The organism is Thermus sp., assembly GCF_037444525.1.
GTDB lineage: Bacteria > Deinococcota > Deinococci > Deinococcales > Thermaceae > Thermus.
In genome coordinates, this window is the sequence record NZ_JBBIMD010000002.1 from 1 (window position 1) to 55,015 (window position 55,015).

Annotated in this window: 57 protein-coding genes (2 of these 57 running past the window's edge); 23 read left to right on the forward strand and 34 right to left on the reverse strand. The window is 67.6% G+C overall.

The annotated features are described in order from the left end of the window. Positions 1-99: 99 nt before the first annotated feature. The 3 genes from WKI94_RS00340 (at position 100) to WKI94_RS00350 (ending at position 2,418) form a co-directional block, all read left to right on the forward strand. Positions 100-678: a chromate transporter gene (locus WKI94_RS00340; protein ID WP_337843785.1), complete on the forward strand. Its 579-nt coding sequence runs from the start codon at positions 100-102 to the stop codon at positions 676-678. Continuing rightward, positions 675-1,190, forward strand: coding sequence for a chromate transporter (locus WKI94_RS00345; RefSeq protein ID WP_337843786.1), 516 nt, complete (start codon positions 675-677; stop codon positions 1,188-1,190). Before WKI94_RS00340 ends, WKI94_RS00345 begins: the two co-directional genes overlap by 4 nt. A 370-nt stretch (positions 1,191-1,560) precedes the next feature. Next, positions 1,561-2,418: a sulfurtransferase gene (locus WKI94_RS00350; protein WP_337843787.1), complete on the forward strand. Its 858-nt coding sequence runs from the start codon at positions 1,561-1,563 to the stop codon at positions 2,416-2,418. Positions 2,419-2,436: 18 nt separating this feature from the next. Here the strand turns inward: WKI94_RS00350 and sdaAA are convergent, their stop codons facing one another. Further along, positions 2,437-3,309 (reverse strand): L-serine ammonia-lyase, iron-sulfur-dependent, subunit alpha, encoded by an 873-nt coding sequence (gene sdaAA, locus WKI94_RS00355; protein WP_337843788.1) that lies wholly within the window; start codon positions 3,307-3,309, stop codon positions 2,437-2,439. An 18-nt stretch (positions 3,310-3,327) separates the two neighbouring features. Here sdaAA and WKI94_RS00360 point away from each other — a divergent pair, with 18 nt between their 5' ends. Further along, positions 3,328-3,906, forward strand: a complete 579-nt coding sequence (locus WKI94_RS00360; protein ID WP_337843789.1) for a response regulator transcription factor — start codon at positions 3,328-3,330, stop codon at positions 3,904-3,906. A gap of 46 nt (positions 3,907-3,952) precedes the next feature. On the opposite strand, the gene rplS is transcribed toward WKI94_RS00360, so the two are convergent. The 6 genes from rplS to ffh form a co-directional block, all read right to left on the reverse strand. After that, positions 3,953-4,393 carry a 50S ribosomal protein L19 gene (gene rplS, locus WKI94_RS00365; RefSeq protein ID WP_337843790.1) on the reverse strand — a complete coding sequence of 147 codons (441 nt, stop codon included), beginning with the start codon at positions 4,391-4,393 and terminating at the stop codon, positions 3,953-3,955. A gap of 56 nt (positions 4,394-4,449) precedes the next feature. Further along, on the reverse strand, positions 4,450-5,169 hold the full coding sequence (trmD, locus tag WKI94_RS00370) for a tRNA (guanosine(37)-N1)-methyltransferase TrmD (RefSeq protein ID WP_337843791.1): 720 nt from the start codon (positions 5,167-5,169) through the stop codon (positions 4,450-4,452). Between the two features lie 104 nt (positions 5,170-5,273). After that, on the reverse strand, positions 5,274-5,762 hold the full coding sequence (rimM, locus tag WKI94_RS00375; RefSeq protein ID WP_337843792.1) for a ribosome maturation factor RimM: 489 nt from the start codon (positions 5,760-5,762) through the stop codon (positions 5,274-5,276). A gap of 10 nt (positions 5,763-5,772) precedes the next feature. Further along, a complete protein-coding gene (locus WKI94_RS00380) occupies positions 5,773-5,991 on the reverse strand; it encodes a KH domain-containing protein (protein ID WP_337843793.1) in 219 nt (72 codons plus the stop codon). A gap of 58 nt (positions 5,992-6,049) precedes the next feature. Continuing rightward, positions 6,050-6,304: a 30S ribosomal protein S16 gene (gene rpsP, locus WKI94_RS00385; protein ID WP_337843794.1), complete on the reverse strand. Its 255-nt coding sequence runs from the start codon at positions 6,302-6,304 to the stop codon at positions 6,050-6,052. A 3-nt stretch (positions 6,305-6,307) separates the two neighbouring features. Continuing rightward, positions 6,308-7,606, reverse strand: a complete 1,299-nt coding sequence (ffh, locus tag WKI94_RS00390; RefSeq protein WP_337843795.1) for a signal recognition particle protein — start codon at positions 7,604-7,606, stop codon at positions 6,308-6,310. A gap of 217 nt (positions 7,607-7,823) precedes the next feature. Between ffh and mgtE the strand changes: the two genes are divergently transcribed. Next, positions 7,824-9,170, forward strand: a complete 1,347-nt coding sequence (mgtE, locus tag WKI94_RS00395; RefSeq protein WP_337843796.1) for a magnesium transporter — start codon at positions 7,824-7,826, stop codon at positions 9,168-9,170. Between the two features lie 11 nt (positions 9,171-9,181). Further along, positions 9,182-10,447 carry an ADP-ribosylglycohydrolase family protein gene (locus WKI94_RS00400; protein ID WP_337843797.1) on the forward strand — a complete coding sequence of 422 codons (1,266 nt, stop codon included), beginning with the start codon at positions 9,182-9,184 and terminating at the stop codon, positions 10,445-10,447. Here the strand turns inward: WKI94_RS00400 and queA are convergent. The 11 genes from queA to WKI94_RS00455 all read right to left on the reverse strand — a co-directional run bounded on the left by queA (position 10,414) and on the right by WKI94_RS00455 (position 22,063). After that, the gene (queA, locus tag WKI94_RS00405) at positions 10,414-11,448 is read right to left on the reverse strand and encodes a tRNA preQ1(34) S-adenosylmethionine ribosyltransferase-isomerase QueA (protein WP_337843798.1); all 1,035 of its coding nucleotides are present in this window, start codon (positions 11,446-11,448) and stop codon (positions 10,414-10,416) included. The genes WKI94_RS00400 and queA overlap by 34 nt on opposite strands. Further along, entirely contained in the window at positions 11,445-11,981 is a 537-nt protein-coding gene (locus tag WKI94_RS00410) for an NYN domain-containing protein (protein WP_337843799.1), read from the reverse strand. The genes queA and WKI94_RS00410 overlap by 4 nt, the downstream gene beginning before the upstream one ends. Next, positions 11,971-13,290, reverse strand: a complete 1,320-nt coding sequence (glmM, locus tag WKI94_RS00415; RefSeq protein WP_337843800.1) for a phosphoglucosamine mutase — start codon at positions 13,288-13,290, stop codon at positions 11,971-11,973. Before glmM ends, WKI94_RS00410 begins: the two co-directional genes overlap by 11 nt. Before the next feature lie 22 nt (positions 13,291-13,312). After that, on the reverse strand, positions 13,313-15,805 hold the full coding sequence (polA, locus tag WKI94_RS00420; protein WP_337843801.1) for a DNA polymerase I: 2,493 nt from the start codon (positions 15,803-15,805) through the stop codon (positions 13,313-13,315). 3 nt (positions 15,806-15,808) lie between these two features. Further along, positions 15,809-16,372, reverse strand: coding sequence for a YigZ family protein (locus WKI94_RS00425; protein WP_337843802.1), 564 nt, complete (start codon positions 16,370-16,372; stop codon positions 15,809-15,811). Then, positions 16,369-16,794 (reverse strand): type II toxin-antitoxin system VapC family toxin, encoded by a 426-nt coding sequence (locus WKI94_RS00430; RefSeq protein WP_337843803.1) that lies wholly within the window; start codon positions 16,792-16,794, stop codon positions 16,369-16,371. Before WKI94_RS00430 ends, WKI94_RS00425 begins: the two co-directional genes overlap by 4 nt. A gap of 259 nt (positions 16,795-17,053) precedes the next feature. Continuing rightward, positions 17,054-17,848 carry a shikimate dehydrogenase gene (gene aroE / locus WKI94_RS00435; RefSeq protein ID WP_337843804.1) on the reverse strand — a complete coding sequence of 265 codons (795 nt, stop codon included), beginning with the start codon at positions 17,846-17,848 and terminating at the stop codon, positions 17,054-17,056. A gap of 9 nt (positions 17,849-17,857) precedes the next feature. After that, entirely contained in the window at positions 17,858-20,434 is a 2,577-nt protein-coding gene (locus WKI94_RS00440; RefSeq protein ID WP_337843805.1) for a phosphoenolpyruvate carboxylase, read from the reverse strand. Beyond that, positions 20,431-21,189, reverse strand: coding sequence for a TIGR00282 family metallophosphoesterase (locus tag WKI94_RS00445; RefSeq protein WP_337843806.1), 759 nt, complete (start codon positions 21,187-21,189; stop codon positions 20,431-20,433). The genes WKI94_RS00440 and WKI94_RS00445 overlap by 4 nt, the downstream gene beginning before the upstream one ends. A gap of 37 nt (positions 21,190-21,226) precedes the next feature. Then, the gene (locus tag WKI94_RS00450; protein ID WP_337843807.1) at positions 21,227-21,739 is read right to left on the reverse strand and encodes a DsrE family protein; all 513 of its coding nucleotides are present in this window, start codon (positions 21,737-21,739) and stop codon (positions 21,227-21,229) included. Between the two features lie 84 nt (positions 21,740-21,823). Further along, positions 21,824-22,063 (reverse strand): hypothetical protein, encoded by a 240-nt coding sequence (locus WKI94_RS00455; protein ID WP_337843808.1) that lies wholly within the window; start codon positions 22,061-22,063, stop codon positions 21,824-21,826. Between the two features lie 23 nt (positions 22,064-22,086). On the opposite strand from WKI94_RS00455, the gene WKI94_RS00460 reads away from it, so the two are divergent. Continuing rightward, positions 22,087-22,761: a recombination protein O N-terminal domain-containing protein gene (locus tag WKI94_RS00460; RefSeq protein ID WP_337843809.1), complete on the forward strand. Its 675-nt coding sequence runs from the start codon at positions 22,087-22,089 to the stop codon at positions 22,759-22,761. Positions 22,762-22,794: 33 nt separating this feature from the next. On the opposite strand, the gene WKI94_RS00465 is transcribed toward WKI94_RS00460, so the two are convergent. Both WKI94_RS00465 and WKI94_RS00470 read right to left on the reverse strand, forming a co-directional pair. Then, entirely contained in the window at positions 22,795-23,232 is a 438-nt protein-coding gene (locus WKI94_RS00465) for an SRPBCC family protein (protein ID WP_337843810.1), read from the reverse strand. Between the two features lie 9 nt (positions 23,233-23,241). Beyond that, on the reverse strand, positions 23,242-23,667 hold the full coding sequence (locus tag WKI94_RS00470) for a regulatory protein RecX (RefSeq protein ID WP_337843811.1): 426 nt from the start codon (positions 23,665-23,667) through the stop codon (positions 23,242-23,244). A 24-nt stretch (positions 23,668-23,691) separates the two neighbouring features. Here WKI94_RS00470 and WKI94_RS00475 point away from each other — a divergent pair, with 24 nt between their 5' ends. From WKI94_RS00475 to WKI94_RS00500, 6 genes are all read left to right on the forward strand, one after another. After that, entirely contained in the window at positions 23,692-24,378 is a 687-nt protein-coding gene (locus tag WKI94_RS00475; RefSeq protein WP_337843812.1) for a metallophosphoesterase, read from the forward strand. Between the two features lie 7 nt (positions 24,379-24,385). Then, positions 24,386-24,664, forward strand: a complete 279-nt coding sequence (locus WKI94_RS00480) for an Lrp/AsnC ligand binding domain-containing protein (RefSeq protein ID WP_337843813.1) — start codon at positions 24,386-24,388, stop codon at positions 24,662-24,664. After that, on the forward strand, positions 24,661-25,212 hold the full coding sequence (locus tag WKI94_RS00485; RefSeq protein WP_337843814.1) for a CPBP family intramembrane glutamic endopeptidase: 552 nt from the start codon (positions 24,661-24,663) through the stop codon (positions 25,210-25,212). The genes WKI94_RS00480 and WKI94_RS00485 overlap by 4 nt, the downstream gene beginning before the upstream one ends. 84 nt (positions 25,213-25,296) lie before the next feature. Then, complete coding sequence (locus tag WKI94_RS00490; protein WP_337843815.1) at positions 25,297-28,488, forward strand: serine/threonine protein kinase; 3,192 nt, start codon at positions 25,297-25,299, stop codon at positions 28,486-28,488. Further along, the gene (locus WKI94_RS00495) at positions 28,485-29,546 is read left to right on the forward strand and encodes a DUF444 family protein (RefSeq protein WP_337843816.1); all 1,062 of its coding nucleotides are present in this window, start codon (positions 28,485-28,487) and stop codon (positions 29,544-29,546) included. Before WKI94_RS00490 ends, WKI94_RS00495 begins: the two co-directional genes overlap by 4 nt. Further along, a complete protein-coding gene (locus WKI94_RS00500) occupies positions 29,530-30,900 on the forward strand; it encodes a SpoVR family protein (RefSeq protein ID WP_337843817.1) in 1,371 nt (456 codons plus the stop codon). Before WKI94_RS00495 ends, WKI94_RS00500 begins: the two co-directional genes overlap by 17 nt. On the opposite strand, the gene WKI94_RS00505 is transcribed toward WKI94_RS00500, so the two are convergent. From WKI94_RS00505 to WKI94_RS00515, 3 genes are all read right to left on the reverse strand, one after another. Beyond that, positions 30,887-31,690, reverse strand: coding sequence for a TlpA disulfide reductase family protein (locus tag WKI94_RS00505; RefSeq protein WP_337843818.1), 804 nt, complete (start codon positions 31,688-31,690; stop codon positions 30,887-30,889). The two genes, WKI94_RS00500 and WKI94_RS00505, sit on opposite strands and share 14 nt — an antisense overlap. Continuing rightward, the gene (locus tag WKI94_RS00510) at positions 31,690-32,064 is read right to left on the reverse strand and encodes a rhodanese-like domain-containing protein (protein ID WP_337843819.1); all 375 of its coding nucleotides are present in this window, start codon (positions 32,062-32,064) and stop codon (positions 31,690-31,692) included. The genes WKI94_RS00505 and WKI94_RS00510 overlap by 1 nt, the downstream gene beginning before the upstream one ends. A gap of 71 nt (positions 32,065-32,135) precedes the next feature. Beyond that, on the reverse strand, positions 32,136-32,825 hold the full coding sequence (locus WKI94_RS00515) for a thioredoxin family protein (RefSeq protein ID WP_337843820.1): 690 nt from the start codon (positions 32,823-32,825) through the stop codon (positions 32,136-32,138). Positions 32,826-32,993: 168 nt separating this feature from the next. On the opposite strand from WKI94_RS00515, the gene WKI94_RS00520 reads away from it, so the two are divergent. From WKI94_RS00520 to WKI94_RS00530, 3 genes are read left to right on the forward strand one after another with little or no spacing between them, the layout of a single operon-like run. Beyond that, positions 32,994-34,430, forward strand: coding sequence for a rhodanese-like domain-containing protein (locus WKI94_RS00520; protein WP_337843821.1), 1,437 nt, complete (start codon positions 32,994-32,996; stop codon positions 34,428-34,430). Between the two features lie 33 nt (positions 34,431-34,463). Beyond that, positions 34,464-35,123, forward strand: a complete 660-nt coding sequence (locus WKI94_RS00525) for a rhodanese-like domain-containing protein (protein ID WP_337843822.1) — start codon at positions 34,464-34,466, stop codon at positions 35,121-35,123. Beyond that, the gene (locus WKI94_RS00530; RefSeq protein ID WP_337843823.1) at positions 35,120-35,863 is read left to right on the forward strand and encodes a sulfite exporter TauE/SafE family protein; all 744 of its coding nucleotides are present in this window, start codon (positions 35,120-35,122) and stop codon (positions 35,861-35,863) included. Before WKI94_RS00525 ends, WKI94_RS00530 begins: the two co-directional genes overlap by 4 nt. Here the strand turns inward: WKI94_RS00530 and WKI94_RS00535 are convergent. Beyond that, positions 35,841-36,152 (reverse strand): type II toxin-antitoxin system VapC family toxin, encoded by a 312-nt coding sequence (locus WKI94_RS00535; protein ID WP_337843824.1) that lies wholly within the window; start codon positions 36,150-36,152, stop codon positions 35,841-35,843. The genes WKI94_RS00530 and WKI94_RS00535 overlap by 23 nt on opposite strands. Positions 36,153-36,243: 91 nt before the next feature. Further along, entirely contained in the window at positions 36,244-36,381 is a 138-nt protein-coding gene (locus WKI94_RS00540) for a hypothetical protein (protein WP_337843825.1), read from the reverse strand. 162 nt (positions 36,382-36,543) lie between these two features. Here WKI94_RS00540 and WKI94_RS00545 point away from each other — a divergent pair, with 162 nt between their 5' ends. Then, a complete protein-coding gene (locus tag WKI94_RS00545) occupies positions 36,544-37,398 on the forward strand; it encodes an ABC transporter permease (protein WP_337843826.1) in 855 nt (284 codons plus the stop codon). After that, a complete protein-coding gene (locus tag WKI94_RS00550) occupies positions 37,399-38,613 on the forward strand; it encodes a peptidoglycan DD-metalloendopeptidase family protein (RefSeq protein ID WP_337843827.1) in 1,215 nt (404 codons plus the stop codon). Between the two features lie 46 nt (positions 38,614-38,659). On the opposite strand, the gene raiA is transcribed toward WKI94_RS00550, so the two are convergent. Together raiA and ftsE are read right to left on the reverse strand one after the other, a co-directional pair. After that, positions 38,660-39,220: a ribosome-associated translation inhibitor RaiA gene (gene raiA, locus WKI94_RS00555; RefSeq protein WP_337843828.1), complete on the reverse strand. Its 561-nt coding sequence runs from the start codon at positions 39,218-39,220 to the stop codon at positions 38,660-38,662. After that, positions 39,217-39,945, reverse strand: coding sequence for a cell division ATP-binding protein FtsE (gene ftsE / locus WKI94_RS00560; RefSeq protein ID WP_337843829.1), 729 nt, complete (start codon positions 39,943-39,945; stop codon positions 39,217-39,219). Before ftsE ends, raiA begins: the two co-directional genes overlap by 4 nt. Before the next feature lie 62 nt (positions 39,946-40,007). On the opposite strand from ftsE, the gene WKI94_RS00565 reads away from it, so the two are divergent. After that, the gene (locus tag WKI94_RS00565; RefSeq protein WP_337843830.1) at positions 40,008-41,330 is read left to right on the forward strand and encodes a S41 family peptidase; all 1,323 of its coding nucleotides are present in this window, start codon (positions 40,008-40,010) and stop codon (positions 41,328-41,330) included. 59 nt (positions 41,331-41,389) lie between these two features. Here WKI94_RS00565 and metG read toward each other — a convergent pair whose 3' ends face one another. The 7 genes from metG to WKI94_RS00600 all read right to left on the reverse strand — a co-directional run bounded on the left by metG (position 41,390) and on the right by WKI94_RS00600 (position 49,065). Next, positions 41,390-43,255, reverse strand: a complete 1,866-nt coding sequence (metG, locus tag WKI94_RS00570) for a methionine--tRNA ligase (protein ID WP_337843831.1) — start codon at positions 43,253-43,255, stop codon at positions 41,390-41,392. Positions 43,256-43,352: 97 nt separating this feature from the next. Beyond that, positions 43,353-44,036 carry a ribose-5-phosphate isomerase RpiA gene (gene rpiA, locus WKI94_RS00575; RefSeq protein ID WP_337843832.1) on the reverse strand — a complete coding sequence of 228 codons (684 nt, stop codon included), beginning with the start codon at positions 44,034-44,036 and terminating at the stop codon, positions 43,353-43,355. Further along, positions 44,036-44,503, reverse strand: coding sequence for a thioredoxin-dependent thiol peroxidase (gene bcp / locus WKI94_RS00580; RefSeq protein ID WP_337843833.1), 468 nt, complete (start codon positions 44,501-44,503; stop codon positions 44,036-44,038). The genes rpiA and bcp overlap by 1 nt, the downstream gene beginning before the upstream one ends. A gap of 64 nt (positions 44,504-44,567) precedes the next feature. Next, positions 44,568-45,707, reverse strand: coding sequence for a BMP family ABC transporter substrate-binding protein (locus WKI94_RS00585; RefSeq protein ID WP_337843834.1), 1,140 nt, complete (start codon positions 45,705-45,707; stop codon positions 44,568-44,570). Between the two features lie 3 nt (positions 45,708-45,710). Then, the gene (locus WKI94_RS00590) at positions 45,711-46,544 is read right to left on the reverse strand and encodes an ABC transporter permease (RefSeq protein ID WP_337843835.1); all 834 of its coding nucleotides are present in this window, start codon (positions 46,542-46,544) and stop codon (positions 45,711-45,713) included. Continuing rightward, positions 46,544-47,593 (reverse strand): ABC transporter permease, encoded by a 1,050-nt coding sequence (locus WKI94_RS00595; protein ID WP_337843836.1) that lies wholly within the window; start codon positions 47,591-47,593, stop codon positions 46,544-46,546. Before WKI94_RS00595 ends, WKI94_RS00590 begins: the two co-directional genes overlap by 1 nt. Continuing rightward, on the reverse strand, positions 47,590-49,065 hold the full coding sequence (locus tag WKI94_RS00600; RefSeq protein ID WP_337843837.1) for an ABC transporter ATP-binding protein: 1,476 nt from the start codon (positions 49,063-49,065) through the stop codon (positions 47,590-47,592). Before WKI94_RS00600 ends, WKI94_RS00595 begins: the two co-directional genes overlap by 4 nt. 124 nt (positions 49,066-49,189) lie before the next feature. Between WKI94_RS00600 and WKI94_RS00605 the strand changes: the two genes are divergently transcribed. Further along, on the forward strand, positions 49,190-49,672 hold the full coding sequence (locus WKI94_RS00605) for a hypothetical protein (protein WP_337843838.1): 483 nt from the start codon (positions 49,190-49,192) through the stop codon (positions 49,670-49,672). A 15-nt stretch (positions 49,673-49,687) separates the two neighbouring features. Next, complete coding sequence (locus tag WKI94_RS00610) at positions 49,688-52,390, forward strand: hypothetical protein (RefSeq protein WP_337843839.1); 2,703 nt, start codon at positions 49,688-49,690, stop codon at positions 52,388-52,390. A gap of 3 nt (positions 52,391-52,393) precedes the next feature. Beyond that, positions 52,394-55,015 carry the 5' portion of a hypothetical protein gene (locus WKI94_RS00615; RefSeq protein ID WP_337843840.1) on the forward strand. It continues 3 nt past the right edge of the window, so only the first 2,622 of its 2,625 coding nucleotides appear in the window; the start codon lies at positions 52,394-52,396; the stop codon falls past the right edge of the window. Beyond that, on the forward strand, position 55,015 holds a 1-nt sliver of the coding sequence (locus tag WKI94_RS00620) for a DUF11 domain-containing protein (RefSeq protein WP_337843841.1). 5,291 nt of this gene lie beyond the right edge of the window; just 1 of its 5,292 coding nucleotides falls inside the window; the start codon is cut by the window's right edge — 1 of its three bases falls inside, at position 55,015; its stop codon lies off the right edge, out of view. The genes WKI94_RS00615 and WKI94_RS00620 overlap by 4 nt, the downstream gene beginning before the upstream one ends.

Below are 55,015 nucleotides of genomic sequence, written 5' to 3' on the forward strand. Positions count from 1 at the left end.
TCCCGCTGGTTCCTGGGGGCACAAGGACTGGGAAAGAGGCCCTTCCCACTGCCAAAATACCCCCAAAGGGTAGCAAGCCGCGCGGGGTAAGCTCGTGCCATGAGGAGAACGTCCAGGGAACAGGCGCGCCTTCCCTCCCAAGGGGTGTCCCTGTTTAGGCTCCTTGGCGCCTTCTTCTATGTGGGCCTCACCGCCTTCGGCGGGGGGGGATCCGCGCACCTTTACCAGCTCCTGGTGGTGCGGCGGGGATGGCTGAGCGAGGGGGAGTTTTTGGAGGCCGCTGCCCTGTGCCGGCTGCTTCCCGGGCCGGTCTTTGCCAACCTGGCCGCTCACCTGGGCGCCCGGCTTGGGGGGGTGCTGGGAGGCATGGCGGCACTGGTGGGAGTTTTGGCGCCCGGATCGAGCCTGATGCTGCTCTTAAGCCTGGCTTACCTGGGCTCCGGAACCCAGCCCGGTCCCTCCGCCAAGGGAGCCCTGGCAGGGGTCATGGCCTCAGCCCTGGGGCTAATGCTGGCCACCACCTGGCACCAGGCCCGGATCGGGCTGGACTCACCCAAGGCGCTTCTCCTGGCCCTCGGGGTATTCCTGGCCTACGGCCTCCTCCACTGGCCCCTGCCCGTGGTCCTCCTGCTCGCCGCCCCGGTGGGGGTTGCCCTGTACTGGAGGGAAAGCCGGTGAGGGTCCTCGAGGTCTTCGCCACGTTTTTCTACCTGGGCCTTGTGAGCTTCGGGGGGGGGATGGCCAACCTGCCCGAGATGGCCCGAATCCTCGTCGCCAAGGGATGGGTCACCCCCCAGCAGTTCGCGGATGGCTTCGCCCTAGGGCAGTTCGTACCCGGACCCAACATGCTGGCGGTGGTGTTCTACGGCCTGAGCGCAGGAGGCCTGGGTGGAGCCCTGGCTGCTCTGGCGGGCATGTTCCTGCCCGGGGCCACAGGAGCCCTCTTGCTGGTGCAGGTGTGGGAGAAGATGGCACGCGCCCGGTGGAGCCGGGCCTTGCGCCGGACCCTGATCCCCATCAGCGTAGGTCTCGCCCTCAGCACCCTGCTGGTGCTTGCCCAAGTGGGCCTGGGGGGTCCAGGAAGCCTCCTCCTGATGGGGATGGCCGCCCTGCTGATCCACCGGGGCGCCAGCCCCTTGGGGGTGCTTCTGGTGGGGGGAGGGCTAGGCCTAGTGGCCTCCTGGTTGTAGACCCAGGGGCGCGGCTCACGTCAGCCCGCAGGGCTACCTTGCTGACCAGGGGGGAGCGTTCTTGAGCTACGAGTGGGTGGGGACGCTGCTTTTGCGGGACCATCAGCGGCTTTCATACAGCCTCATGGGGGCGAAAGGAAATCCAGTAGTGGAAAATTTCTTTGGTCAGGGCAAGGTAACCTGACGGCTGACCAAGGGGGAGGCGAAGGACCTATTCCTGGGTCAGCCCGAGGACCATCTTGAAGCCAAGACTCCGGAGGATTTGCACCTATACAGGTGAATAACCTAAAGGGGGGTAGAACACGAAGGAATGTGGTGTAGCTTTCTTACATAAAGAGGCTCAAGGGTATATTGGGGGAGGAGGTGAGGGATGGGGTACGCGCATCCTGAGGTCCTGGTCAGCACGGAGTGGGTGGCCCAGAACCTGGAGAACCCCCAGGTGCGGATCCTGGAGGTGGACGAGGACGTGCTCCTCTACGAGACCGGACACATCCCTGGAGCCCAGAAGGTTGACTGGCAGCGGGACTTCTGGGACCCGGTGGTGCGGGACTTCATAGACGAGGAGGCCTTCGCCAAGCTCATGGAAAGGCTCGGCATCTCCAACGACACCACCGTGGTCCTCTACGGGGACAAGAACAACTGGTGGGCGGCCTACGCCTTCTGGTTCTTCAAGTACAACGGCCACCAGGACGTGCGCCTCATGAACGGGGGGCGGCAGAAGTGGGTGGAGGAGGGCCGGCCCCTCACCACCGAGGTCCCCTCCTACCCCCCGGGCCGCTACGAGGTCCCCTACCGGGACGAGTCCATCCGCGCCTACCGGGACGACGTCCTGGAGCACATCATCAAGGTGCGGGAGGGCAAGGGGGCCCTGGTGGACGTGCGGAGCCCCGAGGAGTACCGGGGCGAGCTCACGCACATGCCCAACTACCCCCAGGAAGGGGCCCTGCGGGCGGGGCACATCCCGGGGGCCAAGAACATCCCCTGGGCCAAGGCGGTGAACCCGGACGGCACCTTCAAAACCCCCGAGGAGCTTAGGGCCCTTTACGAACCCCTCGGGGTCAGCAGGGACAAGGACATCGTGGTCTACTGCCGCATCGCCGAGCGCTCCAGCCACTCCTGGTTCGTCCTCAAGTACCTCCTGGGCTACCCCCGGGTGAAGAACTACGATGGTTCCTGGACGGAGTGGGGCAACCTGGTGGGGGTGCCCATCGCCAAGGGGGAGGAGTAGCCCTTAGGCCCAAGGCCCCTACCCCTTTCCGGGGGTAGGGGCCTTCTTCAGGGCCTCCTCCGCCAGGCGGCGGCCCGTGGGGGTGTCCGCTAGGCCCCCAAGACCCGTCTCCTTGAGCTCCAGGGGGAGGAGGCGGCCGATGCCCGCCATGGCCAGGATAACCTCGTCCGGGGGGATGACGCTCCGGACCCCCGCCAGGGCCATGGAGGCGGCGCTCACCGCGTGGACGGCGTAGAAGCCATTGCGCATCACGCAGGGCACCTCCACAAACCCCCCCACGGGGTCGCAGACCAGGCCCAGGGTGTTCTGGAGGGCCAGGGCGGCGGCATGGGCGCAGGCCTCTGGACTTCCCCCTAAGAGCTCGGTCACCGCGGCCGCGGCCATGGCGGCGCTGGACCCGATCTCCGCCTGGCACCCCCCGGTGGCCCCGGCGATATAGATCTGGCGGCTTATGATCTTGGCCACCCCTGCGGCCAGGACCATGGGCATGAGAAGGTCCTGGTCGGGTAGGCCCAGGTGGTCGGCCACGCCGAGGAGGGCCCCAGGAAGGGTGCCCGCGCTCCCTGCGGTGGGAGCGGCCACGATGCGGCCCATGCGGGCGTTCTCCTCGTTCACCGCCATGGCGTAGGCCTGGACCCGCTTGAGAAGGGGATCTTTCAGGGAGTCCGGGGCCTCCCAGAGGGTTTTGGCGTTCTTCCCCACCAGCCCCGCCACGCTCGGGGCGTCGGAAGCCAGGCCCCGGCGGATGGCATCCCGCATCACCTGAAGGCGCTCGGCCATCTCGCCCAGGATCTCTTCCCGACTTAGGCCGGTCTCTTCCAAGTCCTCCTGAAGCACGTGTTCAGAAGCCCGGCCCTCGAGGCGGGCGAGCTCGTTCAAGGTAAGCGGCATGGCTTTAGTATAGGGAAGGTGCGCCTCCTCATCGCGGACGACCACCCCCTTTTCCGCCTGGGGCTTAGGGTGGCCCTGGAGGAGGAGGGCCTCCAGGTGGTGGGGGAGGCCAAAGACGGCCTCGAGGCCCTGGAAAAGGCCCTGGTCCTGCAGCCCGACGCGGTCCTTTTGGACCTGAAAATGCCAAGCCTGGACGGGATTGCCTGCACCGAGGCCCTAAGGGCCCGGGGATTTTCCGGCCTCATCGCCCTCCTCACCACCCACCAGGAGCCTGCCCTGCTCTTAAGAGCCCAAAGGGCGGGAGCGGACGCCTTCTTTTCCAAGGAGCTCTCCGCGGCGGAGCTCAAAGAGCGCCTCCTCCGGGTGGCCCGGGGGGAGGAAGGGCTTAGGCCCCCGGAGCTTCCCACCCTCACCCCCCGGGAGGAGGAGGTCCTCAGGCTCCTCGCCCAGGGGCTTCCCGCCAAGGCCATCGCCCGGGCCCTGGGGGTCTCCCCCGACACGGTGAAGGACCACCTGGAAAACCTCTACGCCAAGCTCTCCGCCAGGAACCGGGTGGAGGCTTTGGAACGGGCCAGGGTCCTGGGGTTTTTGCCCTAAAGGCCAAAGGCCCCGGGGATTCCGGGGGCCCCAACACCCATGGCCTTTAGGCCTCCCCGCCCCCTTGAGCCTTGGCCTCCTGGGCGGCCTCCTTGGCCTCGCGGGCGGCTTTCTGGTCCTGGGCGGTGCGGCGACGGTCCACCTTGAGCTTGCGGCGGATCTCCCGCTCGGAAAGGGAGCGGATGAAGTAGAGCTTGGCCCGGCGGGCCCGCCCCCGCTGGACGATCTCCACCTTGTCAATGAGGGGGGAGTTCATGGGGAAGATGCGCTCCACCCCCACCCCATAGCTCACCTTGCGCACGGTGAAGCTGGAGTTGTAGCCGTTGCGCTTGATCTTGATGACGATGCCCTCAAAGTTTTGGATGCGGGTGCGGTTGCCCTCCTTGACCCGGTAGGCCACCCGCACGGTGTCCCCGGGGCGGAACTCGGGCAGGTCGGTGCGTTCGTAGCGAGACTCCACCACCTTCAAAAGCGCTCCACGGTTCATGCTGCCTCCTGATCCCAGAGGAACCCTTAAGGGTTCGTGGGCAAACAGCCCTTAGTTTAGTCTTCCCGGCCCAGTTCCGCAAGCCAGGCCACCTCCTCCCGGCCAAGCCGGGCCCGGGCAAGGAGCTCAGGGCGGAAGAGGAGGGTGCGCTTCAGGGCTTCCTTTCTGCGCCAGCGAAGCACCTCCCCATGGTGGCCCGAAAGGAGGACCTCCGGCACCCCAAGCCCCCGGAAGAGGGGGGGGCGGGTGTAGTGGGGGTAGTCCAGAAGCCCCCGGACGAAGGAGTCCTCCCGGTGGCTTAAGGGGTCGCCGATGACCCCGGGGACGAGACGGGCGGTGGCCTCCAAGACCGCGAGGGCCGCCACCTCCCCCCCCATGAGGACGTAATCCCCCACGGAGAGGATGCGGGTGGCAAAGGCCTCGAGGCGGGCGTCAAACCCCTCGTAGCGGCCCGCAAGGAGGACGAGGTGCCCCTTCCCAGCCAGCTCCTCCGCCACCTCCTGCGTGAAGGGGACCCCGGCCGGGGAGAGGAGGATCACCTCGTCCGCGGGGAGGACGGACTCCAGGGCGGCCACGGCCACGTCCGGGCGGATGACCATCCCCGGCCCCCCTCCATAGGGGGTGTCGTCCACCGTGCGGTGGGGGCCCAGGCCGAAGGCCCTAAGGTCCACCACCTCCACCTGGAGGAGGCCCTTGGCCATGGCCTTCTGGATGAGGGACTCCTCCAACCAGGGCCGGATGAGCCCCGGGAAGAGGGTAAGGATGGAGTAGCGCACCGCTAAGTGCCCCACTGAAGCTTTCGCTTCGGTGGGGACCCCAGAAAGAGGGTTCAGCATGCCCTTCCTCCGAGCCTCATGAGGATTTTTCAATGCCCGGGCACTTAGTCAAATAGGCCGGGGATGGGCTCCACCAGGATCCGGCCCTCCTCCACCCGCACGTAAGGGGCCTGGAGGGGTACGAGGCGCTCCCGCTGGTCCCGAAGCCTCCCCCCCACCCCCCGGATGACCAGTACGTCCTGCGCCCCCGCGTCCAGGATGTCCGCCACCTCCCCCACCTGCTCCTCCCCCACGTAGACCGGGAGGCCCAGCAGGGCAAAGTAGTAGTACTGGCCCTCCTCCAAGGGGGGAAGGTCCTCCACCTCCGCGTAGACCCGAAGGCCCACCAGAGCCTCGGCCAGGTCCCGGGTGGAAACCCCCGCCAGGTGGAGGATGAGGTCCTCCCCCACCCAGTACAGGTCTTCCACCGCCCGGAACCCGTGCCCCTCCACGTAAACCCGCTCCAGGTGGAACACCACGGGCTCCCCCCGGAAGCGAAGCCCGCCCTGAAGGGCGTAGGGGGCCCCAAAGCGGCCGATCTCCACAAGGCGCATACCCCCCTCCCTAGCGCACCTCCACGCCCACCTTGCGCTTGGCATAGGCCCGCACCAGGGTGCGGATGGACTCGATCACCCGGCCCTGTTTGCCGATGAGGCGGCCCTTGTCCTCGGGGTCCACCTCCACGATGTAGACCGGCCCCTCCCGGGTGCGCCGCTCCGCCACCCGCACCCGCTCGGGGTGGTCCACCACGCTCCGCGCCAGGTACTCCACCAAATCCCTCATCCCTCCCATCCTACAAAAAAGGAAGGGGCCGCTGGGCCCCCTCCTCCACCTTTGGGCCTTAGGCTTCCTTGCGGAAAACCCCCGCCAGGCGCAACAGGCGGCGGGCGGTGTCCGTGGGCTGGGCCCCCACGGAGAGCCAGTAGCGGGCCCGCTCCACGTCCACCTTGAGCCACTCTGGGGTGGTCTTGCGGGGGTCGTAGTAGCCGATCTTCTCCAGGTACGCCCCATCCCGCTTCCTGCGGGCATCGGTCACCACGATGCGATAGTGGGGGTTGTGCTTAGAGCCGAACCGAGAAAGGCGGATCTTGACCATGCGTTACCTCCACATTCCCATGAATCCCCGGCCTTTGCGCTTCTCCAGGGATTTCATTAGGGCCTTGGTCTCCTCAAAGGCCTTGATGAGCCGGTTGATCTCCTGCACGGTGGTGCCGCTTCCCTTGGCGATGCGGCGACGGCGGGAGGCGTTGAGGATCCTGGGGTCCTTACGCTCCTCAGGGGTCATGGAGAGGACGATGGCCTCGAGGCGCTTCAGGGCCCCATCGTCCACCTGAACCCCCGCGGTGAGGCGGTTCGCCCCGGGCAGCATGGAGAGGATCTCGGAAAAGGAGCCCAGCCGCTTTAGGCCCTGCATCTGCTTGAGGAAGTCCTCCAGGGTGATCTCCTTGGCCGCCTTGGGGGCCTCGGCCTCTAGCCCCACGGCCCGTACCTTCTCCGCCAGGGTGGCCACGTCCCCCATGCCCAGGATGCGGCTCGCCAGGCGGTCGGGGTAGAAGGGCTCTAAGCCTTCCGGCTTCTCCGAAACCCCGGCGAAGTAGATGGGCTTACCCGTGACGTGGCGGGCGGAAAGGGCGGCCCCGCCTCGGGCATCCCCGTCCAGCTTGGTGAGGATGAGGCCCGTGACCCCAACCCTCTCGTCAAAGGCCCGGGCCACCCCCAGGGCCTCCTGGCCGGTCATGGCATCCAGGACCAGGAGGACCTCGTCGGGCTTCATGACCTCCTTGAGCCGGAAAAGCTCCTCCATGAGGGGCTCGTCAATCTGCAGGCGGCCCGCGGTGTCCACCAGGATGAGGTCCCGCACCTCCCGGCGCGCGGCCTCCTCCACCCGGCGGCGGATGGACTCCGGGCTCTCCCCGTCCATCACCTCCAGGACGGGCACCCCAATCCTCTCCCCCAGGATCCGGAGCTGGGCCCGGGCCGCGGGGCGCTGGGTGTCCGCGGCCACCAAGAGGGGGCGGCGACCCTTGGAGCGGTAGTAATGGGCCAGCTTGGCCGCGGTGGTGGTCTTGCCCGAACCCTGGAGACCCACCAGGAACCAGAGGTTCTTGTCCTTTAGGGTGGGCTGGCGGACCTCGCCCCCTAGGGCCTCCTTCAGGGCCTCGTACACCGTGGCGAGGACGATCTCCGCGGGGGTGAGGCTTTCCAGGACCTTTTGCCCCAGGGCTCTTTGCCGCACCTCCTCTATGAAGGTGCGGGCCACCTCCAGGTTCACGTCCGCGTCAATGAGGGCCCGGCGGATCTCCCGCAGGGTTTCCTTCAGGTCCTCCTCGGTGATCCGGCCCCGGCCCCTCAGCCGGTCTATGGCCTCCTGGAGTTTGGCCGTAAGCCGCTCAAACATGCACCACTCCTCGGCCCCCATCCCAGGGCCGCGCTCCAGGATAGGCCACTCTCCCTTAGCGTGTCAACCTCAATTTTTCTGATATTTCTAGCGGGCACGGTTGACAGGGGCCCGGGGGCTCCCTAGGCTGGAAAAGGTTATGGGCGAGCGACTGCCCTCGAGTCCCAGGCCCTGAGGGCCGCCCAAGGGCGGCCTTCGGGCAGAAAGGAGGCCGCCTTTGGAGAGCGTCCTGAACCCCATAGTCCAGGCCCTAGAAGAGGGCGACACCCTAAAGCTGAAAAGCATCCTGGAACACACCCACCCCCAGGCCCTCCTGGAGGTCTGGGACGAGCTTAAGGGCGAACACCGCTACGTCCTCCTCACCCTCCTCTCCAAGGAAAAGGCGGCGGAGGTCTTCTCCCACCTGCCCCCGGAGGCCCAGGCGGAGTACCTGAAAACCCTCCCCCCCTGGCGGGTGCAGGAGGTCCTGGGGGAGCTCTCCCTGGACGACCTGGCGGATGCCCTGCAGGCGGTGGAGGCGGAGGACCCCGACCTGGCCCGCCGCCTCAAGGCCAGCCTAGACCCCAAGACGCGGGCCGAAGTGGAGGAGCTTGCCCAGTACGAGGAGGATGAGGCGGGCGGCCTCATGACCCCGGAGTACATCGCCCTCAAGTCCTCCATGACCGTGGAGGAGGTCCTGCGCTTCCTGAGAAGGGCCGCCCCCGACGCGGAGACCATCTACTACCTCTACGTGGTGGACGAGGAAGGGCGCCTCATCGGGGTCCTCTCCTTGAGGGACCTCATCGTGGCCGACCCCAGGACCCGGGTGAAGGAGATCATGAACCCGGAGGTGGTCTTCGTCCGCACGGACACCGACCAGGAGGAGGTGGCCCGCCTCATGGCGGACTACGACTTCACCGTCTTGCCCGTGGTGGACGAGGAGGGGAAGCTGGTGGGCATCGTCACCATTGACGACGTGGTGGACGTGCTGGAGGAGGAGGCCACGGAGGACATCCACAAGCTGGCCGCGGTGGACGTTCCGGATCTGGTCTATAGCCAGGCCTCCCCGGTCCAGCTGTGGCTCGCCCGGGTGCGCTGGCTGGTGATCCTCATCCTCACGGGCATGCTCACCAGCTCCATCCTCCAAGGGTTTGAAAGCGTCCTGGAGGCGGTCACCGCCCTGGCCTTCTACGTGCCCGTCCTCCTGGGCACCGGGGGGAACACGGGCAACCAGTCGGCCACCCTCATCGTCCGCGCCCTGGCCACCCGGGACCTGGACCTGAAGGACTGGCGGCGGGTGCTCATGAAGGAAGCGGTGGTGGGCAGCCTCCTGGGCCTCACCCTGGCCCTCCTTCTCCTCCTCAAGGTGGCCTGGGACGGCCACCCCGCCCTCCTCCCCGTGGTGGGGGTGGCCCTCTTCCTCCTGGTCCTCTTCGCCAACCTGGTGGGGTCCATGCTCCCCATGGCCCTAAGGCGGCTTGGGGTGGACCCCGCCCTGGTTTCCAACCCCCTCATCGCCACCCTCTCGGACGTGATGGGCCTCCTCATCTACCTGATGGTGGCCCGGACCCTCCTTGGCCTATAGTGGGGAAAGCCATGCGCATGATTGTGGAATGGACCAAGGGCAGCCCCTTGCGCCACGCCTGGAAGGAGGGGAGGCTGGTCCCTTTAGGGGAGGACCGGCCAGCCCCGGTGAACTATGGGCTCCTGCCGGGGCTCCTAAACCCCGCGGACGGGGAGGAGGTGGACGCGGTCCTCCTGGGCCCGCCCCACCCCCTGGGGGAGGCGGAGGGAGAGGTTTGGGGCCTCCTCCACCTGGAAGACGGGGACCACAAGGTGGTCCTGGCGCCGGAAGGGTACGAGGGGGAGGACCTTGGGCCCCTCCTCGCCTGGTTCACCCCGGAAAGGGCCCCGAGGCTTTTGCCCAGGGAGGCCGCCCTGGCCTTTCTGGAGGAGAGGAGGCGGGAGCGGGACCGGTACCTGGGGGCCCTTTTGGGCTTGGCGGTAGGGGATGCCCTGGGGGCCCAGGTGGAGTTCATGCTCCAAGGGAGCTTTCCCCCCGTGGCGGAGATGAAAGGGGGTGGGCCCCACCGCTTAGGCCCCGGGGAGTGGACGGACGACACCGCCATGGCCCTCTGCCTGGCGGAAAGCCTTCTGGAAAAGGGGTTTGACCCTTTGGACCAGATGCGCTGCTACCTCCTTTGGTACCGGGAGGGGTACAACAGCCCCAAGGGGTACTGCTTTGACATCGGGACCACCACCCGCCGGGCCCTGGAAGGTTTCCTGAGGACCGGGGACCCCTTCTCGGGGCCCGAAGAAGAGAGCGCCGCAGGGAACGGGAGCCTCATGCGCCTGGCCCCCGTGGCCCTGGCTTACGCCGGAAGCCCAAGGCTTCTGGAGTACGCCCGGCTTTCCGCCCGCACCACCCACGGGGCCCGGGCCGCCTTGGAGAGCACGGAGGTCCTGGCCTGGCTTCTAGAGGGGGCCCTTCGGGGGAGGCCCAAGGCAGAGCTCCTGGCCCTAAAGCCCTTCCGGGGCAGGCCCCTCCACCCGGACGTGGCCGAGGTGGTGGAGGGAAGCTTCTGGAGGCGGGCCCAGGGGGAGGGGTACGCCCCCAGGACCCTCGAGGCCGCCCTCCACGCCTTCGTCCACACGGAAAGCTTTGAGGAGGGGATGCGCCTTGCGGTGAACCTAGGGGGGGACGCGGACACCGTGGGGGCGGTCTACGGCCAGCTGGCCGGGGCCTACTACGGCCGGGGGGCCATCCCCGAAAGGTGGCTTGAGCCCCTCTATCTGAGGGAACGGATAGAGGAGCTGGCCTTTGCCCTCTACAGGATGAGCATGGCGTCTCCTAGGGAGTAGAAGCGGTAGCGCTCGGCCACGGCCAAGCGGTAGGCGGCCATGGTCTTCTCGTGGCCCAAAAAGGCCGCCACCAGCATGAGGAGGGTGGAGCGGGGCAGGTGGAAGTTGGTGAAGAGGGCATCTATGGCCTTGAAAGCGTAGGGGGGGCGGATGAAAAGCCGGGTCTCCCCCATCCCCGGCACCACCCCCTCCCCCTCCCGCCAGGCGCTCTCCAGGGCCCGCACCACGGTGGTGCCCACGGCCACCACCCGCCGCCCCTCCCGCCTGGCCCGGTTCACCGCCTCCGCGGTGGCCTCGGGGATCTCGTAGGGCTCGGCGTGCATCTCGTGCCGCTCGGGGTCCCCCTTCACGGGACGGAAGGTGCCAGGGCCCACGTGCAGGGTGAGGAAGCACACTTCCACCCCCATCCCCTTAAGCCGCTCCAAAAGCCCGGGGGTGAAGTGGAGGCCCGCGGTGGGGGCGGCCACGGAGCCCGGCCGCCGGGCGTAGACCGTCTGGTAGCGCTCCAGGGGGATCTTGGCCTTGATGTAGGGGGGCAGGGGCACCTCCCCCACCTCCTCCAGGTGGGCCAGGAGGTCCCCGTGGACGCGGAGGAGGCGGACCCCGCTCTCCTCCACCCCCACCACCTCGGCCAAGAGGCCCTCCACGGGTCTTAGGTCCCTGGGGGAGAGGAAGGCCAGCCGCGTTCCCGGGGGAGCCTTCCGGGCGGGGCCCAAAAGGGCCTCCCAAAGCCCCGGGGCCCTTTCCCGCACCAAGAGGACCTCCACCCGCCCCCCGGTGGGCTTCCTTGCCAGGAGGCGGGCCGGGATCACCTTGCTCTCGTTGAAAACCAGCACGTCCCCCGGGCGGAGGTAAAGGGGCAGGTCCCGCACCCGGCGGTGCTCGGCCCGGAAGGGGCCCTCCCGGAAGACCACCATCAGCCGGGCCCTATCCCGGGGCTCCGCGCCCTCCTGGGCGATGAGCTCCTGGGGAAGAAGGTAGTCGTAGGCCTCGAGGCTCATCCCTTAGGGGCCATGAAGGCGTCGGGGATGTCGGGGAGGTGGGTGAAGCGGTCCACCGCGTCGATGAGCTTCTGGGCGGTGGTCTCCCGGAAGGCGACGACCTCCACCCGGATGCCCCGCTCCATGAGGACCTCCAGGATCTCCACGAAGTCCCCGTCCCCGCTCCCCAGGACCACCACGTCCAGGTAGGGCATGAGGCGCACCATGTCCGCAGCGATGCCCATGTCCCAGTTGCCCTCGTAGATGGGCCGCCCGCCCTCCCCCATTTCCTTCAGGGTCAGGTACATGCGCCGCACCTTGTAGCCGATGGTGGAGAGCTTGTAGATGAAAGGCCAAGCGGAGGTGTCCCCTTCCTTCTCCACCACGTAGGCCGTGGCCCTGACGAGCCGCCTCCCCCCCACCGCAAAGCGGAGGAGGCTCTCAAAGTTCACGTTGCGCTCGTAGTAGTCCCGGGCGGAGTGGTAGAGGTTCTGGGTGTCCACGAAGACCCCCACCCGCTGCTCCTTGTGGTGCCCCAAGGGTTCAAGCTCCATCGGCCACCATCTTAGCCAGTTCCGCCACCCTTTCCGCGAGCCTTTCCGCCACCTCCTCCACGAGCCCCTCTGGCCCCTCCACCATGACCCGCACCAGGGGCTCGGTGCCCGAGGGGCGGACATTCACCCGCCCACGGCCCTGAAGGGCCCTTTCCGCCTCCTCCAGGGCCTCCCTCAGGGCGGGGTGGGCCATGACCTGGGCCTTGTCCACCACCCGGACGTTGCTCAGCACCTGGGGGTAGAGGGGGAGGGCCTCGTACCAGTCGGAAAGGTCCCCGCCCATCTCCTTAAGGGCCTTCAGGACGAAAAGGGCGGTGAAGAGGCCATCCCCTGTGGTGTGGTGGCGCCTTAGGATCACGTGCCCCGAAGGCTCCCCCCCAAGGTGGAGGCCCTTCTCCTTGAGCATCTCCAGCACGTACCGGTCCCCCACCGCCGCCCGGTGGAAGGCGATGCCCTCTTCCCTTAGGCGCACCTCCAGGGCCATATTGCTCATCACCGTGCCCACCACCCCCTTCTCCCCTAGGGCCTTGGCCAGGAGGTAGAGGACGTGGTCCCCGTGGAAAAGCCGCCCCCTTCGGTCCACGAAGAGGGCCCGGTCCCCATCCCCGTCAAAGGCCACCCCCAGGTCCAGGCCGAGCTCGGTCACGAAGCGGGCCAGGGCCTCGGGGTGGGTGGAGCCGCAGGCCCGGTTGATGTTCCGCCCGTCTGGGGTGTTGAAGAGGGCGAGGACCTCCGCCCCCGCCTTTTGGAAGAGCTTGGGGCCTAGGCGGTAAGTGGCCCCGTGGGCCAGGTCCAAGCCCACCTTGAGGCCCGAGAGGTCCGGGGCGTGGGCGAGGAGGAACTCCAGGTAAAGCCGCTCCGCTTCCCGGAAATCCCCCACCGTGCCCACGCCCCGTAAGGGATGGGCCTCGTCCAAGAAGGCCTCGATGGCCTCCTCCGCCTCGTCCGAGAGCTTTTCCCCGTCGGGACCGAAGAACTTGATGCCGTTATCCGTGTAAGGGTTGTGGCTGGCGGAGATCACCGCCCCCGCGGTGGCAGAAAGGGTCCGGGTGAGGTGGGCCACCCCGGGGGTGGGGAGGACCCCGAGGTGCTCCACCCTTACCCCCTGGCTCAAAAGCCCCGCGGCCAGGGCGGCCTCGAGGAGGTCGGAAGACTCCCGGGTGTCCTTCCCAAGAAGCACCACAGGCCGCCCCTCCCGCTCTCGGAAGTAGGCCCCCGCCGCCTGGCCGAGCTTTAGGACGAATTCCGGCGTCAGGGGAGGCTTGCCCACCTCTCCCCGCACGCCGTCCGTACCGAAATAGCGCCGCATGGAGGGCACTATACCAAAGGCGCTAGGCCTTGGCGGAAAGCCAGTCCTCCCCCATCCCCACCTCCACCTCCAGGGGGACGGAGAGGGGGTAGACCCCTTCCATGGTCTCCTTGGCCAGGCGGACGATCTCCTCCGCCCGCTCCCGCGGGGCCTCCAGGACCAGCTCGTCGTGCACCTGGAGGAGGATCCTGGCCCCCTGGGGCCTAAGCTTGGGAAAGAGCTTCACCATGGCCAGCTTCATGAGGTCCGCGGCGGTGCCCTGTACGGGCATGTTGAAGGCCATGCGCTCCGCCGCCTCCCGCACGCTTTTCACCCGGGCGCTCAAGTCAGGCACGTAGCGGCGGCGGCCGAAGAGGGTCTCCACGTACCCCTTCTTTCGCCCCTCCTCCAGGGTCTCGGCGATCCAAGCCCGCACCTTGGGGAAGCTCTGGAAGTAGCGCTCAATGAAGGCCGCCGCCTCCTCGTAAGGGATGGAAAGCTCCTGGGAAAGCCGATGGGCGGACATGCCGTAGAGCACCCCGAAGTTCACCGTCTTGGCCGCCCGGCGCATGGCGGCGTCCACCCCCTCAGGGGGCACGCCGAACATCCAGGCCGCGGTCTCCGTGTGGATGTCCTTCCCCTCCTGGAAGACCCGGATGAGGTTCTCGTCCCCCGAGAGGTGGGCGAGGACCCGGAGCTCTATTTGGCTATAGTCCAGGACCACCAGAAGATGGCCCTCCTCAGCGATGAAGGCCTTGCGGATGCGCTGGCCTAGGGGGGTGCGCACGGGAATGTTCTGCAGGTTGGGGTCGGAGCTGGAAAGGCGGCCCGTGGCGGTGGCCGTCTGGTTGAAGCGGGTGTGGAGCCGGCCCGTCTTGGGGTGGACCAGCCTGGGCAAGGGGTCCACGTAGGTGCTCTTCAGCTTCATGAGCTCGCGGTACTCCAGGATCCGCCCCACAATGGGGTGGGCCTCCCTTAAGAGCTCCAAGACGGCGGCGCTTGTGGAGCGCTTGCCGGTTTTTTCCGTTTTGCCGATGGGGGGAAGCCTGAGCTCATCAAAGAGGACCCGCTCCAATTGGTCCCGGGAGTTCAGATTGAAGGGGTGGCCCGCTAAGCGGTGGATCTCGGCCTCGAGGCGCTCAAGCTCAAAGGAAAGCTCCTGGGAAAGGGCCTCGAGGTAGGCCACGTCCAGCCGCACCCCCGTGGCCTCCATGTGGGCGAGGACCTGGGCGAGGGGCCGCTCCACCTCCCGGTATAGCCAAAGGAGCCGTTCCTCCTCCGCCACCCGGGGGTGGAGGGTCTGCCAGAGCCTTTCCGAAAGGAGGGCCCGGAGGGCGGCGTCCTCCTGCCACTCCCCCCCGTAGCGCCGGGCCACCCCTTCGGGGTTGGTGTTTCCCGGGTCCAGGAGGTAGGCGAGGAGCATGGGGTCGTCCCCCAGGGGGATCTCCAAGCCTTCCCGCAAGGCCAGCACCGCCAGGTCCTTGGCCAAAAGGCCCCGGATCTCCTTCAGGTCCCCTAGCGCGACCACAGGGGCTTCCGCCCGGTGGACCCGCCCCCCGAGGGCCCCGGAGAGGGCCAGAAGCTCCGCCCACATGGGCTCGGGCCGGGAGAGGAGGAAGCCTAGGAAAGCCCCTTCCGGGGGGGGCCAGGGGGCCTCCTCCACCTCCTTGGGGGCCTCTAGGAGGCCGAACTCGTGGAGGAGGCTTCCGAACTCAAGCCGCTCCAGGAAGGCCTTAAGCCCTTCCCGGTCGGGGGCCCGCCTCCTCGCAAAGTCCACCTCCAGGGGGAGGTCCGTGCGCAGGCGGGAAAGCTCCAGGGACATCTGGAGTTTATCCAGGTTGTTCTGGATGGCCTCCCGCACCCTTTCCGGCTTCACTCGGTCCAGGTTCTTTAGTATCTCCTCCAGGCTCCCCCACTCCTTCAGCAGTTTGAGGGCGGTCTTCTCCCCGATGCCCGGCACCCCGGGGAGGTTGTCCGAGGGGTCTCCGGTAAGGGCCCGAAAGTCCACCCACTGCTCGGGGGTGAGGCCGTAGCGCTCGTAAAGCCACTTTGGGGTCAGGACCTCCCCCTCGGGGTGGAGGAGGTGGACCTGGGGGGAAAGGAGCTGGTAGAGGTCGCGGTCCGCGCTCAGGATGCGCACCTCGTACCCCTCCCTCTCCGCCTTCTTGGCCAAAGTGGCCAAGACGTCGTCCGCCTCAAAGCCCGGGACCTCGAGGCGCACGAGGCCCAAAAGGTCCACCAGCTCCTTGATGAGGGCAAGCTGACGGGGAAAGTCCTCCGGGGTGGGGGCCCGGCCCGCCTTGTAGGCCTCGTAAGCCTCGTGGCGGAAGGAGGGGGCCTTGGCATCAAAGACCACGATGGCCACCTCCCCGTCCTCCTTAAGGGCCTTAAGGAGGCTTTTGGCGAAGCCATAGACCGCCTGCACAGGTTCGCCCCGGCTGGTGGTGAGGCCTTTTAGGGCGAAAAAGGTGCGGTAGGCCAGGTGGTGGCCGTCCACCAGGAGGACCCGGCCTTTGGGTTCAAAGAGGGGCCGCATCCCTCACATTCTAAGGACCCGGCCCCGGGTGGCTTCCTTGAGGGCCTGGGCCACCGCCTCGAGGCGGTCCCTTGGGAGCCTCAGGCGGAGGAGAACCCCGTCCTCCCGGTACTCCTCCACCGCGGATAGGCCCCTAAGGGCCCGGTAGGCCGCCCCAAGCTCGGAGAAGGGGACCAGGAAGGCCGCCTCGGCCCAGTCCACGATGGGGGCCTTCTCCGCCCGCCTCAGGGCCTCCGCGGCCACCCCCCCATAGGCCCGCACCAGCCCCCCCGCCCCGAGCTTCACCCCCCCGAAGTAGCGCACCACCACCACCGCCACCCGGTCCAGGCCCTGGGCCTCTATGGCGTGGAGGATGGGGCGGCCCGCGGTGCCGCCCGGCTCCCCATCGTCGGAGAAGCGGTAGAGGGGACCGATCTTGTAGGCGTAGGGGTTGTGGGTGGCCTCCTCCTCCCGGGCCGCCTTCAGAAAGGCCAAGGCCTCCTCCTCCGAGGCCACGGGGGCCACCTTGGCGATGAAGCGGCTTTTTCCGATGATCTCCTCGTACGCTAAGGGTTTCGCTAAGGTCAAGGCACCTCTCCCAAAGGCTGAATCCAAGGCACCCCCTGGGCGCGCAGGGCATGGACCAGTTCCAAGTCCGCCGGTAGAAGCTGAGCTCCTTTATCTTCCGCTAAGGCCACATAAAAAGCTTCGTAGGCCCGTTTTTGACCCAAGACCTCCGCCCAGCGCAAAGCGCGAAAGGCTAGAGCTTCATCCTCGGCGAAGTGGTCGGGAAGCCCAAGAAGAGCCTCCAAGATCTCTTCCGCCTCCCTCTGCACCATCCTGCGAACAAACACGAGGGTACGGAGAACCGAGGCCACTTCCGCGACAAAAAGCCGAGGCACCCACACTTCTCCTTTTGGAGCCTCCTCCCGCCAAAAGGCCTCCGCCTCCTTCTGCGCCAGATGCGGCAGGGCAAGGGAAGCGTCAACCACCCAGCAAACCTTGGACACGCCCTTCCCTCACCTCTTCTAAAAGACTCTCCAAACTCAGGCCCCCTAAGGAAACCCGCTCCCTAAGGTAAGAAAGCCGCCTTAAAGCTTCAGCCCTGGAAACCTCCCGAAGGCCTTTGTCCACAAGCTCCCGGAGCACTTCGCTGGGGCTTACCCGGCGGCCTCGCTCCCGGCTCAGCTCCTGGGCTAGACCCTTAAGCCGGATCCACTGGTCCTCTTCCAGAGAAACCCGAATCCGACGGTACCCCATAAGAGCATTCTACCCCTCCTCCAAAGCCCTTAGGGCCACCCGCTCCATGCCCAAAGGATCGGGCAGGAACCCCGTCCAGATCCGGAAGGCCAAGGCCCCCTGCCAGGCCAGCATGGGAAGGCCGGTCTGCACGCCTAGACCCCGGGCTTGGGCCTCCTTTAGGAAGCGGGTCCAAAGGGGGCGGTAGACCAGGTCCACGGCCACCCCCTCTTCGGGAAAGAGCTCTGGGGGCAGGGGGGTGGCCCCGGGATCGTTTAGGCCCACCGAGGTGGCGTTCACCAGGAGGTAGGCCGCCCGCGCCGCCTCCAAGGGCACCGCCTCCAGGCCCATCTCCTCCGCCAGGGCCTGGGCCCTTTCCGGGGTGCGGTTCCAGACCCAGACCTCGAGGCCCGCCCCCTTCAGGGCGTAGGCCACGGCCCGCCCCGCCCCCCCGGCCCCCAGGACCAGGGCGGGGCCCCTTAGGGGGAAGCCCCCAGCTTTCAAGGCCTCCAGGAAGCCAGGCGCGTCCGTGTTGAAGCCGAGGAGGTGCCCCTCCACCACCAGGACCGTGTTCACCGCCCCGATGGCCCGGGCCTCGGGAGAAGCCCAGTCCAGAAGGGGAAGGGCCCTTTCCTTAAGGGGCACGGTGAGGTTCACCCCCCGGTACCCCTGGCGGACCTCCTCGAGCCTTGCGGGAAGGTCCTCTGGGGGGGTGTCCAGGGCCTGGTAGGCGCCTTCTAGGCTCAAGGCGGAAAGGGCCCAGGCGTGCATGGCCGGGGAGAGGGAGTGGGCAATGGGATGGCCCAAGACCGCCAGGCGGAGCATGCCCCCATCTTATCCCGCGTTCCTTAGGCCCGCCGCCACGCCCAGGAGGGAGAGGAGAAGGGCCCTTTTCAGGGCCTCGTCCTCCCCTCCCCCGGGAGCGCGGTAGCGGCGGAGGAGCTCCACCTGGACGATGTTGATGGGGTCCACGTAGGGGTTCCGGAGGCCGATCTGGCGCTCCAGGGTCTTCTGGTTGTGGAGGAGGGGGGCCTGGAAGATGGCCTCGAGGAGGGCCACGGTCTTCCCGTACTCCTCGGCGATCCGGTCAAAAAGGGGCCAAAGGGCCTCGGGGACCAGCTTGAGGTAAAGCCGGGCCACCCCCAGGTCCGCCTTGGCCAGGGCCATGGCCGCGCTCTCCAGGGTGGAGGCGAAAAAGGGCCAGTCCCGGTACATCTCCTGAAGGAGGGCAAGGGGCAGGCGCTCCAGGGCGGAAAGCCCGTACCAGCCGGGCAGGAGTAGCCGCACCTGCGTCCAGGCCATGACCCAGGGGATGGCCCTGAGGTCCCGGATCTCCCGCACCCGGCCGTGGCGGTAGACGGGGCGGCTCGCGATGGGGAGCTCCCCGATCTCCCGGATGGGGGTGAGGTGCTCAAAAAAGGGAAAAAAGCCCTCAGCCTGGAGGAGGCTCCGGTAGCGCTCCACGCTTAAGGAGGCGGCCTCCTCCAGGGCCTGGCGCCAAAGGGGCTTGGGGTCCTCCCCGTCCCCTAAGGCCGCCAGGGCGAAGTGGTAGAAAAGCTGCTCCAGGTGGCGCACCGCAAGCTCCACGTGGCTGTAGCGGTCCGCCAGGGCCTCCCCTTGTTCCGTGAGGCGGAGGCGGCGGCCCACACTCCTTGGGGGCAAGGAGGCGATGGCCCGGCCCGCGGGACCCCCGCCCCTCGCGGTGGAGGTGCCCCGGCCGTGGAAGAAGTGGACCTCGAGGCCCGCCTCCCGCCCCACCGCCGCCAGGGCCTCCTGGGCCTGGTAGAGGGCCAGGTTGGCCGCCAGGAAGCCCGCGTCCTTGTTGGAGTCCGAGTAGCCGATCATCACCTCCACCCCGCCCCGCCCCCGGGCGTGGGCCAGGAAGACGGGGTTTTGGAGTAGGCGGCGGAGGACCAGGGGGGCGCGCCTTAGGTCCTCCAGGGTCTCAAAAAGGGGCACCACATCGTAGGGGAGGGGCTTCCCCGGGCGGTAGTCCCCCACCTCCCGGGCCAAGAGGAAGACCACGAGGAGGTCCCTGGGGTGGTGGGTCATGGAGACCAGGTGGGCCCCCCGGTCCTGCCAGGCCCTCAGGGCCCCCAGGGCCACCCTAAGGGCCTCCCCCTCCGGGGCCTGGCCCACGGGGAGGAGGGGGCGCGGGGTCTTGAGCTCCTCCGTGAGGAGAGCCTCCTGGGCCTCCTCGGAAAGGCTTAGGAAATCGGGGTGCACCCCCCCAAGCCGGAGGAGCTCGGCCGCGGCCTCCAAGAGCTTCCCCGACTCCTCCCGAAGGTCCAGGGGGGCAAGGGCCAGGCCGAAGGCGGAAAGGCGGTGGGAAAGGGGCTTAAGGAAAACCTGGGCCACCTCCCCCAGACCCGCCTCCTCCAAGCCCCTTTCCGCCTGGAAGAGGGCCCGGGCGAAGGCCTCCTCGGAAAGCCCTTCCCTTTCCAGTTTCCGGTAGAGCTGGGCGAAGTAGCGCCGGTAGGGCTCCCCGGGAAACCGCTCCACCTCTTCCCCCCCTTCCCGCACCGCCCGGGGCACGGGAAGGCGGCCCTCGGAGAGGGAAAGGTCGCGCACCAGGGCCTCGAGCTCGGCCAGGTAGCGCTCCTTGGCCACCCGCCGGGCGTAGTCCGCGGCGAAGGCGGTGACCTCGGGGGTCACGAAGGGGTTCCCGTCCCGGTCCCCCCCGATCCAGCTCCGGAAACGCACGGGGCTTTTCAGGCGGTGCCTTTCCCCATAAACCCGCTCCAGGGCATCCTCGAGGCGCTCCAGGAGAAGGGGCACCGCCTGCCAGAGGACGGTGGGCAGGTAGTAAAGCCCCCCCTTGATCTCGTCCTCCACCGAGGGCCGGGCCTTGCGCACCTCCTCCGTGGCGTAGAGGAGGGCCACCCGGGCCTTGAGCGCCCGAGGGTCCCCCCGCTCCAGCGCCTCCTGGATCCTCTCCAGGTGGTGCCTTAGGGTGCGGCGGCGGGTCTCCGTGGGGTGGGCGGTGAAGGTGAGGAGGAGCTCCAGGCGGTTCAGGTGGGCCTCCGCCTCCGCCCGGGAAAGCCCCCGGGCCTTTAGGGCCAAGGCCAGGGCCAAGGGCCCCTCGGGCCTTGGAGCCTCGAGGGTCTCGGCCTCCGCCCTAAGGCGGTTCACCCGCACCCGGTGGCGCTCCTCCGCCAGGTTCACCAGGTGGAAGTAGTGGGTGAAGGCCCGCACCAAGGCCTCGGCCTCGGCCACGGGGAGGGCCTCCGCCTTGGCCAAAAGGGCCTCCCCCGCCCCCACGTCCCCCTGGCGGCGGGCCTTGGAGAGGAGGCGCACCTCCTCCACCAGGGCAAAAAACCGCTCCCCTGAAACCGCCCGGATGGCCTCCCCAAGGAGGCGGCCCAAGAGGTCCACCTCCTCCTTGAGGCGAAGGAAGGGGTCTTCCCTCACGGCTCCTCCCAGACATAGGGGCTGATGGCAAGGGGCCGCCCCCCCGCAAACTCCAGCTCGGTGGCGTGGAAGCGGGCCTTGCCCTCCGCGGGGCGGAAGGGCTGGGGGCGGCCGGTGAGGAAGCGGGCGAGGAAGGTCCCCACCTCCCCCCCGATGATGGAGGCGTAGGTGCCGGTCATGCCCACGTCCGTCTGGTAAAGCGTGCCCTTGGGGAGGACCCCCGCGTCCAGGGTGGGGATGTGGGTGTGGGTGCCGAGGACCGCGGAGACCCGGCCGTCCAGGTAGTGGGCCAGGGCCATCTTCTCGCTGGTGGCCTCCGCGTGGACCTCCACCAGGACGTAGTCCGCCTTCTCCTCGGATAGGAGGCGGTCCAGGGCGCGAAAGGGGTCATCCAGGGGGTCCATGAAGACCCGGCCCATGACCTGGACGAAGAGGAGGGTCTCGCCCCCCGCCTCGAGGCGCCACCACCCCCGCCCCGGGGTGCCCGGGGGGTAGTTTAGGGCCCGCACCACGGGCTCCTTTTCCAGAAGCTCGTAGACCTCCTTGTGGTCCCAGGCGTGGTTGCCCAAGGAGATGAGGTCCACCCCCGCCTCCCTCAAAAGGCGGTAAGCCCGCTTGTCCAGGCCCTTTCCCCGGGCCGCGTTCTCCCCGTTGGCGATGACCAGGTCGTAATGGGCCCGGATGTCCGGCAGGTGGAGGGCCACGGCCCTGAGGCCGGGCTCGGCCATCACGTCGCCGATGAAGAGAACGCGCATGGGGGCATTATACGCACCCCATGCGGGCGCTGGCCGGTTAACCCACCTTGATGTAGGCGTACCCCTTACTCTGAAGCTCCCCCAAGGCCCCCACCCCCGAGGGCACCCACTTGATGAAGTCGTCGGGGCGGAGCTTATCCTTGGGGATGTTGTTCCGGGCAAAGGTAATCTCGCAGATGTAGAACCCCACCCCCAGCTGGGCCAGCTGGCGGATACGGCTGAAAAGGGCTTCCCGGTCGTACTGGATGCTGGCCCAAGGGGTGCCCTCCAAATCCTTCAAAAAGGGGTGTACCCCGGCCCCATGGGCCACCACCACGATGTGGATCTTGAAGGGATCGTTGTCATAAACGGAAAGGTGGTTGGCGATGTTGGTGAGCATCTGGCCAAAGCGGGCAGGGTCCCCAAAGTCCGCGTGGTAGACCACGGCCACCGGGGTTTCCTTCTTGAACTGGGCGTACTCCACCCGCTCGTTGGCCTGGGCCCTCAGCAACGAAGAAGCCCCCAAAAGCGCCGAAACACGAAGAAGCCACCTGCGGCTGATCTCCTTCATTTTTCCCCTCGGGTGCTAAGGGTATACCAAGGGAGGCCCAAAGCGCAAGGGGCAGGCCGAAGCCTGCCCCAAACCCCTTGAAGCCTACTGGGCCGAGGAGGAGCGCCGCTGGAGGAAGTAGACCACCCCGTAGCCAATGGCGGCGATGATGAGGATGGGCACCACGTAGGTCAGGAGGGTCCAGATGAAGCCGGAAAGGGCTAGAAGGAGCTTCCCCAAGAAGGTGAAGACCCAGCCCCCCACCCAGAGGAAAAGGAGGACCCCTACCACCACCAAAAGGCCGAGGACCACCCACTCCAGGATGTCGCGCAAGGTGCGTTCCATGAGGAAAGGATACACTAAAACCGGTGGACCGGCGGCAACCTTACCGGACGGAGGAGGGCATCGTGGTGGGGCGGAAGGCCCTCCCCCAGGGCGACCTTCTCCTCAGGTTTGTGACACCGGGGGGGAGCCTCGAGGCCCTGGCCCGCAAAGGGAGCCGCCCCACCGGGCGCTCGGGACGGCTTTCCCTCTTCCACCACGTGCGCTTCCAGCTCTACGCCAAAGGGGAGGCCCTACCCCTCCTCACCCAAGTGGAGCTTTTGGGCAAGCTCTACGGCCTGGAAGAACCCCGGCGCTTCCTCCTTGCGGGCTTCCTCTCCGAGCTCGCCTACCGCCTGGCCTCCCCCGAGGCGGCGGGGCGGGTGTGGCCGGTCTTCGTCTCGGGGCTTAGGGGCATCGCCAAGCACGAAGACCCCCTCCTCCCCCTGGTCTGGGCGGGCTGGCGGGTGGTGAAGGCGGGGGGGCTCGCCCCCGACCTCCGGGGCGAAGGGGAGCGCCTGAAGGAAGGGCGCTTGGGAAAGGAAGGGGTCTATCTGGGCCCCAAAGGGGTGGAGGCCCTGTGGGCCATCCTCCACCTGCCGGGGGGGGAGGCCCTGGGCCACCTGGAGGAGGCCCCCCTGGACCGGCTCTTCCTGGCCCTCAAGGCCCACACCGAGGAGGCCCTTGGTCCCTTGCAGGCAGGGGTCCTCCTCAAGGGGTGAGGACCCCAGGCGGGGCACCCCCCACTCAAGGGCCTAGGTGGAAAGGACCCGCTCCTCTAGGCCCTTTAGGAGGCTTTCCACGTTCTCCTGCATAAGCTTCTGCACCAGCTTCTGCAGGAGGCCCCCAAAGATGGGGATGGTGAGCTCGTAGGTGAGGGTGAGGACCACCCGCGTCCCCTCCCCTTCCGGGAAGAAGGCCCAGGTGCCCTCGTAACGGTCAAAGTCCCCCTCGGGCGACCAAAAACGGTTCTTTAGCCCCGCGTCGTCCCACTCCTCCTCCTCCAACCAGCGCACCTTCTTGCCCATAGCCACCGCCACCCACTCGCTTTTGGTGCGGTGGCCCTCCTGGGCCAGGACCTTCAGGGTTTCCACCTCCTTGAGGTAGGGCTTCAGCCCCTCCAGGTCCTTGGCCAGGGCGTAGACCTTTTCCGGAGGAGCGGGGATGAAGCGTTCGGCGCGCACCTCGGGCATGGGCTCTTTTTACCCCTTTTCCTCCTCCAGGGCAAGCCGGTAGGCCTCGAGGGCCACCCCCAAGGGGAAGCCCCGCCCCTGGAGGAAGCGCACCGCCTTGGCCTTATCTCGCCGGTGAGGGTAGCGGCGGAGGACCCTTAGGGCATCCTCCACCGAGGCCTCCCCCACCGCTTCCTCGGCCACCTCCTCGGGGACGCCCCGGGCCCGGAGGAGGGCTTTGAGCTTGAGGGGCCCGTACTTGCGGTGGGTTTCCACAAACGAGCGGGCGAAGGCCTGGTCATCCAGGTAGCCCATGGCCTTAAGCCGTTCCAAAACCCTCTCCACCGCCTCCTCGGGAAAGCGGGCGGCGAGCTTCTCCCTAAGGCGCCTTTCGCTTTGGGCACGGGCCCCAAGGAGCCTTAGGGCGTAGGCCATGGCCTCCTCGTAGGCCCCCATCCCCCTTAGGGTAACCTAAGGCCCATGCGGGTCTTCGCCATCGCCGACCCCCACCTCTCCCGGGTTCACCCCAAGCCCATGACCATCTTTGGGCCGGCCTGGGCGGGGCACCCCGAGGCCTTCTTCCGGGGCTGGCGGCGGGTGGTGGGCCCAGAAGACCTGGTCCTGGTGCCGGGGGATATCTCCTGGGCCATGCGCCTTGGGGAGGCCCTGCCCGACCTCTTGGACCTCGCGGCCCTCCCCGGGAAAAAGGTGCTCCTCAAGGGCAACCACGACTACTGGTGGCCCTCCATCAGCCGCCTCAGGGCCGTCCTCCCCCCGGGGATGTACGCCCTCCAGAACGACGCCCTGGTGCTGGAAGGGGTGGCGGTGGCGGGCACCCGGGGTTGGCAGTACCCCCCGGAGACGGAGGAGGACGCCCGCATCCTCGCCCGGGAGGTGGAAAGGCTTAAGCTCTCCCTGAAGGCCCTTAAGGGGCAGAACTACGGGAAGCTGGTGGTGGCCTTCCACTTCCCCCCCTTTGGACCCCGGGGAGAGGCCTCGCCCCTTTTGGGGCTCGCGGAAGAGGCCAGCCCCCAAGCCATCGTCTACGGCCACCTCCACGGGGTGGACCCCGAGAGGCTTCCCCAGGCCTACCGGGGCATCCCCCTCCACCTGGTGGCCGCGGACGCCTTGGGCTTCCAACCCAAGCTTATCCTGGAAGACGCATAATAGAGGCGTGGTCACGGCCTTCGTGCTCATCCGGGCTAAGGGCCAAAGGATCGGGGCCCTGGGGGAGGCCATCGCGGAGATCCCCCAGGTGGCCGAGGTCTACTCCGTCACCGGGCCCTACGACCTCATCGCCCTTCTAAGGCTTAAGGACCTCGAGGAGCTGGACCAGGTGGTAACCCAAGGCATCCTAGCCCTGGACGGGGTGGAGCGCACGGAAACCCTCCTGGGCTTCCGGGCCTACCCCAGTAGGCTTCTGGACCAGGGCTTCGCCTTGGGGGAAGGTTGAAGGACCCCCTGGCCTTCCTCCTCCTCCTCCAGGTGGGGCTCCTCCTCCTAGGGGGAGGTGGGATGCTCCTTTTGGGCTTTCCCTTAGGGCCCAAGGGCCCTTGGCTGGATCTGGGGGTTGCGGGCGGGCTTTTCCTCCTCCTCTTCGGCCTGGAGGCCCTATTTAGCCGCCTCTTCCCCGCTTCCTTCAAGGAGGCGGAGGCCCTCCACCGGGAACTGGGGCGCGCCCTAAGGCGGGGGGGGCTGGGACCTACGGCCCTCCTCTTCCTGGCCCTCCTTTCCGCCTTAGGGGAGGAGGTCTTCTTCCGGGGCTTCCTGCAAAGCCTCCTCGCGGGGTGGGTGGGGGGGTGGGGGGTTCTCCTGCAGGCCCTTCTCTTTGCCCTCTTCCACCCCGCCCCCCGGGCGGCCTGGGCCTACCCCCTTTACACAGGGGTAGCCGGCCTCCTCTTCGGCCTGGCCTACGCCCTTTCGGGAAGCCTCCTTCCCGGGGTCCTGGCCCACTTTCTCCATAACGCCCGCGGCTTCTACGAGATGGCGCGCGCCCCGTAGCGCCCCAGGGCACATTCCCCCAAGCCCTTCCTGCTACAATAGGGAGCGAGGCTATCCCCAAAGGCCTATGGAGGAGGGCTATCCATGACGGAGCTGGACTTCATCCGCCAGCGCCAGGACCTCGAGGCCTACCGGGCCCTCAGCTGGGAGGGGAGTTTCGCCGATTACCTCCGCCTCCTCAAGGAGGACCCGAGGCCCCTGAGGACGAGCTTCCAGCGGGTCTACGACATGATCCTCTCCCACGGGGTGGAGGAGCACGCCCTCTTCAAGGAGAAGCTCTTCCACTACCGCTTTTTTGACGATCCCTTTGAGGGGGGCAAGGATGCGGTCTTCGGGCTGGACAAGCCCCTCATGCGCCTGGTGGCCACCCTCAAGGCCGCGGCCCACCGCCTGGGGCCCGAGCGGCGCATCCTTCTCCTCCACGGGCCCGTGGGCTCGGCCAAGAGCACCATCGCCCGCCTCCTAAAGAAGGGCCTCGAGGCCTACAGCCGCACGGAGGAGGGCCGGCTTTACACCTTCTACTGGAAGATGGAGGAGGGCCCCTTCCCCTGCCCCATGCACGAGGAGCCCCTCCACCTCCTCCCCCCCGAGATCCGGGAGGCCTTCCTGGAGGAGCTGAGGCGGCGCCACCCCGACTACCCCTACCCCCTCGAGGTGGAGGGGGACCTCTGCCCCGCCTGCCGCTTCCAGATGCGGGAGGCCTTGGCCCGGCATGGGGGGGACCTGGCGGCGGCCTTGGAGAAGGAGATCGTGGTGAAGCGCCTGGTCCTTTCGGAGAAGGACCGGGTGGGGATTGGCACCTTCCAGCCCAAGGACGAGAAGAACCAGGACTCCACCGAGCTCACCGGGGACATCAACTACCGCAAAGTGGCCATCTACGGCTCGGACTCCGACCCCCGGGCCTTCAACTTTGACGGGGAGCTGAACATCGCCAACCGGGGGCTGGTGGAGTTCATAGAGATCCTCAAGCTGGACGTGGCCTTCCTCTACGACCTCCTCACCGCAAGCCAAGAGCACAAGATCAAGTCCAAGAAGTTCGCCCAGACGGACATCGACGAGATCATCCTGGGCCACAGCGTGGCGGGGTGGACCCCCATCCTCTACCGCCACCGGGGCCAGGTGGGCTGGACCACCTTGGCGGAGCTCTACGAGCGCTTCGCCAAAAACCCCGAGGGGCTCGAGGTCCTGGCCTACGACTTCGCCCAAGGGGAGGCGCGCTGGACCCGCGTGCGGGGCCTTTACCGCCACCCCTTTAGCGGAGCCCTCCTCACCAGCGCCCAGAAATGGGGCGTGGTGGAGACCACCCCCAACCACTCCCTCTACGACCGGAAAGGCGAGCCCTTTTACCCCGAGGAGGGAAGGGAGATGATGGCCCTGCGGCGCCTTCCGGAGCTCGCGCCCACCCCCAAAAGGATCAACGTGGTGGAAGGGGTGGTGGGCTTCCTGGTGGAGGAGGAAACCCTAGCCCCGGCTGCAGGCCGCACCCTGACCCGGCCCGCACCACCCGGCTACGCCCGCCTGGGCCTCCCCCGGCACGCCACGGCCCTCAAGGCGGTCTACGACGTGGAGAAGGACGAGGAAGACCTCAAGGCCCTGCTCACGGTCCTCATCTGGTACGCCACCGAGGGCCACAGCAATGAACGCAACGGGGGCATCGTCATAAGCTCCGCCGACCTAGGCGAACTCCAACGGGTCCAAGCGGCCTACGAGCGGATCAGCACCGCCAAGGGGTACATCCACTCAGGCTCCAAGAGGGATTCCGCCTGGAGGCTCTACCTGGGCTCGGAGGCCATCCGCCTCCTGGCGGAGGCCCATTGCGGGAAAGGTGCCCTCAACAAACGCCTCCCCGACTTTCTCTTTGCCCTCCCCAGGCCTTACCTGGAACACGCCGGGGACGAGCTCTTGAAGACGGACGGCTCCAAAGCCCTGAGCCGGGAGCAAAGAAAGGGGTCCCCGACCTACCAGGCGTGCTACGGGGAATACAAGACCATCTCCCCCATGCTGGCCGCCCAGGTGGGGGTCCTCCTCAGCCTCCTGGGCATGGATTACAGCGCCTACCGCTACGAACGCCCCGGCAGGCCCCCCGCCTACCGGATCCGCTACGTTTCCGGGGAGGGCAAGCAGGGTGGGCGCCACAAGCGCTACACGCACCGCCTCTTCCGGCGCAAGGTCGAAGGAGAATGGGTGTACGACATCGCCTGCGAGGGGCTGCACAACTTCGTCTGCGGGGTGGGGCAGGTGGTCTGCCACAACACCAACGAGCCCGAGTACCGTAAACTTCAGGCCAACGAGTACATGGAGGCCCTGCGGGACCGGACCATCAAGATTGACGTCCCCTACATCCTCCGGGTCTCGGACGAGGTGCGGATCTACCGGCGGGACTTCGCCAAAACCCGGGGCAAGCACATCGCCCCCCACACCCTGGAGATGGCCGCCACCTGGGCCGTCCTCACCCGCCTCGAGCCCCCTAGGCGGGCGGGGCTTACCCTTATGCAGAAGCTCAAGCTCTACGATGGCCGCCTCCTCCCCGGCTGGACGGAAGAGGCGGTGCGGGAGCTCTTTGCGGAGGCCAAGCGGGAGGGCCTGGAGGGCATCAGCCCCCGGTACATCCAGGACAAGATTTCCAACGTCCTGGTCACCTCCGAGGAGCCCTGCATCAACCCCTTCATGGTGCTGAACGAGCTGGAAGAGGGCCTCAAGCACCACTCCCTCATCTCCGACGAGAAAACCCGGGAGCGCTACCGGGCCCTCCTCCAAGAGGTCAAGGCGGAGTACGCGGAAATCGTGAAGAACGAGGTGCAGCGGGCCATCGCCGCAGACGAGGAGGCCCTAAACCGCCTCTTCCACAACTACATTGACCACGTAAAGGCCTACGTCCTGGGGGAGAAGGTGAAAAACCCCTACACGGGAAGCCCCGAGCCCCCCAACGAGCGGCTCATGCGCTCCATAGAGGAGCGCATAGACATCCCCGAGTCCCGCAAGGACGACTTCCGCCGGGAGATCATGAACTACATCGGGGCCTTGGCCCTGGAGGGGCGGCAGTTCACCTACAAGGACAACGACCGCCTGCGCCGGGCCCTGGAGCTCAAGCTCTTTGAGGACCAGAAGGACACCATCCGGCTTTCCGCCCTGGTCTCGGGGGTGGTGGACCCGGAGACCCAGGCCAAGATTGACGTGGTGAAGGCCAGGCTCATCCGGGACCACGGCTACTGCGAGCACTGCGCCGCCGGGGTCTTGGAGTTCGCCGCCTCCCTCTTCGCGAGAAACGAGCGATGAGGCCCATTGAGCGCGACCTGGAGCGCTTCAAGGAGATCGTCCGCGGGGAGGTGAAGAAGCGGGCGCGGGAGTTCCTCACCCGGGAGGAGCTTTTCGGCGAGGTGGAGGGGCGGATCGTCTCCATCCCCCTTCCCCAACTGGAGCTCCCCAAGATCGTCTACCGGGACCCCTTGGGGGAAGGCCTCTTGGGGGGTGGCCCGGGGGAGGAGGCCCTGGGCCCCGGGGGACACATCCCCGTGGCCGAGCTGGAGCTCGAGGAGTTCTTGGACCTCATGGGGGAGGCCCTAAGGCTCCCCAGGCTCAAGCCCAAGGGGGAGGGGGAGGTGACGGAGGAGGCCTTCCGCTACACCACCCTCGCCCGAAAAGGGCCTAGGGGGCTTCGCCACGTGCGCCGCACCCTCAAGGAGGCCCTGAAGCGCACCCTCATGAGCGGAAGCTACGCCCCGGAAAACCCCGGGCTCAGCCTCGAGCCCGAGGACTTCCGCTACCGGGCCCCCAAAAACCGGCCCAGACCCCACGCCCAGGCGGTGGTCCTCTTCGCCCTGGACGTCTCGGGGAGCATGCGGGAGGAGGAGCTTAGGCTCGTCAAGACCCTCTCCTTCTGGATCACCCTCTGGATCCGCCGCCACTTCCCCAGGCTGGAAAGGCGCTACCTCCTCCACGACGCGGAGGCCTGGGAGGTCTCGGAGGAGGAGTTCTTCCGCGCCCGGGAGGGCGGGGGGACGAGGCTTTCCAGCGCCCTCCTCCTGGCGGAGGAGATCCTCGAGGCCTACCCCGAGGCCTTTTACAACCGCTACCTCTACCACTTCTCCGACGGGGAGAACTGGCACGGGGACACCCCCAAGGCCCTGGAGGTCCTAAGGGGCCTCCTTCCCTCCCTGGCCCTTTACGGCTTTGCCCAGGTGGAGGGCCCCTACGGGCAGGGCCACTTCCTGGAGGAGGTCCGCGACAGCCTGGGGGACCGGGAGGAGGTGGCCTTGGCGGAGGTGCGGGGCCGGGAGGACCTGCCCCGGGCCCTTCGGCTTCTTTTGGGAGGCAAGGGTGAGGGCCGAGCTTAGGGTGTGGGCGGAAGCGCTGAGGGCACGGGCGGAGGCCGAGGGGCTCTCCTTCCCCCCGGTGCTCTTCCAGGAGGTGGAGCCGGAAGAGATGGCCATGCTGGCCGCCTATGGGGGCTTCCCCCGCCGCTACCCCCACTGGCGCTTTGGGAGCGAGTACTTAAGGCAGCGGGAGGTCTACCGCTATGGGCTTGGCCGCATCTACGAGCTCGTGGTGAACACCGTCCCCGTCCAGGCTTACCTCCTCAAGGGGAACACCCCCCTGGCCCAGAAGCTGGTGATGGCCCACGTCTACGCCCACGCCGACTTCTTCCAGAACAACCTGGCCTTCCGCCCCACCCCCAAGGACATGCTGGACGAGATGGCCCACCACGCGGCCTACGTGGAACGGACCATGGAGCGGCACGGGGCGCGGAGCGTGGAGGAGTTCTTGGACATGGCCCTCTCCCTGGAGAACCTCATAGACCCCCACGCCCCCTACATCCGAAGGCCCGAAGAGCCCGAGGAGGCGCCGGAGCCGGCCCGCCTGCGGGTGCGCCCCTACCTGGAGCCCTACGTGAACCCGCCCCCAACCCCCCCCAAGGAGGCGGAGGAGGGGGCCAGCCCCAAACCCCTTCCCCCCAGGCCCACCCGGGACCTCCTGGGCTTTTTGGCCCAGCACGCCCCCCTGGCCCCTTGGCAGAAGGGAATCCTGGAGATCATCCGCGAGGAAAGCCTCTACTTCGCCCCCCAAGGGGCCACCAAGATCCTGAACGAGGGCTGGGCCACCTACTGGCACACCCGGCTCCTCCTCCCCCTCCTCACCCCCGAGGAGGCGGTGGAGTTCGCCGAGCTCCAAGCGGGGCTTCTTGCGGCCCGGGGGTTCAACCCCTACCGCCTGGGCTACCTCCTCCTCAAGGAGGTGGAGGAGCGCTGGGACAAGGGCCGCTTCGGCCCGGAGTACGAGGCCCTGCCCCTAGGGGAGAGGCTCCGCTACGAGAGGCCGGTGGGGGAGGGGCGCAAGAAGCTTTTCCAGGTGCGCACGGTCTACACCGACCTCCCCTTCCTAGAAGAGTTCCTCACCCCGGAGTTCGCCTTAAGGCACCGCCTCCTCTCCCCGGAGGATCTCCCCCGTTTTGAGGAGGCCAAGCGGGCCCTCCTCTTCCGCCTCACCAACCTGGGCTACCCGGTGGTCCAGCTTCTGGATGCCAACCACGGCAACCGGGGGGAACTCCTCTTGGAACACCTCTACGAGGGGGTGGAGCTAGACCTGAAAAAGGCCCAGGCGGTGCTGGAGAACCTGCACCGCCTCTGGGGCCGGCCCGTGCGCCTGAAGACGGTGGTGGGCGGGAAGGAGGCCTGGCTTAAGGCGGGCTGATGGCCCTGAGGTACCCCCTGAGGAGGGCCTCGGAGAGCTCCCCCATGTGCCGGGCCACGAGCCGGCCCTCCCGGTCAAAGAAGAAGGTGGTGGGGAGGCCTTGGATCTTCAGGGCCTCGGAAAGCCGGGTCTCGGGGTCCAGGAGGAACCAGTCCCCCGCAAGCTTCTCCCTTTCCAAAAAGGCCCGCACCACCGCAGGGCCCTCCCCCTGGCTCACGAAGGCGAAGCGCACCCCCGGGGTCTCCTCCGCCACCTCGAGCATCATGGGGAGCTCCCGGCGGCAGGGAGGGCACCAGCTGGCCCAGGCGTTCAGGACCAGGGGCCTGCCCCGGAAGTCCTGGAGGTTCACCGGGGTCCCCCCTAAGGAGGTGAGGGTGAGGGGGGGAAGGGTCTCGGAAGAGGCGCGCCTTCCCGGGCTTAGGGCGAAAACCAAAAGGAAGACCACCCCGCCCGCCAACGCCGCGAAGAGGGCGGGGCGCAAGAGGCCTTTGGGTAGGGTCATGAGCGTGTACCCTCCTCCCACCAAAATACCCCACCAGGGGTCAAACCCCCCCTGCCAGACGTAAAGGACGGAGAGGGGGTCTTTGGCATAGACCGAAGCGTTCGCCAGCACGAAGCCCAGCCGGGCCCCCACCAGGCCCCAAAAGACCGCGCCCGAGGCCCAGGCGTTCAGCCTGGGGTCCACCCGCCGGGCCAGGACCCCCGCGGCCAGCAGGAAGGCAAGGAGCCCCAGGGCCACCTGGACCCGGGTCCAGGGTAGGGCCAAGGGGCCGAGGGTGAGGGCGTCCATCAGCGGACCAAGGGGTAGCCCGCCCGCTCTATGGCCAGGATACCCCCCTCGAGGTTGTAGAGGTTCCGGTACCCCTGCCGGGCCAGGTGCTCCGCCGCCTGGCGGCTACGGTTGCCGCTACGGCAGTAGAGGTAGACGGGCCGGTCCTTGGGGAGGTCCTTGGCCCAACGGCTCACCTCCTCCACAGGGAGGTTGACCGCCCCCGGCACATGACCCTGGGCGAACTCCATGGGCGTGCGCACGTCCACGATTAAAGCCCCCTGGGCCGCCGCCTGGTAGAAGGCCTCGGGGCCCACGTTTTGGTAGCTCCCCTTGGGGCCACAGGCGGCTAGGAGGGAGAGGGCCAGAAGGCCCAGGAGGGCGCGGCGGCTCAAGACCCCACCGCGGCGGGGATCCCGAAAAAGAGCGCCCTTAAATGGCACGGTGTACCCCAGAGGCAAGAGGCCTAGGCCTTGACCCCCACGGCCTGCCGGATGGCCTGGAGGAACTGGGAAAGGGGCTGGGCCCCGAGCACCCGCGCCTTGCCGTGGTTGACGATGGTGTCCGGCACCCCGTGGATGCCGTAGCGGCTAGAGAGCTCGGGGAACTCGTTGGCCTCAATCATCTCCCCGAAGACCTTGGGGGAAGCGTAGGCCAGGCGGTGGGCGGTGCGCACCGCCTGCGGGCAGTAGGGGCAGGTGGGGGTGACGAAGACCTGAAGGACGACCTCCTCGGGGAGGTTACTGAGCTCCTCCACCACCTGCTCAGGCAGGCCGTGCCCGTCCCGGCCCAGCATCTCCAGGTCCTCCAGAAGGCTTGCAAACTCGTAGCCCGCGGGGATACCCCGGTAGCGGAGGTTGGTGGCCTCCGAACCTTTCTCCCGAAGGATAAGGGTGGGGGCCGCCTCCACCTGGAAGGCCTGGGCCTTCTCCTTGCCTTCAGGGGTGGCGAGGTCGTAGACCACCAGGTGGAGCTTATCGGAAAGCTCCTTGAGCTCTTTCAGAAGCTGCTCCGTCTCCCGGCAGTACATGCAGGGCTCCTTCCCCGGGGCGATGAGGGTGGAGGTGTCGGTGAAGAGGACCATCTCCACGTCCCGGTTCAGGGTGGAAAGCCTTTCCCTTACGATCTCCTGTTCCTTAGGTCCTAGAAGCGGCATCTTTTCCTCCCGGATACCCCCGTAGGGGCTCATCCTTTAAAGAGCATAGCACAGAGCCTTAAGGTTGAGAATGGGAGGGCATGAACTTTTCTACCTAGGCTTGACACCCATTACCCCGGTAGGGTATGTTAGGGCCCGGGACAAAGGTCCCATTCTGGAGGTGAAGCCATGGTCTTTCGGCAAATCTACGAGGAAGGCCTTGCCCAGATGAGCTACTTCCTGGGCTGCCCCGCCACCGGGGAGGCCCTGGTGGTGGACCCCAAGCGGGACATAGACACCTACCTGGACCTGGCAGGGAGCCTCGGCCTTACCATCACCGCCGTGGCGGAAACCCACATCCACGCGGACTACCTCTCGGGGGCCCGGGAGCTTGCCAAGGCCACTGGGGCCACCCTCTACCTCTCCGACGAGGGGGACGAGAACTGGAAGTACCGGGGCCTGGAGGGCCTCCCCCATGTCCTGGTGAGGGATGGGGACGAGTTCAAGGTGGGGAACATCCGGGTGAAGGTCCTCCACACCCCTGGCCACACCCCCGAGCACATCGCCTTCCTGGTGGCGGATGGGGCGGTTTCCGACGAACCTCTTCTCCTCCTCACCGGGGACTTCGTCTTCGTGGGGGACATCGGGCGCCCGGACCTCCTGGAGGAGGCCGCGGGGTTTAAGGGCACCGCGGAGCCCGGGGCCAGGCGGATGTTTAGGAGCCTCAAGGAGAGGTTCCTGACCCTCCCCGACCACGTGCAGGTCTGGCCCGGCCACGGGGCGGGCTCGGCTTGCGGCAAGGCCCTGGGGGCCCTTCCCGCCACCACCGTGGGCTACGAGAGGCGGCACGCCTGGTGGGCGGAGTACCTGGAACGGGACGATGAGGAAGGCTTCGTGAAGGCCCTCCTCCAAGGCCAGCCCGAGGCCCCCACCTACTTCAAGGAGATGAAGCGGCTGAACCGGGACGGGATGCCCATCCTGGGGGGTATCCCCCACCCTGCCCGGCTCACCAAGAGCCAGTTCGGGAAGGCCCTGGCCGAGGGGGCCATCCTGGTGGACACCCGGGACAAGTTCGCCTTCGCCGGGGGGCACCTGGAGGGGGCCATCAACATCCCCGCGGGCAAGAGCTTCACCACCTTTGCGGGCTGGCTCCTCCCCTACGACCGGCCCCTCGTCCTCCTGGCCCGGCCCGAGGAGGTGGAGGGGCTGGTGCGGGCCCTCATCCGCATCGGGCTGGACAACGTGGTGGGGTACATCCCGGACCTCGAGGGCTACGCGGAAGGGGAGCTGGAGACCGTGCCCCAGATCACCGTGGAGGAGGCCAAGGCCCTTTGGGAGAGGAGGGAGGCCCTGGTCCTGGACGTGCGCGGCCGGGACGAGTATCTGGCGGGCCACATCCCCGGGGCCTTGAACCTCCACGCGGGGCGGGTTTTGGCCCACCTGGACCGCCTTCCCAAGGACCGGCCCCTCATTGTCCACTGCCTAGGGGGGGACCGCTCCAGCACGGCCATCAGCGCCCTTCTGGCCCATGGCTTTAGGAACGCCCTGAACCTCACGGGGGGCATCCGGGTTTGGCAGGCTGCGGGCCTTCCCATGGAAAAGGGCGAGGCTCTGGTGAGCGCCTAACCCGGCCCTTTCCAAGAAGATTGGGAGGAATCCATGTACGAAACCGAAGTGAAGAACCTCACCCCCGAGGAGGCCAAGGCCCTTTACGAGGAGGGGGCCCTCTTTCTGGACGTGCGCGAGGTGGAGGAGTTCGCCCAGGCCCGCATCCCCGGGGCCAGGCTCCTCCCCCTTTCCGAGTTCATGGCCCGCTTCGCCGAGGTGCCCAAGGAAGGCCCCGTGGTCCTCTACTGCCGCACAGGGAACCGCTCCTGGCAGGCGGTGGCCTGGCTTTCCGCCCAGGGCTGGAAGAACCTCTTTAACCTCGAGGGCGGCATCGTGCGCTGGTACCGCATGGGCCTTCCCGTGGACACCACCCCGGTGGAGGTGGGCTACCAAGGGGTGCCCTTCCAGGAGGTGGGGCCGGAGGAGGCCAAGGCCCTCCTGGAGGAGGCCTTCGTGGTGGACGTGCGCGAGCCCTGGGAGTACCAGGAAGGGCACCTGCCGAAGGCGGTGAACATCCCCCTTTCCACCCTGCCCGCAAGGCTTTCCGAGCTCCCCAAGGACCGGCCCATCCTCCTGGTGTGCAACTCCGGGAACCGCTCGGGGGTGGCCGCGGACTTCCTGGTGCAGCAGGGCTTTCCCGGGGAGAGGGTCTATAACCTCGAGGGCGGCACCTACGCCTGGATGGGCCACGGCCTCCCCATAGAGCGATGAGCCTCGCCCTTCTCGGCGCCCTCCTCATCGGCCTCTCCTTAGGGCTTATGGGCTCTGGGGGGTCCATCCTCACCGTGCCCGTCCTGGTCTACCTGGTGGGGGAGCCCCCCAAGCAGGCCATCGCGGAAAGCCTCCTCATCGTGGGGGGGATCGCCCTCCTGGGGGGTCTCCCCTACGCCTTGCGCAGCCTGGTGGACCACCGGAGCCTCCTCCTCTTCGGCTTGCCCGGCATGGCGGGCACCTACCTAGGGGCCTGGCTTTCCCGCTTCACCTCGGGGGAGGTGCAGCTCCTCACCTTCGCCCTGGTGATGCTCCTTGCGGCCTACTTCATGGCCCGGCCCCTTCCCTTGCGGCCTAGGGGGGCGCGGAAGGCCTGGAAGGTGGTCCTGGAAGGGCTTTCCGTGGGCGTACTCACGGGGTTTGTGGGGGTAGGGGGTGGGTTCCTCATCGTCCCCGCCCTGGTCCTCCTCGGGGGGCTTCCCATGCACCTGGCGGTGGGCACGAGCCTTTTCATCATCGCCTTGAAATCCTTCGCTGGGTTTTACAAGTACCTCCACCTCCTGCCCGAATACGGCCTCTCGGTGGACTGGGGCCTGGCCCCCCTCTTCGTCGCCCTGGGAGCGGTGGGGAGCTTCCTCGGGGGGCGGATTGCGGTGCGCCTGCCCCAAGAGGCCTTAAAGCGGGGCTTCGCCCTCTTCCTGGTGGTCATGGGGGTCTTCATCGTGGTCCAGAACCTCTAGGGGGCCACGGGCACCCCAAGGCGCCGGGCTGCCTGGGCCAAGGGGGCATCCAGGGTCCAAAGGGGTAGCTTAAGGTGGAGCGCCAAGGCGAGAAGGCGCTTTCGTAGACCGGAAGGCCGACGGAAAGGGCAAGCTCCAGGACGGCGGCCGGCTCCACCTCCCAAACCTCCCAGCCCAAGACCCTCAAGGCCTCGTGGGCCAGCCCCTCCTCCAGGCGGCCCCAACGCACCGCCGCCCAAAGGGCGTTGGCCACCTCGTAGGGGAAAAGGGAGGGTACCAGGAGGTTCACCCCCTCCTCCACCGCGCGCCGCCTAAGTCCAGCCCCGCGTCCTCCCCGGGAAGGACCCGGCTTAGGGCTAAGGAGGCGTCCACCACCGCCTTCATGGGGAGGCCTCCTCGAGGCCCTCCCGCTTCAAGGCCCGGATCTCCCCCGCCCTAAACCGTCCCCGGATGCGCCGCCTGAGCCCCTCCATCCTCAAGGCCACGGGCCCCCAGTCCCCCTCCTCCAGAAGGCGCAAAGCCCCCTCTAAGAGGAAGCCGGAGAGGGTCTTGCCCCGGAGGCTGGCGGCGGTGGGTCTCCTCGCCCACGTACACCGTGATTCGGGCCACGAAGGCCAGCTTCACGCTTTGACGTTATAGCGTCAAGGGCCCCTTGGAAAAAAGGGGCTAAGATGGAAGGCGTGTACGCCGTCCGCGAAGGGTTCCGCCAGATCCTCCGCCACCCCACCGCCAGTCTGGCCACCTTCTTCACCGCCTTGGTCTCCTTCACCCTGCTTTACTTCCTGGGGCTTCTCCTTTGGAACCTGGAGCGGGTGGTGCAGGGCTTGGAAAGGGAGCTGGAGGTGGCGGCCTTTCTGAAGCCCGAGGCCAACGTGGAAGCCCTCCTTACGGAAATCCAGGCCTGGCCCGAGGTGCGGGAGGTCCGCCTCCAGCCCAAGGAGGAGGCCCTGGCCCAGCTGGTCCTGGACTACCCCTACCTGGCCGAGGCCAAGGACCTGGTGGAAAACCCCTTGCCCGACACCCTGCGCCTGCGGCTCAAGGACCCCGAGGCCGTGCGCCAGGTGGCGGGGCGCCTCCGGGCCCTCCCCGGGGTGGAAGGGGTGGAGTATGGGGGGGAGCTCACGGAAAGGCTCGTGGGGGTGCTGTCGGGAAGCCGGGTGGCCATGGGGCTTTTGGTGGCCCTCCTTCTCCTCAACACCTTCTTCAGCGTGATGGGCGCCATCCGCCTCTCGGTGGAAAACCGCAAGGAGGCCCTGGGCATCATGCTCCTGGTGGGGGCCACCCGCCGGTTCATCCAGGGGCCTTTTCTGGCGGAAGGGGCCTTCCTCACCCTGGGGGCCGGGATCCTTGCGGTCCTCTTCGGGGGCCTCCTTTACCGGCGCCTTTCCGAGGCCCTGCAGGGGCTCCTCCCCTTCATCCCGGTGCTCAGCCTGGAGGACCTCTTCCGCACCGGCCTGGCCGTCCTCCTCCTGGCCTTCTTTCTGGGCCTAGGGGGGGCGTACCTGGCGAGCCGTGCCCACCTTAGGGAGGTTTAGGTGCGCTTCCTCCTCCTTCTCCTCTTGGGGCTGGTCTGGGCCCAGGACCTGAAGACCCTCGAGGCGGAAGCCGAGAAGGCCCGGGCCCTGGAAGGGCGAATCGCCCAGCGCATTGCCCTCCTAAACCGCGAGCTCCAAAACCTCTCCCAAAGGGCGGAGGCGCTCCTTCGGGAAAAGGGGCGCCTGGAGGAGGAGATCGCCCGCCTAGAGGCCCAAAGGGCAGCCTTAAAAGGGGAAATCGCCCGCCTTAAGGAAGAGGTGCGCCAAACCGAAGCCCGCATCGCCAAAGGGGAAAAGGAGCTGGAAGCCCTCAAAGGACGGCTTAAAGCCCTGATGCTTAGCCTTTACAAGGAGAAGGCGGCCCGCTACCTTCCCCTCCTCCGGGCGGAAAGCTTCACCGACCTCATGGTGCGGGCCCGCCTGGTGGGTTACATCTCGGAACGGGACACCGCCCTCGTGCGCCAGATCCAAGGGGTGCTGAAGGCCCTGCAGGAGGAAAAGGTCCGGCTGGAACTCCTCCTGAAGGACCTTTCGGCCAAGGAGGCGCGCCTGGGGGAAACCCAAAGGGCCCTGGAAGAGGAAAAGAAGGCCCTGGAGGCCACCTTATCCAACCTGAACAAGGAGGCTCAAGGGAAACGGGCCCTCCTCCGGGAAACCCTAAGGGAGCGCCAGCGCCTGCAGGCCGAACTGGCCCAGCTCCAGGCCCAAATTCTAGCGGAAAGGCGGCGCCAGGAGGAGCTAAGGAGACAGGAAGAGGAAAGGCGGCGCCAGGAGGAGGCCAAGAGGCGGGCCGCGGCCCAGCCCGCCCGGGTGGTGGTCCCTCCTCCGCCCCTGCCCAGCACCGTGGGCCGCCTGGCCTTTCCGGTGCCGGGAGGGCGGATCGCGGTGCCCTATGGGGCGGAAGGCTCCTTCATCGTCATCCAGGGCCCAGCCCCGGGAAGCCCCGTGCAGGCCGCCGCGGAAGGGTACGTGGGTGGGGTGCTCTACCTCCCCAACCTGGGCTACACCGTAATGCTGGTGCACACGGAAACCCTCTCCAGCGTCTACACCAACCTGCAAGAACCCCTGGTGAGGGAGGGGGAGCGGGTGGGGCGGGGGCAGCTTCTGGGCTACACGGGGGGAGGGCTTCTCATCCGCCCGGAGGAGCTGGAGTTCCGGGTGGCGGTGCGGATAGGGGAGGAGACCCGCTTCGTGGACCCGGCGGCCTACTTTTAAGTACCCCGCCGAAGCCTTCGCTTCGGCGGGGGCCCCAAAGGGGTTCTCACGCGGGCTCAATGAGCCCGTAGTTCCCGTCCTTGCGCCGGTAGATGACGTTGATCTCCTCCGTGTCCCGGTTGCGGAAGACGAAGAAGTCGTGCCCCAGGGCTTCCATTTGGAAGGCCGCCTCCTCGGGGTCCATGGGCTTCATCTCAAAGCGCTTGACCCGGACGATCCTAGGGCCTTCCTCCTCCTCGGGCTTGCGCAGGGCCTCGAGGGCCCGCACCTCCTCGGGGGGAGGGCCCTGGTAAGAGTGGCGCTTGCCCATATAGCGGCGCTCCTTGAAGCGCTTGAGCTGGGTTTCCAGACGGTCCACCATGCGGTCTATGGCCGCATAGAGGTCCTGGTCCTCCTCCTCCACCCGCACAAGCCCCCCAGGGAGGTCCACCTGGACCTCGGCCTTGGCCTTCCGCTCCACGTGGGGGCTAGAGGCCAGGGAAAGCACCACCTTGGCCATGAGCTCGCCGTTTTGGTAGCGGTCCAGGCGGGCAAGCTTCTTCTCCACGTAGTCCCGGATGGCGTCGGTGATCTCCAGGTTGCGGCCGATGAGTTTGTAGACGTTCATCCCTCCTCCTTTCCGCCCCCAAGAGGGCTTTCCCTTACCCTTATCCTATCACCCTCCCCGGGACGCTCGTCCCGGACCACCTGCCCGGCCTTCAGCACCACCACCCGCGCGGGGTAGGCTTCCAAGAGCTCCCGGCTGTGGGTGGCGAGGAGGACCGTGGCCCCCCGGGCGTGGGCCGCCTTGAGGATCTCCAAGACGGAAAGGGCGTTTTCCGAGTCCAGGTTGCCCGTGGGCTCGTCCGCCAGGATGACGGGGGGGTCCAGGAGCAGGGCCCGGGCAATGGCCACCCGCTGGGCCTCCCCTACGGAAAGCTCCTCGGGGAAGGCCCGCTTCTTGTGGGCAAGGCCCACCCGGCGAAGCGCGGTGTAGATCCGCCCCTCCCACTCCCGCCGGGGCACCCCCTGGACCTGGAGGACGAAGGCCAGGTTCTCCTCCACGGTCATGTCCTTGAGGAGGCGGTGGTCCTGGAAGACCATGCCGATGCGGCGGCGGTGGAGGGACACCCCGTCCCCTTTAAGGGCTTTAAGGTTCTGCCCGGCGAAGTAGACCGCGCCCTGGGTGGGAAGGAGGCGGCGCAGGATGAGGCTTAGGAGGGTGGACTTTCCCGCCCCGGAATGCCCCACGATGTAGACGAACTCGCCCTTCTTGACCTCGAGGCTCACGTTGTAAAGGGCCTTGGTCCCGGTCCTGGGGTATTCCAGGGTAACCCGGTGGAAGGCGATCATGCCCCCATCCTACTTTCCTTCTCACCCGGGCACGCTATAGTGGGACCTAGGTGAGTGCGAAGATGAAAAGACGCGCGTGGTTTCTCGTCGGCCTGGGGGTCCTCCTGGCCTTGGTCTACGCCCAGCTTCCGAGACCCCAGGCGGAAACCCTCTTGCAAAACCCCAACGGCCAGGCCCTTCTGGAGGTCTACCAGCGCATCCAGCAGGACTACCTAGAACCCCTGCCCAAGGAAAAGCTCAACAAGGTCCTGGAAGGGGCCATCGGGGGCATGATCCAGGCTTTGGAAGACCCCTTCACCAGCTACTCCCCGCCTGAGCGGGCAAGCCTCCGCCAGGAGGACCTTAGGGGCGAGTTCTTCGGCATCGGGGCCACCCTCTCCCCCGCCAACCCCGACGGCACCGGGGCCAAGGTGGAGGGGGTCATGAAGGGCCTCCCCGCCCAAAGGGCTGGGATTCGGGCCGGGGACGTCATCCTGGAGGTGGACGGCCAGGACGTGACCAAGCTCCCCCTGCAGGAGGTGGTGGCCAAAATCCGCGGCCGGGAGGGGACCAAGGTCATCCTGAAGATAAGGCGGGAAGGGGTGCCCGCCCCCTTGGTCTTTGAGCTCATCCGGGAGCGGGTGGAGATCATCGCCGTGTCCACCGGGCGGATCGGGGATGTGGGCTACGTGGCCTTGGAGACCTTTGCCAACTTCAAGGTGGAGGACCAGCTTAAGAAGGCCTTGGACGAGCTCAAGGCCCAAGGGGTGAAGAAGCTCATCTTTGACCTGAGGGACAATGGGGGCGGCCTCCTGGACCAGGGCTGCGCGGTGGCGAGCGCCTTCCTGAAGGAGGGCCCCATCGTCTACACCCGCACCAAGAACCTCACCCGGGTCTGGTGCGAGGCCTCGGGGCGGCCCCTTTGGGACGGGCCCATGGTGGTGCTGGTGAACGGGAACTCCGCCTCCGCCAGCGAGATCGTGGCCGGGGCTCTCCAGGACTACGGTCGGGCCAAGCTCATCGGGGAGAAGACCTTCGGCAAGGGCGTGGGCCAGACCCCCTTCACCCTGGCCAACGGCGGGGAGCTCACCCTGGTGACCTTTGAGTGGCTCACCCCCAAGCGCCGGGCCATCAACAAGGAGGGCCTGAAGCCGGACATCGAGGTGAAGGACACCCGCTTCCCCACCCCCTTCTCCCTCCAAGGCGCGGGGGCACCCCCTGGGGCCGAGATCAGCTTGACCCTAAACGGCAAGACGCTGAAGGTGAAGGCCGATGCCGAGGGCAAGTTCACCTACGCCGAGCCCCAGCGCCAGCGCCCCCTCCCCGAGGACCGGGGGCAGGCGGTCTTGGACCTCGAGGGGGACGCCATCCTGAAGCGGGCCCTGGAGGAGCTGCAGGGAAGGTAGGAGGGAGGGGCCCTACCCCTCCCTCCTTGCGCCCCCGCCCTAGCTAGGGCGGGGGGTCCTTACCGCACCACCGCCCCAGGTGGGATATCCCCGTCCACCGTGACCAGGACCAGCTTCTCCCCCTCCTGGGCCGCCAGGATCATCCCTTGGCTTTCCACCCCCCTAAGCCTTGTGGGCCTGAGGTTGGCCACCAGGACCACCCGCTTCCCCACCAGGTCCTCGGGGCGGTACCACTGGGCGATGCCCGAGACCACAGTCCTTTCCTCCCCTCCTAAGGAGAGCCGGAGAACCAGGAGGCGGTCCGCGTTGGGGTGGCGCTCCGCGGCCACCACCTCCGCCACCCGGAGCTCCACCTTGGCGAAGTCCTCTAGGGAGATTTGCTCCAAAGCCTTTTCCTCCTTGGGGCTAGCCTTTAGGGGTTTCTCCTCCTTGGGGAAGAGGATGGGGGCCTCCTCGGGCAGGGGGAGGGGGGCAGCGAGGCCCCAGCGGCCGGCCTCCTCGAGGCCCCCCGGCTCGGGGAGGCCAAGGGCCCGCCTGAGCTCGGCCATCTTGTCGGGCATGGCGGGGGTGAGGAGGACCGAAGCGATCCTCAGGCCCTCCACCACCCGGTAGAGCACCGCCCGGGCCCCTTCGGGGTCCTCCTTCTTTAGCTCCCAGGGGCGCTTCTCGTTGAGGTAACGGTTTAGTGCCTTGACGTAGTCCATCACCGCCTCGAGGGCCATGTGGAAGCGGAGCTCCCGCACCAGGGGGCGGAGGCGCGGTAGGAGGGCGGTGCCGGCCTCCAGCTCCTCCCCGGCCACGGGCTCAGGGACCCTCCCCCCCGCAAAGCGGAAGAGCATGGCCCTAAGGCGCTGCACCAGGTTCCCCAGGTTGTCCGCCAGATCGGCCTCGTAGCGCACCCTCAAGGCCTCCTCCCCCACGGCCGCGTCCTGCCCGTAGGGGATCTCCCGGAGGAGGTAGTAGCGCACCGCGTCCCGCCCGTAGCGCTCCGCCAAGAGGAAGGGGTCCACCACGTTCCCCAGGGTCTTGGACATCTTGCGCCCGTCGGGGCCCAGGAGGTACCCCCCCACGTTCAGGTGGCGGTAGACGGGAATCCCCGCGGCCTTCAGCATGGTGGGCCAGAAGACCGCGTGGGGCTTCAGGATGTCCTTGCCGATGAGGTGCCAGGCGTGGGGCCAGAGGGTCTGGAACCTCTCCCCCTCGGGGTAGTCCAGGGCGGAAACGTAGTTGAGGAGGGCGTCAAACCAGACGTAGGTCACGTGCCCCTCGTCCCAGGGCAGGGGGATGCCCCAGGGGACCCGCGCCTTTGGACGGGAGATGGAGAGGTCCCCGATGGGCTCGGAGAGCATGGCCAGGACCTCGTTGCGGTAGCCCTCGGGGCGGATGAGGTCCGGGTGGTCCTTCAGGTACTGGAGGAGCCAGGGGCGGTACTTCTCCATGCGGAAGAAGTAGTTCCCCTCCTTGCGGCGCTCCACCGGGCGGCCGTGGATGGGGCAAAGCCCCTCGGAAAGCTCCTTTTCCGTGTAGAAGCGCTCGCAGGAGACGCAGTAAAGCCCCTCGTACTCCCCGTAGTAGATGTCCCCCGCCTGGTAGACCTTTTCCAGGACGGCCTGGACCACCCTTTTGTGCCTCCCCTCCGTGGTGCGGATGAAATCGTCGTAGGCAATGCCTAAGAGCTCCCAGGCCCGCCGAAAGCGCTCGGACACCCGGTCCACGAAGGCCTTGGGGTCCTGCCCCGCGGCCAAGGCGGCCCGGTACACGGTCTCCCCGTGCTCGTCCGTGCCGGTGAGGAAGTAGGTCCGGTAACCGTCCAGCCGGTGCCAGCGGGCCAGGAAGTCCGCCACCACCGTGGTGTAGGCGTGGCCCAGGTGGGGCTCGGCGTTCACGTAGTAGATGGGCGTGGTGACGTAAAAAACCTTTTCCATCCCTCCTCCGGAAAAAAACCGGGGCATGCGCCCCGGGCGGGGAAGCCTCCCCGCCCTAAAGCCGGGGCATGCCCTTCATGGGGGACATTCTACACCCTTAGGGGAGGAGCTCCTCCACCCCCCAGGGCCCCGCCACCAGGGCCCGGGTGGCGAGGCCCAGGAAAAGCCCCGTCTCCACCACCCCGGGGATCTCCAAGAGGGCCTTGTGGAGGCCAAAGGGGTCTCCGATGGGGCCGAAGCGGCAGTCGGCGATGAGGTGGCCGCCATCGGTGAAGTAGAACTCGTCCCCCTCCATGCGGAGCTCCGGCTCCCCGCCTAGGGCCGCGATGGCCTTGAGCGTGGCCCGGTGGCCAAAGGGGATGATCTCCACCGGCACCGGCCCCCGCCCCAGCACGGACACCTTCTTGGTGTGGTCGGCGATGACGATGAACTCCCGGGCGGTGGCCTCCACGATCTTCTCGCGCAGAAGGGCTCCCCCTAGCCCCTTGATGAGGAGGAGGCCGGGGGCGATCTCGTCTGCCCCGTCGATGGCCAGGTCCACCCCTTCCGGGGGGAGGTCCACGAGGGGGATCCCCTCCCTAAGGGCCAGGTCCCGGGTGGCCTCGGAGGTGGGGACCCCCTTCACGTCCCTAAGCTCCCCTTCCCTCAGCCTGCGGGCGAGCTCGAGGACGGCGTAGCGGGCGGTGGAGCCCGTCCCCAGGCCCACCACCATCCCGTCCTGCACGAAGGCCACCGCGGCGTGGGCCGCCTCCTTTTTGTAGGCCTCCATGGGCTTCTCCATCACGCCCCCTTTAAGGCGAGAAGGGCCTCCGCCACCTCCTCCGCATGCCCCTCGGGGGAGACCTTCCGCCAGACCCTGGCGATGCGCCCCTCGGGGTCTATGAGGAAGGTCTGCCGAAGCACCCCCTCGTACTCCTTCCCGTACATGTTCTTCTTCCCCCAGGCCCCATAGGCCAAAATGGCCTCCCGGTTGGGGTCGGAAAGGAGGGGGAAGTTCAGGCGGTACTTCTCCGCGAAGCGCCTGTGGCTTTCTGTATCGTCCGCGGACACCCCAAGCACCACCGCCCCGAGCTCCTCGAGACGCCCCTTCTCGTCCCGGAAGCCGCAGGCCTCCTTGGTGCAGCCTGGGGTGTCGTCCTTGGGGTAGAAGTAGAGGACCACCCACCGCCCCCGGTAGTCCGAAAGGCGGTGCACCTTGCCCTCCTGGTCGGGGAGGGCGAACTCGGGCGCGAGGTCGCCGACTTCCATGGGGGCATTATAAACCCCACCGCGGCGTCCACCACGGCGGGGCCCCAAAACGCGCCGATTTTGCCTACTTGGGCTCCCCCGGCCAGTCCCCCACCACCCCGGGGGCCGCCCACTCCAGGGTGAGGAGCTCCTCCAAGGTGGCCTTCCGCCCCGCGGGGATGCGCACCACCCCCTTGCGATCCCGGATGGGCCCGGTGAAGGGGTCAAAGGTGGGCTTAGGAGAAGACATGTCCTTGAGGAGGCCCAGGATGCGGTCGTAAACCGCCACCTTCTTCCCCCCCACGGTCATGGAGGCCGCCTTCAAGAGGGGCACGTGCTTGGGGTTGATGGGCACGCCGTAGTTCGCCCCCATCTCCACCGCCTTGTGCTGAAGAAGCCAGAAGTAGTCCACCTTTTCCAGGTTCTTAGGGGTGTAGACCCCTTCCCGTACCTTCTTGAGGAAATCTATGTAAATCGCATCCCAGTGGACGATCTGGCCCGAAACCACGTGGTCGGGAGCGAACTTCAGCATGGGGGTGTAGTGGCCGAAGCTGTAGGCCCCCTTGCGGGCTGCGGTCTGGATCACCGTGGGGGTGTCCTCGGTGAAGGCGAAGACATCCGCCCCCTGGGAGAGGAGGGCCTCCGTGGCCTCCCGGGCCTTGGCGGGGTCGTACCAGGCGTTGATCCAGCGCACCAGGACTTGGGCCTTCGGGTTCACCGCCCGCACCCCCAGGGCGAAGGCGTTGATGTGCCGCTTCACCTCGGGGATGGGGAAGGCGGCCACGTACCCCACCTTGCCCGTCTTGGTGAGGGCCCCGGCGGCAAGGCCATTCAAGTAGTAGACCTGGTAGAAGTCCGCCATGTAGGTGGCCACGTTGGGGGCCCGCTTGATGCCGGTGGCGTGGGCGAAGATGACCTCGGGGTACTTCCTGGCCGCTTCCAGAACCCCGTCCATGTACCCGAAGCTGGTGGCGAAGACCACCCGGCACCCCTCCCGCACCAGCCGGTCAATCACCGGCACCACCTGGGCCTCGGGAACGCCCTCCACGTACTTGGTCTCAAGCCAAGGCAGTGCGGCCTCGGCCTTCTTGCGCCCGATGTCGTGGGCGTAGGTCCAGCCCGCATCCCCGATGGGCCCCACGTAGATGAAGCAGGCCTTGAGCTTCGCCTCCTGCCCCAGGGCAAGCCCCAGGGCCAGAACCAGAAGGAAGATCCACCGTCTCATCCCTCACCTCCCCCGTTCAAAGGGCATGCCCAGGGCCCTCGGAGCCCGGGCACGGCCCGAAAGGGCCAGGACCAGGATAACCAGAAGGTAGGGCATGGCGGCAAAGGCCTCGCTCGGTATAGGTACACTGCCTTGGAGCCGGAACTGGAGAAAGAAGAGGAGGCCGAAGAAGTAGGCCCCGAAAAGGGCCCTTAAGGGCCGCCAGGCGGCCAGGATGACCAGGGCCACCGCCACCCAACCCAGCCCCCCGGTCATGCCGTCGGTCCAGGCGGGGCGGTAGGCCAGGGAGAGGTAGGCCCCCCCAAGGCCGATAAGCCCGCCCCCTACCCCCAAGGCCAGGTAGCGCACCCCGTCCACGCTCACCCCGAAGAGATCCGCCGCCTTGGGGTTCTCCCCCACGCTCCTCAGGTAAAGCCCCATGCGGGTATAGAAGAGAAAGGCGTGCAGGAGAAGGGCGAAGAGAAAGCCCAAAAGGGCAAACCCCCCCTCGGGCAAGGGGACAGGGAGGGGAAGCCCCTCGTAGCGCTTCCCCAAAAGCCCCGAGGCCCCAAGGCCCAGGGCAGAAAGGGCAAGCCCCGCCACAAACTGGTTGGCCCTTAGGGTCACGGTAAAGATCCCGTGGAAAAGGCCCAGGGAAGCCCCCACCAAAACCCCTAGGAAAACCCCAGGGACGGGCCCCAGGGCCAGGGCCACGGCAAAGGCCGCCAGGGCGGAAAGGGCCATCATCCCCTCCACCCCAAGCTGCACCACCCCGCTCCGCTCCGAAAGCAAAGCCCCCAGGGTGGCAAGGAGGATGGGGGTGCCGAAGAGGACCGCGCGCAAAAGGGCCTCTTCCATCAGCGCCTCCAGACCACGCGGTGGCGGGCCAAGGCCTCGGCCCCGATGAGGGCGAGGAGCATGAGGCCGGCGAAGACGTCCACCCCCCTAAAGGGCATGGAAAGCTCTAGCTTAAGGAGATCCCCCCCCGCCAACACCACCCCCATAAGGGGCGCGGTGAGGAGGGTGAAAAGAGGCCCCCCCCGGGCCAGCCAGGCCACCAGGATGGCGGTGAAGCCGTAGCCTAAGGAGATCTGGGCAGGCTCCAGAAGCTTGTGGTGGATCCCCGCCACCTCCCCCACCCCGGCCACCCCCGCAAGGAGACCGGAGAGGAGGGCCACCCGGAGGAGAAGCCCCCCCTCCCTTAAGCCCAGGTACCGGGCGGCCTTGGGGTTATCCCCCAGGACCCGCCACTCCAGGCCCAGGGGGGTGCGGAAGAGGAGAAAGTGGAGGAAAAGGGCAGCCAGCACCCCAAGGAGTAGGGTGGGCCAGGGAACGAGGCTTTCCCCCAGGCGGGGAAGCCAGGCGGCCTCTGGGAAGGTGTCGGTGTAGAGGAAGCCAAAGACCCGCTCCCCCTTCCAGGGCCCCGCCACCAGGTAGACCACCAGGTAGTAGGCCAGGTAGTTCTGCATGAGGGTGGTAAGGATCTCGCTGGCGCCAAAGCGCACGCGAAGCCAGGCAGCAGGGAGGGCCCAAAGGGCCGCAAACCCCCCGCCCAGGAGGAACATGAGGGGGAGGGTCCAGGGGCCCGTGGGGAGGAAGAGCGCGGCGTAGGCCGCCCCCACCGCCCCTAAGAGGAGCTGCCCCTCGGCCCCGATGTTGAAAAACCCCACCCGGAAGGCCAAGGAAAGCCCCGCCCCGATGAGGAGGAGGGGAACGGCGCGCCTTAGGACCTCAAAAAGGCCCAAGGGGTCCAGGACCACGGAAAAGACGAGGCCGTAGGCCCTAAGGGGGGAAACTCCATAGAGGGCAAAGAGAAGGGCCAAAAGGAGAAAGGTCAGGAGGAGAAACGCCCCATAGCTCAAGGCCATCTTGGCCGGGGTGGGGCTTGGGTCCAGCTCCAGCCTCATTGTCCCTCCGCCATCATCCGGCCCAGGCGCTCGAGGGTGGCCTCCTCCCGGGGGATGGGCCCCACAAGCCGCCCCCGATGGAGGGCGGCCACCCGGTGGCTCAGGGCCAGGATCTCGTCCAGGTCTTCGCTCACCAAAAGGATGGCCGTGCCCGCGGCCGCAAGGTCCAGGAGGAGGCGGTGGACTTCCTCCTGGGCCCCCACGTCCACCCCGTAGGTGGGGTGCATGGCGAGGAGGAGCCTAGGGCCTTCGGAAAGCTCCCGGGCTAGGATGACCTTCTGGGCGTTTCCCCCCGAGAGGAAGCGCACGGGGGCCCAAGGGGAGGGAGCCTGGATGCGGAAGCGGGCCATGAGGCCCCTCGCCCGCTCCTCCAGCACCTTCCGGGGCAAAACCCCCCTTCGGGCAAGGCGCCTTTGGGTGCGCAGGGCCAGGTTCTCCGCCACGGGCAGGGCTGGGGCCAGACCCATGGCCCGCTCCTCGGGGATGTGGGCCACCCCCAGGGCAAAGGCCCGGGCGGGGTCTTTGGGTAGGGGCTTACCCAAAAGGCGCACCTCTCCCCCGTAGGGCCTAAGCCCCGCCAGGGCCTCCACCAGCTCGCTCTGGCCGCTTCCCGCCACCCCCGCCACCCCCAGGATCTCCCCCGCCCACAAGGCGAAGGAAACCCCTTGCAAGGGGAAGCCCCGCCTGGGCACGTGGAGGCCCTCCACCTCCAAGACCACCTCCTCTCCGGGGGGAAGGGCCCGGGGCAGGGGCGAAAGGCGCCGCCCCACCATGAGGCGGACCAGCTCCTCCTTGGTGGCCTCCTGCCGGGAAAGCTCCCCCACCTTGCGCCCGGCCCGGAGCACGGCGATGCGGTCCGCTACCTCCAGCACCTCGTCCAGCTTGTGGCTGATGAAGATGACCGCTAGGCCCTCCCCCTTAAGCCGCCGGATCTCCCCGAAAAGGCTCTCCGCCTCCTTAGGGGTGAGGACGCTGGTGGGCTCGTCCAGGATGAGGACCTTGGGGTGGGAAAGGAGGGCCCTTAGGATCTCCAGGCGCTGTTTCTCCCCCGCGGAAAGGGCGGCCACGGGGAGGCGGAGGAAACCAGGGTCCAGACCCAAGGCGCTCCGTTCCAGGTGGCCCTGGAGGCGGTGGAGGAGGGCTTCTTGGGTGAAAAAGGGGGGGAGGGAAAGGCCCAGGGCTAAGTTCTCCGCCACGGTGTGGGCCTCAATGAGCTCGGGGTGCTGGGGCACCAGGGCGATCCCCAGGCGCTGGGCCGCCTGGGGGGAGGGGATCCGAACCTCCCGGCCTTCCAAGAGGATCCGCCCCGAATCCGGGGCGTAGAGACCGTAGAGGAGGCTCACCAGGGTGGTCTTCCCCGCCCCGTTTTCCCCAAGGAGAGCCAGGACCTCGCCCCGCCCCACCTCGAGGTCCACCCCCTGGCAGGCCAGGACCGGCCCAAAGCGCTTGGTGATGCCTTCCAGCCTCAGCATAAGCCCCAATCGTCCGAAGGATATCACAGCCCTTAGGGAAGGCCGGCGCCCTAGGGGGATGACCCCCTGCTTTCACAAAGTTTTAACACCCTCTCCGCTATACTCCATTCTAGGGGGTGGTCGAATGAGAAACCTAGGCCGGCTTTGGGTCCTCCTCGCCTTCCTCTTTACCACGGCCTTGGCCCAGCTGGGGCTGGACCTCAAAGGGTTTAAGGTCCAGGTGAAGGAGGGCAAGGAGGTCTTGGTGGAGGCCCTGGAGGTAGCCCCTGGGGATGTGGTGGCCTGGCGCCTCCTGGCGGAGAACAAGGGGAAAGACCCCCTGCGCCAGGTGGCCCTGGTCATCCCCATCCCGAAGGAAACGGTGTTCCTCGAGGCGCCGGTTCTCCTTTTCAAGGGAGTCCAAATCCGCCCGGAGTTCAGCTTTGACGGGGGCAAGACCTTCGGCTTCCCCCCCCTGAAAAAGCGGGTCCGGGTGGTGGAAGGGGGAAAGGAGGTGGAAAAGGAGGTAGAAGTTAGGCCCGAAGAGTACACCCATGTACGCTACCTGATACCCGAGCTCAAGCCCGGCGAACAGGTGGAGGTCCTGGTCAGGACCAAGGTCCGCTAGCAGAAGGAGGTACGGATGAAAAGACTAACGTTTTTAGGTCTGGGCCTTATGGCCCTCCTGCTGGGGGTGGCCCTGGCCATGACCCCCGCAGGCACCAGCATCACCAACCAAGCTTCGGCCAGCTACATTGACTCCGCTGGCCAGCCCCGGACCACCACCTCCAACCAGGTGGTCACGGTGGTCCAGCAGGTCTTCAGCTTCACCATCACCCCAAACGGCAGCGAAGCAAGCCCCGGCCAAACCAAGTCCGCCCTGCCCGGGGGCCAGGTGCTCTTCAACTACCGGGTGGAGAACACCGGTAACGGCACGGACACCATCAACCTGGCCACGGCCCAGGGCACCTCGGACGACTTTGACCTGCTAAACGTCCTCATCTATCGGGACAGCAACTGCAACGGCACCGTGGACGCGGGGGAGCCCCAGGTGGCCTCTGTCACCCTGGGCATGGGCCAGCAGGCCTGCGTGGTGGTGGTGGCCACCCTCCCCACCACGGCCACCGGTGGCCAGTACGGCAACCTGAACCTTACAGGCACCAGCCAGGGAAACCCCAGCGTCACCGACACGGATAACTGGGCCCGCGCGGTGACCACCACGGCGGCCGCCCTCACCGCCACCAAGTCCGCCACCCCCACCAGCGTGGCCCCGGGTGGCACCATCACCTTTACCATCTCGGGGGCCAACGTGGGTGGAAGCGCAGCCTACGGGGTGAGCATCTCTAGTCTGGGCACGGGCATCCTCATCTCCGACACCATCCCCACCGGGCTTACCGTGAGCGCCATGCCCACGGGCACCGCGGGGGCAGGGACGGTGAGCTTTGTCTACACCCCGAACGGCACCACCTGGCAGACCCTCTCCCCGTCCAACCTCCCCCTCACGGGGAACGGCACCGTGGCCATAGGGATGTTCATTGAGGGAAGCGGGGCCTTCTTCCCCCAAGGGGCGGGGTACACCTTCAGCTTCCAGGCCGCGGTGCCCACCAGCGCCCCAGCCAGCACCACCTATGCCAACACCGCCACGGTGCGCTTTGACGCCAACGGGGACGGATATAGCGACGACCCCGGGGAGACGGTCTCCTCCAACACCACCACCAATACCGTAGCCACCAGCTACAACGTGGCCGTGGGGCCCTACGGTTACCCCGAGGGGGGTGCCACGGGCACCTACTCCGTGGGCGGCTACACCGTGACCCGCTCCGGGGATAGCCAGACCATCGCCAGCGCCAATAGCGGCACCGCGGTCATCTTCCGCCACACCCTGAAGAACACCGGGAACGCCCCAGACAGCTTCACCCTGGCCTATAGCGGCGCCCCCTCGGGCTGGGCTTGCCAGCTTGTGGCCGACGACCTCACCACGCCCATCTCTGGCCCCGTGGGCCCGGTGGCGGCGGGGGCTAGCTACGACTTCGCCCTCAAGTGCCAGATCCCCGCAAGCGACACCGGGGGCCCCGTGAATCTCACGGTGACCGCCACCAGCGTGGGGGACACCGCTAAGAGCGACACCACCACGGACACCGTGCAGAGCGTGGCCCTGGGCTACGCGGTGGACCTGGCGGCCCACGGCTACGCGGGGGATGGCAACGCCGCCAACGACAACCCCGCGGCCCAAAGCGCCAACCCTGGCCAGACGGTCTACTTCCCCTTGGACATCTACAACGCCGGGGCCAACACGGATAGCTACAACCTCACCGCAAGCCTCCCCAGCGGCTGGAGCGTCCTCTTCTACCCCGACGCGGACTGCGACGGGGCCATGGACGCCCCCACCCCCGCGCCCTTGAGCAACACCGGGCCCATCAACCCCGGGGCCACCAAGTGCTACATCGCCGCGGTGAGCGTGCCCGCGGGGGCTGCGCCTGGGAGCAACCCCGTGAGCTTCACCGCCACCAGCGCCACCCTGGGCACGGTTTCCGACACCGTCACCACCCAGGTGAACGTGAACACCCTGGCCCAGGTGCTCCTGGACCCCGACCGCAACGGCACCGTGACCAGCCCCGGGACCATCCAGTACACCCACACCCTCCACAACAACTCCAACGCCCCCGCCCACTGCGACATCTCGGCCAGCGGCGGAAGCCACGGCTGGACCTACCAGCTCTCCACGGACGGCAGCACCTGGTACGGGGCCCTGGCGGACGTCTACGCCGCCCCCAACGGCGGCACCCAGACCATCTACGTGCGGGTCCTGGTGCCGGCGGGCCAGGCCATCGGCACGGTGGACGTGAACACCCTCACGGCCCAGTGCGACGTCACCACCGGCACACCCGACAACACCTACGAGGCCACGGACACCGCCACGGAGACCACCACCATCGTGGGCGGGGAGCTCAGGCTCACCAAGAGCGCGGTGAGCTACGTGGGCACCTCCTCCACCGTGCGCTCCACGGACGGCAGCCGGGCCTACCCCGGGGACGTCATACAGTACTCCATCGTGGCCGAGAACATCGGCACCGGGAACCTGACCAATGTCAAGGTCTCCGACCCCGTCCCCGCCTACACCACCTTCCTCGACGTCTCCGCCACGGCCACGGGCTTTAGCGGCACCTTCACCGTCCTCTACTCCACGGACGGCACCACCTGGAGCACCACGGCGCCTTCCAGCGTGGGCGCCGGCCAGTCCGTGTACGTGGGCGTGGACACCAACGGGGACAGCACCATCGACAACAACGACGTGATGCCGCCTGCGGCCAAGATCACCGTCACCCTTAAGGTGCAGGTGCAGTAAGCCATGCGCGCCTTTGCCCTCCTCCCCCTCCTAGGCCTGGTGCTGGCCATGACCCCTGCGGGAACGGTCATCCGCAACCAGGCCCAGGGGTGGGTGGGGGGCGGGGTCTACCTTTCCAACCCCGTGGAGACCGTGGTCCAGGCCCTGTGCATGCCCCTCCTCTCCCCAGACGGCACCCAAGCCACACCCGGCCAGCGGGCCACGGTCCTCCCGGGGGGCTTCGCCTACCTGCCCTACCGCTTGCAAAACGCCGGAAACGCCCCCTTTACCTTCACCCTGAGCGTGGCCCTGTCGGGGGATTTCACCCCAGCCATGCGGCTCCTACTGGATAGGAACGGCAACGGTCTCCCCGACCCCGGGGAAGGCGAAGCGGCCTCCCTAACCCTCGCCCCCGGGGAAGGGGTGGACCTGGTCCTCGAGGTCCAGGCACCCCCTGGGGCCTCGGGGACGACCCTCGTCTCCCCCGTGGCCACCTGCCCCGGGGGGGGTGAGGACGGGGAGAACTGGGCGGCGGTGGAGGTGGCCCAAGCCGCCCTCTCCCTCCTCAAAACCGTGGCCCCGGGCCGGGTCCTCCCCGGCGAGGAGGCCACCTTTACCCTGGAAGTCAGGAACCTAAGCCCCGCGGCGGTCCCGGTGAGGGTGGAGGACCTCCTGGACCTCCCGGGCCTGGCCTACATCCCCGGCTCCGCCTCGTCCACCCAGGGCACCCTGGAATACTACGATGGAGCCACCTGGCGCCTCACAGAGCCCCCCACCGTCTTAGGGTTAGCCCTAAGGTTGGACCTCCCCCCTGGCGGCAGCGCCAGGCTGGCCTTCCGGGTCCGGGCCCTGGAGGGCGCCCCTCCTGGGGTGCGCACCAACCGGGCTGTGGCCACGGGCGGGGGGGCCCGGGCGGAGGGGCAGGCTACCCTGGAGATCCTTCCCCTCTACCGCCATCACCTGGGCCCCGGGGGGAACCCCAAGGCCTTGCCGGGTGGGGAAGGAAGCGCAGACGACGAGCAAAGGGCACGCACCCTCCAGGGGCAACCCTACTGCTTCCCCCACACCCTCCTCAACGAAGGCACGGCGGAGGACCGCTACCGCATGGAGGCCACGGGCCTGCCCCCAGGGGTGGGCCTCACCCTGAGGCAAAACGGCCTCCCCCTGCAGGAGCCCATCCCCTTGGGGCCAGGGGAAAGCCTGGGCTTTGAGGCCTGCCTCCTCCCCCAGGAGGCGGGGACCTTCAGCCTGGAGCTAAGGGCCCTGAGCCTGGAAAGCGGCACCCTAAACCGCACCCGGGACCTCCTGGAGGTGGTGCCCCAGGGGGCCCTGGCCCTGGTCAAGGAGGCCGACCCCCCCTCGGGGTCCACGGTACGGCCAGGGAACGTGATCACCTACACCCTCCGCATCCAAAACGCCTACGCTCCCCTCCCCCAAGCCACCATAGAAGACCCCTTGCCGGCCGGGGTGGAGTTCCTGGAGGCCCCAGGCGGCACCTATGACCCCAACACCCGCACCGTCCGCTTCCTCCTGGACCCACTCCCCTTGGGGGAAACCGCCCTCACGGTGCGGGTACGGGTGAAGGAGGTCCCCGACGACACCCTCCTGCAAAACCGCTTCACCTTAAGGAGCGGGCCCACCCCGAACCCCATCCCCTCCAACCCCGTGGAGCACCCGGTCTTTGCCACCCACCTCCTCCTGAAGAAGAGCGTGGCCCCGGAGGTGGTCCGCCTGGGGGAGGTGCTGGAGTACCGCCTCGAGGTGACCAATCCCTCCTCGGCTCCCCTCACCGTGCGCCTGCTGGACACTCCCGACCCCGCCCTCCGCTACCTCCCGGGCTCCGCCCGCGTGAAACCGGACTGCCAGGGGGAAGGGGTGGCCCAGGAGCCCAGGGTGGAAGGGGGCGCCCTGGTGTTTGAGGGGCTTAGCCTGCCCGGGAAGGGCCGCCTCTGCCTGGTCTACCGGATGCGCCTGGTGCAACCCGGGGGCGAAACCCTTCGGAACGTGGCCCAGGCCTTTGGCCTCTCCGCCCAGGGGGCCGCGGTGGCCAGCGCTCAGGTACAGGCCCTGGCCCGCACCTCAAACCCCCCGGAGGAAAAGGCCCTCCTGGTGGGCCGGGTCTACCTGGACCTGGACGAGGACGGGCGCTACACCCCCGGGCAGGACCTCCCCCTGAAAGGGGCCCGCCTCCTCCTGGCCAAGGGCTGGCAGGTCCTCACGGACGGGGGCGGGCGCTACGCCTTCCGGGACCTCCGGCCCGGCCCCTACCAGGTGATGCTGGACCCCCTCTCCGCCCCCTTCCCGCCCCTTCCCCATCCCGAAGCCCTAGGGGAGGGGTACCGCCGGGGGGTCCAGGTCTTTGGCCTCACCCAGGTGGACTTTCCCCTCAAGGCCCCCAAGGGCACGGTCACCGTGGAACGGAGCACCGAGCTCCGCTTTGGGCCCCTTTACCTAAAGAAGCGCCTGGTGCGGGCAGGAGGGGAAACCTGGGTCCACCTCCTCTTGCGAGCCCAAGCCCCCCTGCCCGAGTTTTCCCTCAGGGACGGCGAGGAGGTCTTTAGCGTGGAGGTTTTGGAAGGCGAACGGGAGCTCACCCTTCCCTACCGGGGCACGTTCACCGACCCCGAGGTGCGCTGGAGGTACCCA

Bases quoted from the DNA above. Each gene is read 5' to 3' on its own strand.
- WKI94_RS00380 (WP_337843793.1), bottom strand. From the start codon at position 5,991: ATGAGGGATTTGGTGGAGTACCTGGCGCGGAGCGTGGTGGACCACCCC.
- metG (WP_337843831.1), bottom strand. From the start codon at position 43,255: ATGGAAAAGGTTTTTTACGTCACCACGCCCATCTACTACGTGAACGCC.
- WKI94_RS00525 (WP_337843822.1), top strand. From the start codon at position 34,464: ATGTACGAAACCGAAGTGAAGAACCTCACCCCCGAGGAGGCCAAGGCC.
- WKI94_RS00490 (WP_337843815.1), top strand. From the start codon at position 25,297: ATGACGGAGCTGGACTTCATCCGCCAGCGCCAGGACCTCGAGGCCTAC.
- WKI94_RS00470 (WP_337843811.1), bottom strand. From the start codon at position 23,667: ATGGGGGCCTACGAGGAGGCCATGGCCTACGCCCTAAGGCTCCTTGGG.
- bcp (WP_337843833.1), bottom strand. From the start codon at position 44,503: ATGGAAGTCGGCGACCTCGCGCCCGAGTTCGCCCTCCCCGACCAGGAG.
- rpsP (WP_337843794.1), bottom strand. From the start codon at position 6,304: ATGGTCAAGATCCGCCTTTCTCGGTTCGGCTCTAAGCACAACCCCCAC.
- polA (WP_337843801.1), bottom strand. From the start codon at position 15,805: ATGCGGCCCCTCTTTGAACCCAAAGGCCGGGTCCTCCTGGTGGACGGC.
- rimM (WP_337843792.1), bottom strand. From the start codon at position 5,762: ATGCGCCTTGTGGAGATCGGCCGCTTTGGGGCCCCCTACGCCCTTCAG.
- queA (WP_337843798.1), bottom strand. From the start codon at position 11,448: ATGAGCCTCGAGGCCTACGACTACCTTCTTCCCCAGGAGCTCATCGCC.
- WKI94_RS00495 (WP_337843816.1), top strand. From the start codon at position 28,485: ATGAGGCCCATTGAGCGCGACCTGGAGCGCTTCAAGGAGATCGTCCGC.
- WKI94_RS00610 (WP_337843839.1), top strand. From the start codon at position 49,688: ATGAAAAGACTAACGTTTTTAGGTCTGGGCCTTATGGCCCTCCTGCTG.
- WKI94_RS00465 (WP_337843810.1), bottom strand. From the start codon at position 23,232: ATGCCCGAGGTGCGCGCCGAACGCTTCATCCCCGCTCCTCCGGAAAAG.
- ffh (WP_337843795.1), bottom strand. From the start codon at position 7,606: ATGTTTGAGCGGCTTACGGCCAAACTCCAGGAGGCCATAGACCGGCTG.
- WKI94_RS00565 (WP_337843830.1), top strand. From the start codon at position 40,008: ATGAAAAGACGCGCGTGGTTTCTCGTCGGCCTGGGGGTCCTCCTGGCC.
- rplS (WP_337843790.1), bottom strand. From the start codon at position 4,393: ATGAACCGTGGAGCGCTTTTGAAGGTGGTGGAGTCTCGCTACGAACGC.
- sdaAA (WP_337843788.1), bottom strand. From the start codon at position 3,309: ATGCCGCTTACCTTGAACGAGCTCGCCCGCCTCGAGGGCCGGGCTTCT.
- WKI94_RS00600 (WP_337843837.1), bottom strand. From the start codon at position 49,065: ATGCTGAGGCTGGAAGGCATCACCAAGCGCTTTGGGCCGGTCCTGGCC.
- WKI94_RS00400 (WP_337843797.1), top strand. From the start codon at position 9,182: ATGCGCATGATTGTGGAATGGACCAAGGGCAGCCCCTTGCGCCACGCC.
- WKI94_RS00350 (WP_337843787.1), top strand. From the start codon at position 1,561: ATGGGGTACGCGCATCCTGAGGTCCTGGTCAGCACGGAGTGGGTGGCC.
- WKI94_RS00410 (WP_337843799.1), bottom strand. From the start codon at position 11,981: ATGGAGCTTGAACCCTTGGGGCACCACAAGGAGCAGCGGGTGGGGGTC.
- raiA (WP_337843828.1), bottom strand. From the start codon at position 39,220: ATGAACGTCTACAAACTCATCGGCCGCAACCTGGAGATCACCGACGCC.
- WKI94_RS00595 (WP_337843836.1), bottom strand. From the start codon at position 47,593: ATGAGGCTGGAGCTGGACCCAAGCCCCACCCCGGCCAAGATGGCCTTG.
- WKI94_RS00475 (WP_337843812.1), top strand. From the start codon at position 23,692: ATGCGGGTCTTCGCCATCGCCGACCCCCACCTCTCCCGGGTTCACCCC.
- WKI94_RS00520 (WP_337843821.1), top strand. From the start codon at position 32,994: ATGGTCTTTCGGCAAATCTACGAGGAAGGCCTTGCCCAGATGAGCTAC.
- WKI94_RS00530 (WP_337843823.1), top strand. From the start codon at position 35,120: ATGAGCCTCGCCCTTCTCGGCGCCCTCCTCATCGGCCTCTCCTTAGGG.
- WKI94_RS00590 (WP_337843835.1), bottom strand. From the start codon at position 46,544: ATGGAAGAGGCCCTTTTGCGCGCGGTCCTCTTCGGCACCCCCATCCTC.
- WKI94_RS00340 (WP_337843785.1), top strand. From the start codon at position 100: ATGAGGAGAACGTCCAGGGAACAGGCGCGCCTTCCCTCCCAAGGGGTG.
- rpiA (WP_337843832.1), bottom strand. From the start codon at position 44,036: ATGGAGAAGCCCATGGAGGCCTACAAAAAGGAGGCGGCCCACGCCGCG.
- WKI94_RS00445 (WP_337843806.1), bottom strand. From the start codon at position 21,189: ATGCGCGTTCTCTTCATCGGCGACGTGATGGCCGAGCCCGGCCTCAGG.
- aroE (WP_337843804.1), bottom strand. From the start codon at position 17,848: ATGCTCCGCCTGGCGGTCTTGGGCCATCCCATTGCCCACTCCCTCTCC.
- ftsE (WP_337843829.1), bottom strand. From the start codon at position 39,945: ATGATCGCCTTCCACCGGGTTACCCTGGAATACCCCAGGACCGGGACC.
- WKI94_RS00585 (WP_337843834.1), bottom strand. From the start codon at position 45,707: ATGAGACGGTGGATCTTCCTTCTGGTTCTGGCCCTGGGGCTTGCCCTG.
- WKI94_RS00515 (WP_337843820.1), bottom strand. From the start codon at position 32,825: ATGCCGCTTCTAGGACCTAAGGAACAGGAGATCGTAAGGGAAAGGCTT.
- WKI94_RS00455 (WP_337843808.1), bottom strand. From the start codon at position 22,063: ATGGAACGCACCTTGCGCGACATCCTGGAGTGGGTGGTCCTCGGCCTT.
- glmM (WP_337843800.1), bottom strand. From the start codon at position 13,290: ATGCGGCGCTATTTCGGTACGGACGGCGTGCGGGGAGAGGTGGGCAAG.
- WKI94_RS00450 (WP_337843807.1), bottom strand. From the start codon at position 21,739: ATGAAGGAGATCAGCCGCAGGTGGCTTCTTCGTGTTTCGGCGCTTTTG.
- WKI94_RS00605 (WP_337843838.1), top strand. From the start codon at position 49,190: ATGAGAAACCTAGGCCGGCTTTGGGTCCTCCTCGCCTTCCTCTTTACC.
- WKI94_RS00505 (WP_337843818.1), bottom strand. From the start codon at position 31,690: ATGGACGCCCTCACCCTCGGCCCCTTGGCCCTACCCTGGACCCGGGTC.